This is a genomic window from Kitasatospora sp. NPDC057904 (assembly GCF_042887925.1).
Lineage (GTDB): Bacteria > Actinomycetota > Actinomycetes > Streptomycetales > Streptomycetaceae > Kitasatospora.
Window position 1 is genome coordinate 14,764 of the sequence record NZ_JBHVOL010000015.1, and the last position, 55,952, is coordinate 70,715.

The following is a 55,952-nucleotide window of genomic DNA, read 5'->3' on the forward strand; positions in this document are numbered from 1 at the left end:
GGGCTGCGCCGTAGGAAGTCGTTGGGGCCGACTTCCTGTGCTTCGGTCTTCTGGCGTCCACCTCAGCGTGGGAGGCCGGCGGCATCGTCCCCGCCCGCTGGGCTGCGCCGTAGGAAGTCGTTGGGGCCGACTTCCTGTGCTTCGGTCTTCTGGCGTCCACCTCAGCGTGGGAGGCCGGCGGCATCGTCCCCGCCCACTGGGCCGCGCTGTAGGAAGTCGATGGCGCCGACTTCCTGTGGAGGCCCGCGTCCGGGGATGGCGGGGTGTGCCGGATGTCGGCCCGGCCGACTTCCTGTGCGGAGCCTCGTTTCGGGCTGCGGCGCAGGAAGTCGATGGGGCCGACTTCCTGTGCAGGGCCCCGGATGCGGGGAAGCGGCTCTGTGCGAGGCCCGATGGCGCGGGAGGTCGGCGGGGCCGACTTCTCGTGTGGGGCGCGTGGGGAGTCGCCCTGCCCGACTTCGTGTGCCTGGTCTTCGAGTCCAGTGTGAGAAGCGGAGCCCTGTGCCGAGGCGAGACGCCGGGGGCGACTTCCCGGAGATCCGCGGGACGGTGGTCCGGATCGGGTTCTGCTGGTCGGGCAGGGGGCCGGGGCGGGTAAGTTCGGGGTGTGACGACGAATACTCCGGGCGCGAAGTTGATCCTGCTCACCACCACCCACCGGGTGGCCCCCGGGCTGCTGGCGTGGCCGGCATGGGAGGCGTTGCGGTCGGCGGGGCGGGTGCTGGCGGGGGACGCCGGGCATCCGCAGGTGGCCGCGGTGCGGCAGGCCGGGGTGGACGTGGAGATCGTGGAGCCGGCCTCGGCGCCAGCGCTGGCGCGGCTGCTGACCGAGGAGCCCGCCGGCCGGGCCCCCACGGTGTGGCTGGGCAGCCCCGACGGGGACCCGGGCCTCACCGCGGCGCTGGCGCGCCTGGCCGTGGAGCACGCGGGGGAGGTGCCGGAGATCGAGGTGCTGCCGGGGTCGTACGACCTGCCCGGCGCCCGCCTGCTGGACCTGGTCTCGGTGATGGACCGGCTGCGCTCGCCGGACGGCTGCCCGTGGGACGCCGAGCAGACGCACGCGAGCCTGGTGAAGTACCTGGTCGAGGAGGCGTACGAGCTGGTCGAGGCGATCGAGGAGGGGGACCGGGAGACGCTGCGCGAGGAGCTGGGGGACGTCCTGCTCCAGGTGTTCTTCCACTCGCGGATCGCCGAGGAGCACCCGACCGACGCCTTCTCGATCGACGACGTGGCCGGTGACCTGGTCGAGAAGCTGATGTACCGGCACCCGCACGTGTTCGGGGACGTCGAGGCGGAGGGCGCCGCCGAGGTCGAGGCGAACTGGGAGCAGCTGAAGGCGGCCGAGAAGGCGGACCGCGAGTCGGTGCTGGACGGCGTGCCGGCCGGGCTGCCGTCGCTCGCGTACGCGGCGAAGCTGGTGTCGCGGGTGCGCCGGGCCGGGTTCGAGGGCGTGCCGGACGAGTCGTACGAGCTGCCCGCGGAGCTCACGGAGGAGTCCGCGGGCAGGCTGCTGCTGGCCGTGGCGCAGCGGGCGCACGACGCGGGGGTGGACGTGGACGCGGCGCTGCGCGCGGCGGCGCGCGCCTACCGGGACGCGGTCCGCGAGGCCGAGGGCCTCAAGCCGGAGTAGACGCGGGGGAAGGGGAAGGGCCTCAGGCCGCCGTCACCGCGTCCTGGACGGTGGTCCGCGGCTGGGGCAGGACGACCTCGCCGATGGCCTCGCCGACGAGGGCGACGAGTTCGGCGAGGCGCTCCAGGCCGAGGTGGTCGGGAAGGTCGGCGAGGGAGATGATCCGCTCGCCGTCCGGGCCGGCGACGCAGAACAGGTCGATCGGCCCGAGGTGCTTCTCGGCGGTGTCGACGAGCGCGGCGACGTCGCTGGGGCGGCGGACGTCCCCGCCGACGCCGACGACGGGGCAGCCGGGCCGGTCGAGTTCGCCGGCGAGGTCCTCGGCGACGCCGGCCCGCTGGTCGGCGATCAGCACTCCGGCGGCGCCGGCCGCGGTGAACCGGCGGGCGAGGTCGGCTCCCGACCCGCCGTCGAGTACCGCGATGACGACGACTGCCCCGGTGACCCGCATGGTGCGCTCCTCCCTGTGGGCGGTCCGCACTGACGCCCACGATTTCTGCCGAGGATCGTAGGCAGGTCCTGACCCTCCGCAACAGGGGTTACCCCTCAGGTGACCAGGCTCACGCCTGCCCACCGTCCAAGAGCTGTCCAAAACCCGTCCACGCACTGTCCACGGGCCGTTCGCGGGGCGTTGAGGAACGGTCCGCGGGTCGTTGACGATCCGGTCACTCACCGTAGATGGCGGGGTGCCCCCGACCCACCGGATACGGTCGTCCCATGCCAGTTCAGCCCGACGCCGCCCGCCCGCCGCTCTTCACGTGGGAGTTCGCCGCCGACCCGTACCCGGCGTACGCGTGGCTGCGCGAGCACGCCCCGGTGCACCGCACCACGCTGCCGAGCGGGGTGGACGCCTGGCTGGTGACGCGGTACGCGGACGCGCGGCAGGCGCTGGCGGACGGCCGGCTGTCGAAGAACCCGGCGCACCACAGCGAGCAGGCGCACCGCACCGGCCGGGTCGGGATCCCGGGGGAGCGGCAGGCGGACCTGATGACGCACCTGCTGAACATCGACCCGCCGGACCACACCCGGCTGCGCCGCCTGGTGTCGAAGGCGTTCACGCCGCGCCGGGTGGCCGAGTTCGAGCCGCGGGTGCAGCAGCTCACCGACCGCCTGATCGACGGCTTCGCGCAGCGCGGTTCGGCGGACCTCATCCACGAGTTCGCGTTCCCGCTCCCCATCTACGCGATCTGCGACATGCTCGGCGTGCCGGCCGAGGACCAGGACGACTTCCGTGACTGGGCCGGCATGATGATCCGCCACGGGGGCGGCCAACGCGGCGGCGTGGGGCGGGCGGTGAAGCGGATGCGGGCGTACCTGCTGGAGCTGATCCACCGCAAGCGGGCGGACCTCGGGGACGACCTGATCTCGGGCCTGATCCGGGCGAGCGACCACGGCGAGCACCTCACCGAGAACGAGGCCGCCGCGATGGCGTTCATCCTCCTGTTCGCCGGCTTCGAGACGACCGTCAACCTGATCGGCAACGGGACGTACGCGCTGCTGCGCAACCCGGAGCAGCGCCGCCTGCTGCAGGAGTCGGTGGCGCGGGGCGAGACGGCGCTGCTGGAGACCGGGATCGAGGAACTCCTGCGCTACGACGGTCCGGTGGAGCTGGCGACGTGGCGGTTCGCGACCCACCCGCTGACCATCGGCGGGGTGGACATCCCGGTCGGCGACCCGGTGCTCGTGGTGCTGGCGGCGGCGGACCGGGATCCGGCCAGGTTCTCGGACGAGAACACCCTGGACCTGGCCCGGGCGGACAACCCGCACCTGGGTTTCGGGCACGGCATCCACTACTGCATCGGCGCCCCGCTGGCCAGGCTCGAAGGCCGGTCGGCGCTGGCCACGCTGTTGTCCCGGCTGCCCGATATCGCGCTGGCGGAAAGCCCGGAGAACCTGCGGTGGCGCGGTGGCCTGATCATGCGCGGATTGCGCGAACTTCCGGTCGAATTCAGTCCCGAGAGCCGTTCACCGCACGCGCTTCCCGACGCTCCGACACACTGACGGGACGTCGCGAACCGGTACGGATCGGCCGTATGAACACCCATCAATCGGGACAAACAGCCGCCGTTGGTAGGCGATCGACCACGTGCCGTAATTTCTGTGTGATGTCTGCGATATGAGCTTGTGATTGGTCTGAGGATCTGTCTACTCTCCCTGGAGTTCGCAGCTGCGGACCCCGAGTGCGGAACGCCGAGTCCTGCCCGCCGCGCCACGGGAAACCGACCAGAACCCTGGGCAGGGGCGGGGGAACCAGGTTTGTTGCCGTTCCTCCACGGCTTGGGGTGAAGCCGCCCGAGCGGAATCGTTTCCGCAGACGGCGGCCGGGCCACCTCCCGGTCCGAACCCGACAGCTCACCTCGCAGGCGTGCGGAGAGGGACCCCTTCATGCTGTTCGTTGGAACCGGTCGTCACCGCCGTCGCACCCAGACCGAGAAGGCCATCGCCGTCGCCGGAGTGGCCGGCGTCGGACTCGCGATGCCGATCCTCACCGCCACCGGCGCCTCCGCCGCCCCGGCCTCCGCCTGGGACTCCGTCGCCCAGTGCGAGAGCGGCGGCGACTGGGGCATCAACACCGGCAACGGCTTCTACGGCGGCCTGCAGTTCACCTCCAGCACCTGGAAGGCCTTCGGCGGCACCGCGTACGCGGCGCAGGCCAACCAGGCCTCCAAGGGCCAGCAGATCGCGGTGGCCGAGAAGGTCCTGGCCTCGCAGGGTCCGGGCGCCTGGCCGGTCTGCTCGAAGAAGGCCGGCCTGTCGAAGGGCGGCGCCCCCGCCGCCGTCGACACCTCCGACGCCAAGCCCGCCGCGCAGCAGCACTCCCAGCCGGCGCAGCAGCAGCCCGCGGCGAAGCCGGCCCAGCCGAAGCCGGCTCAGAAGCCCGCCCAGCAGCAGTACCAGCAGCACACGCAGCAGGCCCAGCAGCAGCCGCAGGCCCCGGGCTTCTCCGGCAAGGCCGGCTGGGACGCCGACGCGAAGGTGTACTGGTACCAGAACAACGGCACCTGGTACTGGACCAGCCACCAGGGCGTCTACCAGCAGTACGCGGGCCAGGCCCAGCAGCAGGCCGCCCAGCAGCAGGTCCAGCAGCAGTACGCCCAGCCGCAGCAGCAGGCCCCGCGCGCCGCCGTCGCCCCGCAGGGCGGCCACGACTACACCGTCCACGCCGGTGACACGCTGTCGAGCATCGCGTCCGCCCAGGGTGTGCACGGCGGCTGGCAGTCGGTCTACGACGGCAACCGCGGCACCGTCGGCGGCGACCCGAACCTGATCCTGCCCGGCCAGGTGCTGCACCTCGGCTGACGCCGGCCGGAACCGGTGCGACACGCCACGGAGGGGGCCGACCCCGGATCGGCCCCCTTCGTCCGCTTCCGCCCCTTTTCCCGGGGGGCCCAGGTGAACTACCGGCAAGTAGCCCGGCCACACGCTGAGACGGGACCGAGGTCGGCGTGGCCCCGGGACCACGTGCGGTTAGGCTCTGGTCGTAACGACTCCGCAATCATCCCGCCGGCCGCACCACTGGTCAGCGGGACCCTGCTTCCGCAAGGAGATGCCTCGTGCCGTCCATCGATGTCGTCGTAGCCCGTGAGATCCTCGACTCGCGTGGCAACCCCACGGTCGAGGTCGAGGTCGGCCTCGACGACGGCAGCACCGGTCGTGCCGCTGTCCCGTCGGGTGCCTCCACCGGCGCCTTCGAGGCGCTGGAGCTCCGCGACGGTGACAAGAACCGCTACTTCGGCAAGGGCGTGGAGAAGGCCGTCCTGGCCGTCATCGAGCAGATCGGCCCGGAGCTGGTCGGCTACGACGCCACCGAGCAGCGCCTGATCGACCAGGCCATGCTCGACCTGGACGCCACCCCGGACAAGTCCTCGCTCGGCGCCAACGCCATCCTGGGCGTCTCGCTGGCCGTCGCGCACGCCGCCTCCGAGGCGAGCGACCTGCCGCTGTTCCGCTACCTGGGCGGCCCGAACGCGCACGTCCTGCCGGTCCCGATGATGAACATCCTCAACGGCGGCTCGCACGCGGACTCCAACGTCGACATCCAGGAGTTCATGATCGCCCCGATCGGCGCGGAGTCCTTCTCCGAGGCCGTCCGCTGGGGCGTCGAGGTCTACCACACCCTCAAGGGCGTCCTGAAGGAGCGCGGCCTGTCCACCGGCCTCGGCGACGAGGGCGGCTTCGCGCCGAACCTGGACAGCAACCGCGAGGCCCTGGACCTCATCACCGAGGCCATCCAGAAGGCCGGCTACGTGCCCGGCCGCGACATCGCGCTGGCCCTGGACGTCGCCGCCTCCGAGTTCTACCAGGACGGCGCCTACCAGTTCGAGGGCAAGGCCCTCTCGGCCGCGGAGCTCATCGAGTACTACGCCGGGCTCGTCGCCGCCTACCCGCTGGTCTCCATCGAGGACCCGCTGGACGAGTCGGACTGGGACGGCTGGAAGGCCATGACCGTCAAGCTGGGCGACAAGGTCCAGCTGGTCGGCGACGACCTGTTCGTCACCAACCCGGCCCGCCTGGCCAAGGGCATCGAGACCGGCACCGCCAACGCGCTGCTGGTGAAGGTCAACCAGATCGGCTCGCTGACCGAGACCCTGGACGCCGTCGAGCTGGCCCAGCGCAACGGCTACCGCTGCATGATGTCGCACCGCTCCGGCGAGACCGAGGACGTCACCATCGCCGACCTGGCCGTCGCCACCAACTGCGGCCAGATCAAGACCGGCGCCCCGGCCCGCTCCGAGCGCGTCGCCAAGTACAACCAGCTGCTGCGCATCGAGGAGATCCTCGACGACGCCGCCGAGTACGCCGGCCGCGGTGCCTTCCCGCGCTTCCGCTCCGCGGAGTAATCACGCTCTGCGGAGTAATCAGCACGGTCGCTCCGCGGAGCAATGAGCACAGCCGTTCGGCGGAGTAGTACGCACAGCGAGCACGAGGGCTGAACACCTCCGGTGGTGCACGCCTGACCGGTGCCCCGCCGTTCACCCCGTAGGGTGGACGGCGGGGCACCGTCGCGACCAGGAGGGGAACGGGAGATGGCTGGCTGGAGGATCCCGGGCTTGGCGGCCCGTCCTCGCTTCACGAGCCGGGCGACCGTCCTCGTCCTGGTGCTCTGCTCGCTGGTGGCGATCCTCGCCTACCCGACGCGGCAGTTCATCTCCCAGCGCGCCGAGATCTCCGCCCAGCGGGCGAAGGCCGAGCACGCCCGGCAGCAGGTCGAGCAGCTGCGCCGGGACAAGGCCCGCTGGCAGGACCCGGAGTACGTCAAGGCGCAGGCCCGTGCCCGGCTGCACTACGCGATGCCGGGGGAGACCCCGTACATCGCCGTGGATCCGGCCGGAGCGGGCGCCGCCCAGTCCTCCGCCGCCCCGCCCGCCCCCTCCGACGGCACGGCCGGCGGCGCGGTGAAGGCCGCCAAGCCCTGGTACTCCAGCGTCTGGGACTCGGTGGACGCCGCCGACACCGCGGCCCTGGCCCCCATCGCGCCGTCGACCCGTCCCCTCCCACCGTCCCCCGCTGGAGACCCCTCCCCCCATGACCACTGAGAACCACCCCGCCGTCTCCGACGCCGACGTCGCCGCCATCGCCGCCCAGCTGGGCCGGGTCCCGCGCGGCCTGCGCGGCGTGGCCCACCGCTGCCCGTGCGGCAACCCGGACGTCGTCGAGACGGCCCCGCGGCTGCCCGACGGCACGCCGTTCCCGACGCTCTACTACCTGACCTGCCCCAAGGCCGCCTCGCTGATCGGCACCCTGGAGGCGGACGGCGTGATGAAGGAGCAGACCGCCCGGCTGGCCGAGGACCCGGAGCTGGCGGCCGCGTACCAGGAGGCGCACGAGGACTACATCGCCCGGCGCGACGCCATCGAGGTGCTGGAGGGCTTCCCGAGCGCCGGCGGCATGCCGGACCGGGTCAAGTGCCTGCACGTGCTGGTCGGCCACTCGCTGGCCGCCGGAGAGGGCGTCAACCCGCTCGGCGACGAGGCGATCGGCATGCTGGAGGACTGGTGGGCCAAGGGCCCGTGCGTCTCCCCGGCCGAGGTCGAGGCGGCCGGCGAGCGGGTCCTGCGCAACCGGGCCAAGGACCAGGACCACGAGGCCGTCATCGCCGCCAAGGAGCAGAAGACCGCCGAGCGCGCCGCGAAGAAGCGCGCCGCCGACGAGGCCGAGGCGCGGGAGTCCGAGTGAGCACGACCCGCGTGGCCGCGATCGACTGCGGCACCAACTCGATCCGGCTGCTGGTCGCCGACCTGGACCCGGCGACCGGTGGGATCACCGACCTGGACCGCCGGATGATCGTCAACCGGCTGGGCCAGGGCGTGGACCGCACCGGCCGGCTGCACCCGGACGCGCTGGCCCGCACCTTCGCGGCCTGCCGGGAGTACCGGGAGGTCGTCGACGGCTTCGGGGTCGGCCCGGAGCGCATCCGCTTCGTCGCCACCAGCGCCTCCCGGGACGCCGAGAACAGCGACGAGTACGTCAAGGGCGTGCGCGAGATCCTCGGCGTCGAGCCCGAGGTGGTCAGCGGCGAGGAGGAGGCGCACCTGTCCTTCGTCGGCGCCACCAAGGAGCTGACCGGCGGTCAGTTCGCCGCGCCGTACCTGGTGTTCGACCTCGGCGGCGGCTCGACCGAGTTCGTGCTCGGCACGGACGACGTCCAGGCCGCGCGCTCGGTGGACATCGGCTGCGTCCGGCTGACCGAGCGGCACTTCGGCGGCGCCGAGCTGCCCACCGCGGAGCAGATCGCCGAGGCCAGGGCACACGTGCGGGCCGAGCTGGACAAGGCCGAGGAGGCCGTCCCGCTGACCGGCGCGGCCACCCTGGTGGGCCTCGCCGGGACGGTCACCACGGTGTCCGCGATCGCCCTGGACCTGCCGGCCTACGACTCGGCGGTGATCCACCACTCGCGGATCGGCCGGGAGCGGGTCGCGGAGATCGCCCGCGAGCTGCTGGCCGCCACCCACGCCGAGCGCGCCGCGATCCCGTCGATGCACCCGGGCCGGGTGGACGTGATCGCGGCCGGGGCGCTGGAGCTGCTGGAGATCATGGAGCGCACCGGCGCCGCCGAGGTCGTCGTGAGCGAGCACGACATCCTGGACGGCATCGCCTGGAGTATCGCCTCCTGACCCGTTGCGGGCCTTACCCGACCGGCTCCGGAACCCCGAACGGGGGGCCGGGGCCGGGGCGCGCCCGGGTGCGGGCGGAAAAGTTCGTGAATTTCTTCACATGGCGATCCAGTCATTCGTCGCACCCGCTCGTCCGCTACGTCCGAATTGTGGGACCGAAGGCTGTCACCGCGCGTCGCCCGTTGGATCGCAGGTCAGGCCTCGCTTGAGGTTTGAAAATCGAAATCACAAGCGGGAACCCGGGTGCTGTACGGATCGTTGCTGCTCAGCAGGGTGGTGTGACCCCGGGTGCTCACGGGGTGCCCGCGGGTGCGGTGAGGTGTCCCCGAGGAGGCCGTTTTGTGGCCGCGCAGTGTAGCACGGGGTGTCCATCCGCTTGTGACCGGGCTCACGAAGGCTGCTCCGGACGGTGCTGGATACTTTCGGATATGAGCACCACGGAGCGTCCTCGCATCCTCATTGTCGGCGGTGGTTACGTCGGCCTGTATGCCGCGATGCGCATCCTCAAGAAGATGCGTTACGGCGAAGCGACCGTCACGGTCGTCGACCCGCGGTCGTACATGACGTACCTGCCCTTCCTCCCCGAGGCGGCCGGCGGCAACGTCGCGCCCCGCAACCTCGTCGCGCCCCTGCGCAGCGCCCTCAAGAAGGCGGAGGTGCTCACCGGTCACGTGACCGCTGTGGACCACGCCCGCAAGGTCGCCACCATCGCGCCCGCGGCCGGCGACTCCTACGAGCTGCCCTTCGACTACCTCGTCGTCGCGACCGGCTCGGTCTCCCGCACCTTCCCGATCCCGGGTCTGGCGGAGAACGGCATCGGCATGAAGACGGTTGAGGAGGCCATCGCCCTCCGCAACCACGTCATGGCGCAGCTGGACAAGGCCGAGTCCACCACGGACGAGGCGATCCGGCGCAAGGCCCTGACCTTCGTCGTCATCGGCGGCGGCTTCGCCGGCGTCGAGACGATCGCCGAGGTCGAGGACATGGCGCGCGACGCCGCCAAGATCTACAAGACCGTCAGCCGCGACGACATGCGCTTCATCCTGGTGGAGGCGGCCAACCGCATCCTCCCCGAGATGGGCCCGGACCTCGGTCTGTGGACCAAGGAGAAGCTCGGCGAGCGCAACATCGAGGTCTACATCGAGACCTCCATGGACTCCTGCGTCGACGGCCACGTCGTGCTGAAGAACGGCATGGAGATGGACGCCTCCACCATCGTGTGGACGGCCGGCGTGAAGCCGAACCCGGTGCTGGCCCACTTCGGCCTGCCGCTGGGCCCGCGCGGCCACGTCGACACGGCGCCGACCCTCCAGGTCCAGGGCTTCGACTACGTCTGGTCCGCCGGCGACAACGCCCAGGTGCCGGACCTCGCCGCCGGCGAGGGCGCCTGGTGCCCGCCGAACGCGCAGCACGCCTGCCGCCAGGCCGTCGTCCTCGGCGACAACGTGATCTCCGGCATGCGCGGCTTCCCGCAGAAGGAGTACAAGCACAAGAACCTCGGTGCGGTCGCCGGTCTGGGCCTGCACAAGGGTGTCGCGATCCTCTTCGGCAAGTTCAAGCTGAAGGGCCGCCTCGCCTGGTGGTTCCACCGCGCGTACCACGGCGCCATGGTGCCGACCTTCAACCGCAAGGTCCGCGTCTTCACCGACTGGACCCTCGCCGTCTTCCTGAAGCGCGAGATGGTCGGCCTGTCCCAGATGGAGCAGCCGTACCTGCCCATCCAGGAGGTCACCCCGCCCACGAAGCCCGTGGAGGCCGCCAAGCCGGCCGCCGAGAAGGAACTCGCGAGCAAGTAAGCGACTGAGACCCCGGTGTGGGAGCACCGGGGTATGAGTCGGAGGCCCTCCGCCCGGCAGTGTCGCCGGACCACGACCTCCGTGGTGCTCAGCCGGCCGTGCGACCGGGCGGAGTACAGAAGTTGGAAGGCCCCTGCCGAACCCTCCGGCAGGGGCCTTCCGCGTTCCCGGACCGGCCGTCAGTCGGTCTTGATGCTCTCCAGGATGTCCAGCTTGGACGCCCGGCGGGCCGGCCAGATCGCGGCCACCAGGCCGACCAGTCCGGCAAGGAGCAGGAAGAGCGCCAGCTGGCCGTACGGCACGACCGTGGTGAGCCCGGCCAGGCTGGACTTCAGGGTGCCGTTGACGGCCCAGGCGATGAAGCAGCCGAGCAGCACGCCGATCCCGGCGCCGAACAGCGAGATCACCACGGACTCCAGACGGACCATCCGCTTGATGCCCCGGCGGTCCAGGCCGATCGCCCGCAGCATGCCGATCTCGCGCTTGCGCTCGAAGACCGACATCGCCAGCGTGTTGATCACGCCGAGGACCGCGACCAGCACGGACATCGCCAGCAGGCCGTACATCAGGTTCAGGATGAAGGTGATGGACTGGCTGAAGCGGTCCCGGACGTCCTGCTTGGACTTGACCTCGATCACCGGGTTGGCACCGGTGGCGTCCTTGAGGGACTGCTTGAGCGCGTCGGTGGCGCCGTCCTTGCCCTTGACCAGGACGTCGGTGACCTGTGCCTTCGGCTCGTGCTTGAGGATCTCGCCGTTGGCCAGGACGACCGGGCCGAGCATGCCGCCCTTCTCGTACACGCCGCCGACGGTGAGCTGCCCGGTGGACTTGTCCGGGAAGGTCACGGCCATGGTCGAGCCCGTGGTGACGTTGAACTTCGTGGCGACGTCCTGGTCCACCAGGAGCCGGCCCTGGCCGAGGGCGGCGGTGGAGCCGCTGGTCAGCTTGACCGAGGCGAGCTGGTCGAAGCTGTCCGCGTTCAGGCCGCTGATCGCCTTGCTGGTGCCGTCGAGCTTCCAGTAGACGGAGGTGAGCGGCGAGGAGGCCGCCACCCCGGGGGCCTTGGCGATCTCGCCGGGCACCTGGTCGGACAGGCCCATCCCGTTGGCGGTGCCGACCAGGTAGTCGGCCTTCATCGAGTCGGTGATGGCCCGGTCGATCACGCCGGTGACCGAGGCGCCCAGCACGGTGAGGCCGGTGACCAGGGTCAAGCCGATGGTGAGCGCGGCTGCGGTGGAGGCGGTGCGGCGGGGGTTGCGCACGGCGTTCTGCTGGGCCAGCTTGCCCGGGGTGCCGGCCAGCTTGCGCAGCACCGGGCCGACCAGGGCGATGACCGGACGGGAGAGCAGCGGCAGCAGCACGAACACGCCGATCAGGGCCAGGAAGGCGCCGATCGCGACCGGCATCCGGCCGGTGTCGTTGCCGGTCGAGGCGCCGAAGCCGATCAGCGCGAGACCGCCGGCGGCGAGGAGGGAGCCGATCGTGTTGCGGACCACCAGGCTCTTCTGACTGACCGGCTGGTCGCCGTTGCTCATCGCGGCCACCGGGGCGATCCGGGAGGCGCGCATGGCCGGCAGCAGGGCCGACAGCACCGTCACCAGGACACCGACCAGCAGGGTCACGCCGATGGTGAGCGGCTTGATCACCAGCGAGCCCTGCGGCATGTCCGCGTTCAGCGTGCTCATGAGGGACTGCAGCCCGGCGCCGATCCCGACGCCCGCGAGCAGACCGGCGACGGCGGAGACGACACCGATCGCCAGCGCCTCCACCAGGACGGAGCGGGTGACCTGCTTGCGGCTGGCGCCGATCGCCCGCAGCAGCGCGAGTTCCTTGGTGCGCTGGGCGACCAGCATGGTGAAGGTGTTCGCGATGATGAAGATGCCGACGAAGAGCGAGATGCCGGCGAACGCGAGCAGCACGGTGCGCAGGGTGTTGGTGCCCTCGGCGATCTGCTTCTGCTCGTCGGCCTTGAGCTTGGCCCCGGTCTCGACGTCGAACTGGCTGCCGGCCGGCACCGTGGGCTGGACCTGGGCGAGCAGCGCGTCCTCGGTGGTGCCGGGCTTGGCGGTGAGCACGATGCTGCTGTAGCGGCCCGGCTCCAGGAGCAGCTGCTGGGCGGTGGCGCGGTCGAACAGGGTGAGCGTGCCGCCGGAGTTCACCACCGGGTCGGCGGTGGTGAAGATCCCGGTGAGCTTCGCCTCGATGACCGGCCCGTTGGCGGCCACCCGGACGGTGTCGCCGACCTTGTAACCGGCCTTGTCGGCGGTCTTGCGGTCGAGTGCGATCTCCTTGCCGTTCGCCGGCCCCCGGCCCTCGGCCATCGGGTAGCGCGCGTCCCCGCCGTCCTGGCCCGGGGTGAAGTTGGCGCCCCTGGCGGCCCAGAACTGGCCGACCAGGTTGCCGTTGCGGTCGGCGACGCCGGTGAAGCCGCTGACCACGCCACGGGCGCCGGCGGTGCCCGGCAGCGCGGCGAACTGCTGGACGGTGGCGTCGGTGAGCGTGGCGGAGCCGCTCTCGCTCTTCTCCTTGGCCGAGACGCGGGAGCCGGCCGCGTTGTCCACGACCTGGACCGAGACGTCCGAGTAGCTCTTGGAGTTGCTGTCCCGCATGGCCTTGCCGAAGGTGTCGGAGAAGACCATGGTGCCCGCCACGAAGGCGGTGCCCAGCATGACGGCCAGGGCCGTCATCAGCAGTCGGCCCTTGTGGGCCAGCACGTTGCGCAGTGCGGTGCGATACATGAGGTGTCCTGGGTTCAAGTGCGGGCGTTCGGTTGCCGGAAGGTCAGCTGGTGCGGCCCTTGGCGTCGAAGCGGCGCATGCGGTCCAGGACGGTGTCGGCGGTGGGGTTGTGGAGTTCGTCGACGATGCGGCCGTCGGCGAGGAAGACGACGCGGTCGGCGTAGGAGGCGGCGACGGGGTCGTGGGTGACCATGACGACGGTCTGGCCGAGTTCGCGCACGGAGTTGCGCAGGAAGGAGAGGATCTCGGCGCCGGAGCGGGAGTCGAGGTTTCCGGTGGGTTCGTCGGCGAAGATGATGTCGGGCTTGCCGGCGAGGGCGCGGGCGCAGGCGACGCGCTGCTGCTGGCCGCCGGAGAGCTGGGAGGGGCGGTGGCTGAGGCGGCCGGAGAGGCCGACGGTGTCGACGACGCGGTCGAGCCAGGCCTTGTCGGTCTTGCGGCCGGCGATGTCCGTCGGGAGGGTGATGTTCTCCAGGGCGGTGAGGGTGGGGAGCAGGTTGAAGGCCTGGAAGATGAAGCCGATGTGGTCGCGGCGCAGTTGGGTGAGCTGCTTGTCCTTGAGTCCGACGAGTTCGGTGTCGCCGATGGTGGAGGAGCCGGAGGAGACGGTGTCGAGGCCGGCCATGCAGTGCATGAGGGTGGACTTGCCGGAGCCGGAGGGGCCCATGATGGCGGTGAACTCGCCCTGCGGGAAGTCGACGGTGACGTTGTCCAGGGCGACGACGCGGGTCTCGCCCTCCCCGTAGACCTTGTTCAGGCCGGTGGCGCGGGCGGCCGCCCGGCCGGTGCGGACGGCGGTTGCGGTCGACGAGGTCACGGGGTGCTCCTTGCGGGTAGCGGATTCGTACCTCCATGCTCCGCCGCGTGATCATGGTCTATCGTCGCTCCGCCGGACGGTTGGCCCGACCGCCCCTGGGCGTACGGGTGTCCGACGCCCTCCTCCTGCGGTATGACACCGACCCTGAGGGCGGGGTGGTGGCCTGAACCGGTGTGCTCCGTGGCCGGATCTCGAACTGTTCGTCAGATGGCAAGGAAACATGACAACTTCCCGGGCTGGGAACATGCGAAAGGGTGAGCCGGGCGACTAGGCTCAGGGGTGGTTCGCAGGACGCCCGGATGGTGGAACGCAGACACGGGCAGCTTAAAACTGCTTGGCCGCGAGGCCGTGCCGGTTCGAGTCCGGCTCCGGGCACCGCTCGACGCGCGGGGGCGCCGCCGGCGTCCCCGCCGAGCGTCCTCCCGATGGATCATCCTCGCGGCGTATCCCGATATTTTTGCCAAGCCATTACCCTGGGTCCGGGGCGGTGCAGTGCCGCCACGGAGGGAATGAGCAATGAGAAGCAGCAACCCGGTCTTCTCGCGGGAGGGTTCCTTCACCCGCGAGTCCGGCTACGCGGGGTTCGGGCCCACCGCGCAGGCCGGGGGTCCGTACGGCAACAACCCCTACGCGAGCGGCCCCTACGCCCAGCAGCAGCCGGGCCAGGCCCCGCTGAGCGACGAGCAGCTGTACGCGATGTACAACGGCCCGTCCGCCGGGCCGCTGGCCACCGGGCGGATGACGCTCGACGACGTGGTCGCGCGCACCGCCATGACGCTGCTGACCCTGGTCGCCGCCGGTGCGGTGGCCTGGTTCGCGCTGCCGTTCGAGAACTTCGGCGTCGCGATCGGCGCCAGCCTGGTGGCCATGGTCGTCGGCCTGGTCGTCTCCTTCAAGCGGAGCGTCAGCCCGCCGCTGATCCTGCTGTACGCGGCCCTGGAGGGCTTCGCGCTCGGCGCCGTCACGCACGCCCTCGACGTCAAGTTGCCGGGCATCGCGATCCAGGCGGTGCTGGGCACGGCGGCGGTCTTCGCGGCGATGCTGTTCGCCTACAAGAGCGGGAGGATCCGGGTCACCCCGAAGTACACCCGGATCGGCATCGCGATCGCCATGGGCTTCGTGCTGCTCATGCTGGTCAACGTGATCGCGCTGGCCTTCGGCGCCGACCTCGGCCTGCGCTCCGGCCCGCTGGGCATCGTGGTCGGCCTGATCGGCATCGGCCTCGGCGCCTTCTTCCTCTCGCTGGACTTCGCGGCCATCGAGGAGGCCATCGCGCAGGGCGCTCCGCAGAAGGAGGCCTGGCGGGCCGCCTTCGGGCTCACCCTCTCGCTGGTCTGGATCTACGTCGAGATGCTGCGCCTGATCGCCATCCTGCGCGGCGACGACTGATCGACGACCCCGGCGGGGGATCCCGCCACCCACTGCCGCCGGGCCCCGGAGCACACCGCTCCGGGGCCCGGCGGCGTTCGGGGCCCGTAGGGCGTGTCTTTCGCCCTAGGCTTCTCGGTATGCATGACGTACAGCCCCTGGTCGAAGCCGTCGACTCCCTGGCGGATCGTTTCCGCTCGCTGCCGCAGAGCAAGCTGCTGGGCGCCGTGCCCGGACACGCGTCGCGGGCGGCGGCCGTGCTGGCGCTGGCGCGCCGGCTGGCGGCGCTGGGCGGTGCCACGGAGGGCGGGCCGGAGCGGGACTTCCCGGACGCGGGCCCGTTCGCGGTGGGGGACCAGCTGGCCGTCGCCGGGCACGACCTGGCGCTCGCGCTCGCGGCCCTGCCGGAGGGCGCCGAGGTGGCGCTGCCGCGGCAACTCGGCGGCCCCGCGCGGGTGTCCGAGGTGCTGGCCGGGGCGGTCGAGGCGGTCGGCGAGACGGCGGCGCTCTGCGCGTAGGCGCCTCCCGGGCGCGCGCGAACGCCGAAGGCCGCCCGGGTCGGTAACCCCGCTGACCCGGGCGGCCTTCGGCGACGTGCTTCGACGCGCGGTGAGCGGGTGTCAGATGCTGGCGACCACCCGGTCGGCGAGGACGTAGACGGCCTCCTCGTCGGTGGAGAACGTCAGCGAGTACGAGCCGGAGAAGCGCGAGCCCCCCAGCAGCCGGACGTGCTCGCCGGCCCGGACCGCGTCGATCAGCCGGTAGGCGGCCTCCCGGTCGCCCGGGGCCACGCACAGCGTGGTGCCGTCGGCGAAGGCGTACACGTCCAGCGTGCCCAGCGGGCCCGGGCGCACGTCGATCAGGGCGACGCCCTCGTCGGCGAGGGTGGCCAGCCGGGTGTCGGTCCACTCGCGGGACGGCGCCTGGCTGGGCACGAAGTCGGGGTGCGAGGGGTGGCGGCGGGGGTCCGGCGCGGCGACCGGGGCGTCCTCGACGGCCGGTTCGGCGTCCAGCAGTCCGGCCTCCAGGCCGGTGGCGATCAGGTCGGCCTCGCGGCGGGCGCGGGCGTCACCGGAGGCCTCGGCGCCGGCCGGGTGCCCGGGGCGCAGCGGCGCGCCGCCGTCGGTGCCGGGCTCGGCCGGGGCGGTGCCGCCCTCGGTGATCAGGTCCTCCAGCGCGGAGCGCAGCGCCTCGCCGAACTCCGGGTCCATCGTCCCGGCGTTGTCGGCGGCGTCCTGCGGGCCGGTGGGGCGGGGGAAGAAGAGCGGCCACTCGTCGGTGCCGGAGAAGGCGCCGGTGAAGGGCGAGTCGAACAGTGGCGCGTCCTCGGCCGCGCGGGCCTCCTGCTCGGCCCAGAACGCCCGGGCCTCGGTGATCTCCCGCTCGCGGTCGGCGGCGAGCGCCTCGGTCACGGCCCGGCGTATCGCGGCCTCGTCGACCGCGGCCGGCGCGGCCTGGGCCGCGGCCTGTGCGTCCAGCCGGCGGGAGAGCCCGCGCAGGTGGATCAGCACGGCGGCCGACACGGTGATCAGGATCAGCAGCAGGATGGTGTAGACGGCGCTCACGGAACGTACTCCTAGCGAGGAGCGGAACGGGGTTACCTCTCCACACTGCCGCATGTGGGGGTGTGACCGCAGTGGCGAATGTCTAATTCGTCCCGGACTTTCGCCCTTGTCCCCAAATTGTTAAGTAGTACCGTTCTACGCTGCGGAGTTGATCCGCTCCGCAGTGTCGATTTCCGGGTCGGAAACGAACCGGAAGAGGGCCGGATCGACCTCGCGGTGTGATCCGGCCCTCAATTACTGTGCGTCACTCCAAATGGGTGGTCCAGACCCTTCCGGGGGTGCGGCGGACGGCAGTTGGAGGTCGGCCGGGGTCAGCTGAGGCGCTCGATGACCATCGCCATGCCCTGGCCGCCGCCGACGCACATGGTCTCCAGGCCGAACTGCTTGTCGTGCCACTGCAGGGAGTTGATCAGCGTGGTGGTGATCCGGGCGCCGGTCATGCCGAAGGGGTGGCCGACCGCGATCCCGCCGCCGTTGACGTTCAGGCGGTCCAGGTCGATGCCGAGGTCCCGGTAGGACGGGATGACCTGGGCGGCGAAGGCCTCGTTGATCTCGACCAGGTCGATGTCGCCGATGCTCAGGCCGGCCCGCTGCAGCGCCTGCTTGGAGGCCTCGACCGGGCCGTAGCCCATGATCTCGGGGGAGAGGGCGCTGACGCCGGTGGAGACGACGCGGGCGAGCGGGGTGATGCCGAGTTCGCGGGCCTTGGTGTCGGACATGATCACCAGCGCGGCGGCGCCGTCGTTCAGCGGGCAGCAGTTACCGGCGGTCACCGTGCCGTCGGGGCGGAACACCGGCTTCAGGCCGGACACGCCCTCCAGCGTGACGCCGGCGCGCGGGCCGTCGTCCGTGCTGACCACGGTGCCGTCCGGGAGCGTCACCGGGGTGATCTCGCGCTCCCAGAAGCCCGCCTTGATCGCGGCCTCGGCGAGGTTCTGCGAGCGCACGCCGAACTCGTCCTGCTCGGCGCGGGTGATGCCCTTGAGCGCGGCCAGGTTCTCGGCGGTCTGGCCCATCGCGATGTAGGCGTCCGGCAGCAGGCCGTCCTCGCGCGGGTCGTGCCACTCGCCGCCACCCTCCTCGGCGCGCTTGGCGGTGCGGGCCTGGGCCTCGTCGAAGAGCGGGTTCATGGTGCCGGGCATGCCGTCCGAGGTGCCCTTGACGCTGCGCGAGACGGTCTCGACGCCCGCCGAGATGAAGACGTCGCCCTCGCCGGCCTTGATCGCGTGCAGCGCCATGCGGGTGGTCTGCAGCGAGGACGAGCAGTAGCGGGTGATCGTCGCGCCGGGCAGGTAGTCCATGCCCATCTGGACGGCCACGATGCGGGCCAGGTTGTGGCCCTGCTCGCCGCCGGGCAGGCCGCAGCCGAGCATCAGGTCGTCGATGTCGCGCGGGTCCAGCTGCGGCACCTTGGCCAGCGCGGCCTGGATGACGTGGGCGGTCAGGTCGTCCGGGCGGACGTCCTTGAGCGAGCCCTTGAACGCCCGGCCGATCGGCGAACGGGTGGCGCTGACGATGACGGCTTCGGGCATGACGGGCTCCTCGCTGGCTTGACGGCGGACTGGCGTCCGGGAGGAAAGTTACCGCCTGGTAGGTCAGGCGTCACCAGCACCGGCGTGTGAGCTGGCCGACGTGCCCCCGGGAGCGGCGGGAGGCTCCCCGGGCAGCCCGGCGCCCGGTGCGCCGACCGCCCACGCGCCCGGCAGGCCGCCCCGCAGGCGGTTGCGCAGCAGCGCCCACCGGCGGGTCGCGCCCTCGGCCTCCACCGCCGCCACCTCGGTGCCCGCCCGGCCCGCCGCGGCCGCCGCGGCCATCGCCACCGGCAGCACCGTCTCGGCCCGCCCCGGACCGGCCGGGTGCTCCTCGTCCGGCCACAGGCCCAGCGTGGCGCAGACCGACGGCAGGACGGCCATCGCGGCCGTCGCGTAGCCCTGGGCGGACGGGTGGTAGCGGTCGGCCGCGAACATCTCGGGCCGCGCGGCGAACTCCGGCCCCAGCAGCGAGCCCAGCGACACCGTCCGGCCCCCGGCCTCCACCACGGCGATGGTCTGGGCCGCGGCCAGCTGCCGGCTCAGCCGGCGGGCCACCCAGCGCAGCGGCGGGCGCACCGGCTTGATCGTCCCGAGGTCGGGGCAGGTGCCGACCACCACCTCGCAGCCGTTCGCCCGCAGCGCCGCGACGGCCTCGCCGAGCTGGCGGACGGCGAGCTGGGCCGGGCTGTGGCGGGTCACGTCGTTCGCGCCGACCATGATCACGGCGACGTCGGGGCGGTGCGGCAGCGCCTGCTCCAGCTGGCCCGAGAGATCGGCGGACCGGCCGCCGGATCGGGCCGCGTTCACCAGCCGGACCGGGCGCTCGGCGACCGAGGCGAGACCGGCCGCGAGCAGCGCCCCCGGAGTGTCGCGGGAGCGCAGCACGCCGAGGCCGGCGCCGGTGGAGTCGCCGAAGACGGCGAGCACGAGCGGCGGCTGCGGTCCGGTGGCGGCGTCCGCGAAGGCCTCGCCGTAGACGCCGTCGGCCTTCGGCGGGTCGCCTTCGAGGATGCCGATGGCCTGGATGGCGAGCCTGCCCTCGGTCAGCAGCAGCCCCACCAGGCCGACCCCGAGCAGACCGAGACCGCCGCCGCCGTACGCCGCGGCGGTGGCGATCCGACGGGCCACCCGGGCCCGAGAAACCTGTGCCCCTGGCATCCGGTGCCCCCTTCGCGTCCTCGTGCCGCCCCCTCCAGGGGCCACGAAATGTCTGCACGGCGTTCTTACCCGGTTGGGGGGTGCGGCTACCGGCGGCGTGGGCCGATCGGTGGGGGCGCGGCGGCTGCCGGCGGCGGGAGGGGAGGTGGGCCATTGGGGGCGGTGTGCACGAGGGGAGGGCCGGTGCGCCTGGCACGGCCTAGGCTTTGCCCTACCGAAAGCACTCGCATGCCCATAGACCGGGAGGACCCCCGTGCGGTACCACAACTCGATCATCGACCTGGTCGGCAACACGCCGCTGGTCAAGCTGAACAAGGTCACCGAGGGCATCAGCGCGACGGTGCTGGCGAAGGTCGAGTACTTCAACCCCGGCGGCTCGGTCAAGGACCGCATCGCGATGCGCATGATCGAGGCCGCCGAGGCCTCGGGCGCCCTCAAGCCGGGCGGCACGATCGTCGAGCCGACCTCCGGCAACACCGGTGTCGGTCTGGCGATCGTGGCCCAGCAGAAGGGCTACAAGTGCATCTTCGTCTGCCCCGACAAGGTGTCCACGGACAAGATCAACACCCTGCGCGCCTACGGCGCCGAGGTGGTCGTCTGTCCGACCGCCGTCGCCCCGGAGCACCCGGACTCCTACTACAACGTCTCCGACCGCCTGGTCCGCGAGACCCCGAACGCCTGGAAGCCGGACCAGTACTCCAACCCGGACAACCCGGCCTCGCACTACCACTCCACCGGCCCGGAGCTGTGGGAGCAGACCGACGGGAAGATCACCCACTTCGTCGCGGGCGTCGGCACCGGCGGCACCATCTCCGGCACCGGCAACTACCTGAAGGAGGTGTCCGGCGGCAAGGTCAAGGTGGTCGGCGCCGACCCGGAGGGCTCGGTCTACTCGGGCGGCACCGGCCGGCCGTACCTGGTCGAGGGCGTCGGTGAGGACTTCTGGCCCACCGCCTACGACCGCAGCGTCGCGGACGAGATCGTCGCCGTGTCCGACAAGGACTCCTTCCAGATGACCCGCCGCCTCGCCAAGGAGGAGGGCCTGCTGGTCGGCGGCTCCTGCGGCATGGCCGTGGTCGCCGCACTGGAGGTCGCCAAGAAGCTCGGGCCGGACGACGTCGTCGTGGTGCTGCTGCCGGACGGCGGCCGCGGCTACCTGTCGAAGATCTTCAACGACGACTGGATGGCCGACTACGGCTTCCTGCCCTCGGCCACCGACGAGGCCCACATCGGCGAGGTGCTGGCCCGCAAGGAGAGCATCGAGCAGGGCGGCGTCCCGCAGTTCGTCCACATGCACCCGAACGAGACGGTCGCCGAGGCGGTCCGGGTGCTGCGCGAGTACGGCGTCTCGCAGATGCCGGTGGTCTCCCCTGGCGCCGGCCACCCGGACATCATGGCCGGCGAGGTGATCGGCTCGGTCGTGGAGAAGCTGCTGCTGGAGGGCATCTTCGCGAAGGAGATCGAGCTCACCGACGCGCTGGACAAGGTGATGTCCAAGCCGCTGCCGGTGGTCGGCTCGGGCGAGACGGTCACCAACCTGATGACCGTCCTGGAGAAGGCCGACGCCGCGGTGGTGCTGGTCGAGGGCAAGCCGCAGGGCATCGTCACCCGGCAGGACCTGCTCGGCTTCCTGACCGGTCGCGCCGCGCACTGACGCTCCGGCGCGCCCGGGCACCGGTGGCGCGCTGACGCGCGGTCACCGGGCCGCGCCCGCCGGACGGATGTGCAGGATTCGTCCACGGGCGAAGTGGTACACCGGCGTCACCTCCCCGCATCACGCGGTTAACAACGCTCCGGCATGGTTGTGTCAACGGCAACAAGCCGAGCGAGGCGACAGTGACCGTCCGGGAGCGGCTCCCCGGTGGTCGCGGTCGGCTCCGGACACGTCGGGCGGCCCTGACTCGGCCGGCCGTGTCCGCTCTCCCCGACCGCTTCGCGGAGGGAGGGGCACCGCTGCGGGAGGCGCCGTCGTCCCGCCCCTGTCCGGCTCCGGCCGGTCGACAGGGTGAGCGGCGGCTCCCGCAGCCGCCACCGCGCCGGTCGGCGCGACTCCGTGGCTCCCGGGTGGGGGAGCCCAGGCGGAGTGCGGTCGGGGCCGGTCCTTCTCCGAGGGACCGGCCCTTCCCGTACGCTCGCACGCATGACCAGCACTGAAACGACCGGCCAGGACGCACCGCGCTACGTCCGGCTCAAGATCGAACTGATCGCGGAGATCACCGACGAGGGCGCCCTCAAGGCGGCGGCCCTGGAGCAGGTGGCCGGCGACGACTACCTCGACGACGAGGAGCGCGCGCAGTCCGTCGAGGCCATCGAGGTGGACCCGTCGGGCTCGCTCGCCCACTTCATCGACCCGGTGGCGCTGCTCGGCGACGTGCCGGGCGTCGAGCTCGCCTCGGCGACCTGGGAGTCGGCCCAGACCGAGTTCGACCCGGACAACGAGGAGTGGGACGAGTACGCGGTGGAGGAGTCCGCCGAGTAGTCGTCGAGGACCACGGCTGCGGAAACGCCCGGCCCGCGCACGCGGGGGCCGGGCGTTTTGGCTCCGCACGGAGGCCGGCTGGGTCATCTCATAGGATCGCTTACCCTTCGGTGGTGGAACCGTGAACGGGCATATTGCGTTTCTGTATCCGTAATGCCCGGGATGATCAGCAGGGAGAACGCGACGTGACGGCACGCGACGGTCAGGGCCGGTCGGCCGGGGGCAACTGGAGCCGGCGCGGTGTACTCGCGGGCCTCATCGGGGCACCCGTCCTCCTGCTCGCGGCCTGCAACGACACCAAGAGCGCCGACGCGGGCGGTTCCGGCGGTGCCGGCGGCGCCGGCGGCTCCGGGGGCGGCACCCCGGGTTCCGGCGGGAGCGGTGCGCCGAAGACCTCGACCGCCGTGATCACCGTCAGCCCGGCCGACGGCACCACCGCGGCCAGCTTCAGCGACCCGGTCAAGGTCACCGTCGCCAACGGCACCCTCGGCACCGTCAAGGTCACCGACTCCACCGGCAAGGAGCTGGCCGGCCAGCTCGCCTCCGACGGCACCGGCTGGACCTCCGCCACCGCGCCGGTCAGCGGGACCAAGTACACCGTCGCCGCCACCGCCACCGACAAGGACAAGCTGGAGGCGGACGCCAACGCCGTCTTCACCACCGCCACCCCGGCGAACACCTTCGTGGGGTACTTCACCCCCGAGGACGGCTCGGTCGTCGGCGTCGGCATGCCCGTCTCGATCAACTTCAGCAAGCCGGTCACCGACAAGAAGGCCGTCCAGCAGGCGATCACCGTGGTCGCCGCGCCCGGCGTCGAGATCGTCGGCCACTGGTTCTCCAGCACCCGCCTCGACTTCCGTCCGCAGGAGTACTGGGCCAAGGGCACCAAGGTGACCGTCCAGCTGCGGCTCAAGGACGTCCAGGGCGCCAAGGGCGTGTACGGCACCCAGTCCAAGGACGTGAGCTTCACCATCGGCCGCGCGCAGACGAGCGTCGCCGACCTCTCCACCAAGAAGCTCACCGTCACCACGGACGGCCAGGTCAGCGCCGTCTACAAGATCTCCGGCGGCGCGCCCGACCACACGACGTGGGGCGGCAAGATGGTCATCTCGGAGCAGTACACGCAGACCCGGATGAACTCGCAGACCGTCAACCTCGGCAGCGAGTACGACATCGCCGACGTGCCGCACGCCCAGCGCCTCACCACCTCCGGCACCTTCATCCACGGCAACTACTGGTCCCCGTCGTCGATCTTCGGCGGCCAGAACACCAGCCACGGCTGCGTCGGCCTCCAGGACGCCAAGGGCGCGGCCGACGGCGGCACGGACGGCTACAAGTTCTACAAGTCCTCGATGATCGGCGACGTCGTCGAGGTCGTGAACTCCGGCGACAAGACGGTCGCCCCGGACAACGGCCTCAACGGCTGGAACATGGCCTGGGCCGACTGGAAGGCCGGCAGCGCGGTCTGATCCGCGCCACCCGGGCACACCCGTTCCGGAATTCCTCCTCGGGCGGACCGAACCTCGCGGTCCGCCCGAGGAGTCAGACGGGTGTGAAACGCGAGCAGAGACAGCGACAGGACGCCGAGTTCAGCGCGTTCGTCGCCGGCAACGGCCGCCAGCTGCTGAGGCTGGCCGAGCTGCTGACCGGCGACCCCCACCGGGCCCACGACATCGTGCAGTCGGCGCTGGAACGCGCCTACCTGCACTGGCACCGGATCACCGGCGACGACCCCACCGCGTACGTCCGCCGGATCGTCGTCAACCAGCACCGCGACTGGTGGCGCCGGCTGCGCAACCGCGAGCTGCCCACCGACCGCACCCCGGACCGGCCGCTGGCCGAGGACCTCGCCGAACGGCAGGCCCAGCGGGAGCTGCTGAACCGGGCCCTGGGCACGCTCACCCGCAGGGAGCGGGCGGTCGTCGTGCTCCGGTACTACGGGGACCTCACCGAGGGCGCGATCGCGGCCGAACTGGGCATCGCCCGGGGCACGGTGAAGAGCACGCTGCACCGGGCGCTGTCGAAGCTGCGCGCACTGCCCGAACTCGCCGACCGCTCCGGCGGACCGGCGGGCCTCCCGACGCACATCGAGGTGACGGTATGAGCTTCGAGGACAGACTCGGAGAGCTGCTCAGGAACGAGGACCCGGACGCGGCCGGGCCGGACCCGGCACCGGTCATCGCCGCCGCGCTCCGCCGCCGCGCCAGGCGCAGGGCGGGGACCGGGGCGGCCGTCCTGGCGGTGGCCCTCGTCTGCGGGACGGCGGCGGTCACGGCGGGGAACACCGGGCCGGCCGGCCCCGCGGGCGCGGCGGGGGCGACCCCGTCGGCCGGCGGGCCGACGCTCGCACCGGCCACCCCGGGCCCGACGGCCGCGGCGGGCCCGGTGGAGCTGCCGTCCCCGGTGGTGAAGCAGGTCGCCCCGGGGGAGCCGGTGCAGGTCGCCGCCGACTTCCGGATCTCGGTGACCAGGACCGAGCGCTGTGACGAACTGGCCGACGCGGACGGGAAGTTCGTCGCCGCGCCGGTCTGCCGGGACGCCACGGGCGACAACCTCTCGCACGACGGGCCGGTCGTCTACTGCCAGATGAGCTCCACGCTCCAGCGCGACGTCGAGCCCTGCATGTACCTGGGGCCGGCTCCGGCGAAGATCGTCAAGTTCGTGGCAGGCGTGCCCGTCCCCGCGACCCTGGTCGTCACTCCGGGCATGGAGGGCTGGACGGCCTTCTACTTCACCGGTCCCAGCTCGATCCCGCGGAAGCTGCCGGGGGCGCCGCGGGTGCCGACCGACCCGATCGGGGTCTACGACGCCCAGGGCCGGCTGCTGGCCTCGTCCGACGGCACGGCGCCGGACGGGTCCCCGCTGCACGTACCGGCCGTGCGTTGAGGCGTGCGTTGAGGCGTGTGCTGAGGCGTGCGCCGAGCGAGCCCGGGCGGGTCAGCGCTTGGCGTAGTCGGCGAAGCCCTGCCAGTCGACGATCACGCAGGGGTCCTCGCCCAGGATCCAGGCGTCGTGGCCGGGCGGGCAGATCATGAAGTCGCCGGGGCCGAAGTCGGCCTGTTCGCCGTCGTCCATGACGATCCGCATGCGGCCGGACACCACGTAGCCGAGGTGGGCGGCCTGGCAGCTGTCGGTCTTGGCGATCGGCTTCACGTGCTTGGACCACTGCCAGCCGGGCTGGAACACGGCCCGGCCCACCGGGCCGGCGTCCAGGTTGACCAGCCGCAGCTCGCCCGAGCCCTCCTCGAAGGGGCGGATCTCCTCGGGATCGTCGAAGTTCTTCCTGACCAGACCGGACATGGCAGGCTCCTCTCCCCGCGGGACGGCCCGGCCGCCGGGCAGGTGGCCGGGCCGTCCCTGCTGGCCATTCCAGTCTGCGCCCGGGCCGGGGCCCGGTCACCTCGGGTGGCCGGGCCCCGGGGCCGTCGCCGGGCCGTCAGCCCTCGGTGCGGGCCACACCGATCGGGCAGGAGGCGCCGGTGCCGCCGAGGCCGCAGTAGCCGTTGGGGTTCTTGGCGTCGGAGAGGTACTGCTGGTGGTACGGCTCGGCCGGGTAGAACGGGCCGGCCGGGGCGATCTCGGTGGTGACCGGGCCGAGGCCGAGCGCCGTCAGGGCCGGCTGGAAGGCGTCCCTGGTGGCCGTCGCGGCGGCGGCCTGGGCGGGGGAGTGGGTGTAGACGGCGGAGCGGTACTGGGTGCCGACGTCGTTGCCCTGGCGGTTGCCCTGGGTCGGGTCGTGCGCCTCCCAGAAGGTCTTCAGCAGCCGCTCGTAGGAGACCACCGCCGGGTCGAACACCACCCGGACCGCCTCGGTGTGCCCGGTCAGCCCGCTGCACACCTCGTCGTACGTCGGGTTCGGCGTGTGGCCGCCCTGGTAGCCGACCAGCGTCGTCCAGACGCCGGGCACCCGCCAGAACGTGCGCTCGGCGCCCCAGAAGCAGCCCAGCCCGAAGTCGGCGACCTCCAGGCCCTCCGGGTACGGGCCGGCCAGCGGGTTCCCGAGGACGGTGTGCGGCTCGCGCAGGGCGAAGGCCGGCGACTCCCGGCCGGGCAGGGCCTGGGCGGCCGGGACGAGCGAGGTCTTGTGGCGGTTGAACAGCACGGCCTGCTCCATCGGGGTAGGGAGGGTTGCGCAGGGTTCAACGCGGGGAGGCGCCGCCCCATTCCGTCCCGCCATTCCGGCGGGCGCCCGGGCGAACGGCCACTACGCTCGACCTATGACCGAGCACCAGCTTCCCCAGGGCTTCGAGACCCTCGCCATCCACGCGGGTCAGGAGGCAGACCCCCAGACCGGGGCCGTCGTCACGCCGATCTACCAGGTGTCCACCTACAAGCAGGACGGGGTGGGCGGCCTGCGGGGCGGTTACGAGTACAGCCGCAGCGCCAACCCGACCCGCACGGCGCTGGAGGAGTGCCTCGCGGCGCTGGAGGGCGGCGCCCGCGGCCTCGCCTTCGCCTCCGGCCTCGCCGCCGAGGACACCCTCCTGCGCACCATCCTCAAGCCGGGCGACCACATCGTGATCCCCAACGACGCCTACGGCGGCACCTTCCGGCTGTTCGCCAAGGTGCTGACCCGCTGGGGCGTCGAGTTCTCCGTCGCCAACACCCAGGACCTGGCCACCGTCCGCGCCGCGCTGCGGCCCAACACCCGCGCGGTCTGGGTGGAGACCCCGTCCAACCCGCTGCTGGGCATCACCGACCTGGCCGCGCTCGCCGAGATCGCGCACGGCCACGGCGCGCTGCTGGTGGTCGACAACACCTTCGCCAGCCCGTACCTGCAGCAGCCGATCTCGCTCGGCGCGGACGCGGTCGTGCACTCCACCACCAAGTACATGGGCGGCCACTCGGACGTCGTCGGCGGTGCGCTGGTGCTGGCCGACGCGGCCCTCGGCGAGGAGGTGGCCTACCACCAGAACGCGATGGGCGCCGTCTCCGGGCCGTTCGACGCCTGGCTGGTGCTGCGCGGCATCAAGACGCTGGGCGTCCGGATGGACCGCCACAGCGCCAACGCCGAGCGGGTCGCCGAGCTGCTGGCGAGCCACCCCAAGGTCAGCGAGGTGCTGTACCCGGGCCTGCCCGAGCACCCCGGCCACGACATCGCGGCCAAGCAGATGAAGGCCTTCGGCGGCATGGTGTCGTTCCGGGTCGCGGGCGGCGAGGAGGCGGCGGTCGAGGTCTGCAACCGGGCGCGGCTGTTCACCCTCGGCGAGTCGCTCGGCGGCGTGGAGTCGCTGATCGAGCACCCGGGCCGGATGACCCACGCCTCCGCGGCCGGCTCGCCGCTGGAGGTCCCGGCCGACCTGGTCCGGGTGTCCGTCGGCATCGAGTCGATCGACGACCTGCTGGCCGACCTCAAGCAGGCGCTCGGCTAAGGGCGCTCACTCGCCGGCCAAGGCGCCCGAGGGCGTCGCCGCTACGGCTGGTGGCCGTGCCGGTCCGCGGTGTAGGACTCCATCGCGAGGTTGAAGCGGGCCAGCAGCGCGCAGAACGCGTGCTGTTCCTCCGGGTGCCAGCCGGCCACCAGGCGGCGGGTCAACTCGGCTCTGCCGTCGCGGACTTCGCACAGCCGGTGGGCACCGAGCGGGGTCAGCGCGAGGCGCACGGCGCGACGGTCGGCCGGGTCCTGGACCCGGCCGACCAGCCCGGCCGCCACCAGCGGGGCGACCTGGCGGGTCACCGTGGAGGAGTCCACGCCGAGCGCGTCGGCCAGTGCCTTGACGTTGGCCGGCCCGTGCCGCTCCAGGCGGTCGAGCAGCAGGTAGGCGGCCCGGTCCAGCGCGCCGAGGCCGTCGGAGGTCCGGACCTGTTCCATCCGGCGGGCGAACACCGCCAGCTGGTACTGGAGTTGGCTGTGCACGGGGTCGGTGCGGTCGGTGGCCTGGGGCGAGGTCGTCGTCATCGCGGCTCACGATCGTCGTGCGGTGAGGGAGGCTCAGAAGCAGCAGATTACGCGGGCGGGGCTGGCCCGGGAACAGTCCCGGCATGCCGGATTGCCGGCCGCCGCCGCCGTAGGCTGGCGGTATGCGCAACCTGCCGATCACCCTCGACGACGTCCGCGGGGCCCAGAAGATGCTGGCCGGGGTCGCCCGGGTGACCCCGATGGAGGGCAGCCGCCACCTGTCGTCGCTGATCGGCGCGCCGGTCCACCTGAAGTGCGAGAACCTCCAGCGCACCGGCTCGTTCAAGCTGCGCGGGGCGTACGTGCGGATCGCGGGACTCACGCCGGTGCAGCGGGCCGGCGGAGTGGTCGCGGCGAGCGCCGGGAACCACGCCCAGGGGGTGGCGCTGGCGGCCTCGCTCCTGGGCGTCCGCTCGACCGTCTTCATGCCGGTGGCCGCGCCGCTGCCGAAGGTCGCGGCGACCCGTGACTACGGCGCCGAGGTCCGGCTGCACGGCAGCACGGTGGACGAGGCGCTGCAGGCCGCGCAGCAGTACTCGGAGACGACCGGCGCGGTCTTCATCCACCCCTTCGACCACTGGGACGTGGTCACCGGCCAGGCCACCGTGGGCCTGGAGATCCTGGAGCAGTGCCCCGAGGTGCGGACCATCCTGGTCGGCGTGGGCGGCGGCGGGCTGCTGGCCGGGATCGCGGCGGCGGTCAAGCCGCTGCGGCCGGACGTGCGGGTGGTCGGCGTGCAGGCGGCGGGCGCCGCCGCCTACCCGCCCTCGCTGGCCGCCGGGCGGCCGGTGTCGCTGGAGCGCTTCGCCACGATGGCGGACGGGATCATGGTCGGCCGCCCGGGGGACATCCCGTTCGAGGTGGTCAACATGCTGGCGGACGGGATCCGGACGGTCTCCGAGGACGCGCTGTCGCGGGCGCTGCTGCTCGGCCTGGAGCGGCTGAAGCTCGTCGTCGAACCGGCCGGGGCGGCCCCGATCGCGGCGCTGCTGGAGCAGCCGGGCACCTTCGACGGCCCGGTGGTGGCCGTCCTGTCGGGCGGCAACATCGACCCGCAGCTGATGCAGCGGGTGCTGCGGCACGGGCTGGCGGCGGCCGGGCGCTACCTGTCGCTGCGGGTGCGCCTCGCCGACAAGCCGGGCGCGCTGGCGGACCTGCTGGGCGTCCTGACCAGGGTGGACGCGAACGTGCTGGACGTCGCGCACGTGCGGACCGACCCGCGGCTCGGGCTGACGGAGGTCGAGGTCGACCTGCACCTGGAGACAAAGGGGCCGGAGCACTGCGCGCTGGTGGTCGGCGAGCTGCGGGACGCGGGGTACGTCGTCGGCGCCTGAGGGTGCTCCGGCGGCCGCGGGGGCGGGTCTTTGAAATCCCTTGACGCGATATATCGTGAGCTGCCAGACTCGCGATACATCGCGTTCCCTGTCCATGGGCGAAAACCGAGTCGCCCGCGTTGCCGCACTCGGGGCACAGTGGGACAGATCGCCCATTTCGTCCGAGGAGATGAGGCAGGCCATGGCGCCAGCCATCCAAGCCGAGAACCTGGTGAAGACCTTCGGCGACGTACGAGCCCTCGACGGCGTCAGCCTGGACGTCCCCGAGGGCACGGTGCTCGGGCTGCTCGGCCCCAACGGCGCCGGCAAGACGACCACCGTGCGCGTCCTCACCACCCTGCTGCAACCGGATTCCGGGCGGGCCGTGGTCGCCGGGGTCGACGTGCTCAAGCACCCCAACCGGGTCCGCAGCCTGATCGGCCTCTCCGGTCAGTACGCCGCCGTCGACGAGTACCTGACCGGCTTCGAGAACCTCCAGATGGTCGGCGAGCTCTACCAGATGACGGCGCGTGACGCGAAGGCCCGCGCGCTGGAGCTCCTGGAGTGGTTCAACCTCACCGAGGCCAAGGACCGCACCGCCAAGACGTACTCGGGCGGCATGCGCCGGCGCCTCGACCTCGCCGCCGCGCTGGTCGTCCGGCCGCCGGTGATGTTCCTCGACGAGCCGACCACCGGCCTCGACCCGCGCAACCGGCTCGCGCTCTGGGAAGTCATCGAGACCCTGGTCGAGCAGGGCACCACGCTGCTGCTCACCACCCAGTACCTGGAGGAGGCCGACCGCCTCGCCCACGACATCGCCGTGGTCGACCACGGCCGGGTGATCGCCCGCGGCACCGCCGACCAGCTCAAGGCGCAGATCGGCGGCGAGCGCATCGAGGTCGTCGTGCACCGCGCCGACGACGTCCCCGCGGCGGTCGCGGCGCTGTCCGGCTACGCACTCGGCGAGCCCGCGGTCGAGCGCAACACCCGGAGGATCACCGTCCCGGTCAGCGGCGGCGCCCGGGTCCTCGCGGACGCGATCCGCGAGCTCGACGCCCGCTCGATCGAGATCGACGACATCGGCCTGCGCCGCCCGACCCTGGACGACGTCTTCCTGACGCTCACCGGGCACGTCGCCGAGTCCGCGGACGACGAGAACGGCGCGGGCGCCAAGGGCCGCGGCAAGGGCGGGCGCGGCAAGGGCGGGGCCGACGGGGCCGACGGGGCCGGCGGGGACGGCGGCGAGGGCCGGGACGAGCAGGCCGTCGCGGCCGGAACGGAGCGCTGAGATGACGACCGCCACCGAGCACGCGATCGGCGGGGCGGTGCCCCGCCAGCGCCGGGGTCTCTCCGCGACCCTGCACGACTCCTGGGTCGTCGCCAAGCGCAACCTGCGCCGGATGTCGCGGATCCCGGAGATCGTGGTCTTCGGGCTCATGCAGCCCGTCATGTTCGTGCTGCTGTTCTCCTACGTCATGGGCGGCGCGATCCAGATCCCCGGGACGCAGGCCAGCTCCAACTCCTACATCCAGTTCCTGATGGCCGGCATCTTCGCCCAGACCGTCACGTTCGCGACCGCCGGGGCCTCGGCCGGCATCGCGGAGGACATGACCAAGGGCCTGGTGGACCGGTTCCGCTCGCTGCCGATGGCCCGCTCGGCGGTGCTGGTCGGGCGCACCCTGGCCGACCTGGTCCAGACGGCGTTCACCGTGATCGTGCTGGCCCTGGTCGCGCTGGCGGTCGGCTGGCGGATCCACGACGGGATCCTGAAGGCGCTCGGCGCGTTCGTGCTGCTGCTCCTGCTCGGCTACGCCTTCTCGTGGATCGGCGCGCTGATCGGCCTGTCGGTTCGCAGCCCGGAGGCGGCCACCTCGGCCGGTCTGATCTGGCTGTTCCCGCTGACCTTCGTGTCCAACGCGTTCGTGCCGGTCAGCTCGATGCCGGGCTGGCTGCAGGGCGTCGCGTACTGGAACCCGTTCAGCGCCACCGTGCAGGCCTGCCGGGACCTCTTCGGCAACCAGGTCGGGCCGGTGGACAGCGCCTGGCCGATGCAGCACGCGGCGCTGGTGTCGCTGGCCTGGTCGGTGCTGATCACGGCGGTGTTCTCGTGGCTGTCGGTGCGCAAGTACCGCTCGGCCGCGGGCTGATCGCCGTCCGGACGTGCCGAAGGGCGGCCGCGGAGCTCCGCGGCCGCCCTTCGCCGTGCTGTGTTCCGGGGGTGTGAACCGGGGTGGATCAGCCGGCGTGCGGCGTGACCTTGAGGATCTTCACCATGGCGGGCCGGCCGTTGGGCAGCTCGTAGGTGGCCTCGTCGCCGATCTGCTTGCCGTCGATCGCGCGGCCCAGCGGGGACTGCGGCGAGTACACGTCCAGGTCGCCGGAGCTGGCCACCTCGCGCGAGGCGAGCAGGAACTCCATGGTGTCGTCCTCGTCGCCGTCGAAGGCGATCGTGACGATCATGCCCGGGGCCACCACGCCCGAGTCCGCGGGGGCCTCGCCGACCTTGGCGCGCTCCAGGAGCTGGGTGAGCTGGCGGATGCGCAGCTCGTACTTGCCCTGCTCCTCCTTGGCGGCGTGGTAACCGGCGTTCTCCTTGAGGTCGCCCTCCTCGCGCGCCGCCTCGATCTTCTGGGCGATCTCGATGCGCCAGGGTCCGGTCAGGTGATCCAGCTCGGCCTTGAGCTGGTCGTAGCCGGCCTGAGTGAGCCAGGTCACGTTCTCACTGGTCTGGGTCACAGGTGCTCCTCGTAGGTGCTGGGGCTGTGCTGAGGGTGTGAGTCGTCAGCAGGGGGTTGGTGGTGATATCGGTCTCAACTACAAAGCAACGCCCGCTCCCGTACCATCCGGTGCGGAAGGGGCGAAACCACGAGCCTAACAAGTCCTGCCGACAAGCGGGATAGTCGTTTGCGCGCCATTGACGGCGGCGTTGCGCCAAGGTGTACAGCGAGCGGTGCGGGCCCCTGTCTGGATGCCCGTTCGCGAGATCGAATATGCGCGGGTTGCCGGGCGCGGCGCCACCGGATACCCGGCGGTTCGCGGGTCACTTGGCGGGCGTGCAGCCCAGGAGCTCGGCGGTGGTGCCCCGGGCGGTGGTGCGCAGGCTGACCACGGCGTCGTAGCCGGAGCCCGCGGCGGGGACGGGGAAGTCGGCCAGGCCGACCACGGAGCCGTCGGAGCCCTGCGAGCGGACGGTGCAGCTGCCGGCCGTCCCGTCGCCCTTGCTCACCGAGAGGTGCAGCTGCACCTCGGAGTCCGACACCACCTGGAAGGTCGGCACCGAACCGTTGATCGCCGTCTCGCGGAGCAGGTACGAGCCGCCCAGCCAGGCGATCACGCCGAGGCCCAGCACGCCGCAGACCGCGCCGACGACCTTCAGGCGGCGGTCCGCCTCACGGTCGGCGCTCTTGCCGTAGCGCCCCTCGGGCAGCTTGGCGGTGGTGGTGTCTGCGGTCATCGGGACGAGTCCTCTCCGGGGAAGGGCCGCGCGGGTGGTGCGGGGGAATGCGACGCTCCTCCAGTCCGTCACTATAGGAGGGGCACGCCCGCGGCCGATGCGGCGGGGCGGGGCCCGGCCGCGCCGGCGGACGTCCGGCAGCCCGGTCCCGCGGTGACACGGTCCCTGAGTGTGCGGCTCGGACGACGGGCGGGCCGGCTTCGCGCCGGCGCCCGGACCATATGGAAGGAACGCAAGGCGTTGACTGAGCAGTTGCGACTGATGGCGGTGCACGCCCACCCGGACGACGAGTCCAGCAAGGGCGCGGCCACCATGGCCATGTACGTCGACCAGGGGGTGGACGTGCTCGTGGCCACCTGCACCGGGGGAGAGCGCGGGTCGGTCCTCAACCCCAAGCTCCAGGGGGACCCGTACGTCGAGGAGAACATCCACGAGGTCCGGCGCAAGGAGATGGACGCCGCGCGGGCGATCCTCGGCGTGCGGCAGGCCTGGCTGGGCTTCGTCGACTCCGGCCTGCCCGAGGGGGACCCGCTGCCCCCGCTGCCCGAGGGCTGCTTCGCCCTGCAGGACGTGGAGGAAGCGGCCGAGCCGCTGGTCCGGCTCATCCGCGAGTTCCGCCCGCAGGTCATCACGACCTACGACGAGAACGGCGGCTACCCGCACCCCGACCACATCATGACCCACAAGATCACGATGGCGGCCTTCGACGCCGCCGGGGACCCGGACGCCTACCCGGAGGCCGGCGAGCCCTGGCAGCCGCTGAAGCTGTACTACAACCACGGCTTCCCGATGGACCGCATCCGCGCGCTGCACGCCCACCTCACCGAGCAGGGCCGCGAGTCGCCCTACGGCGAGTGGATCGCGAACTGGGAGAAGAGCGGCCGCAAGGAGCGCGAGATCACCACCCGGGTGCGCTGCGACGACTGGTTCGAGACCCGCGACCGCGCGCTGATCGCCCACGCCACCCAGATCGACCCGGACGGCCCGTGGTTCCGCGTCCCGCTGGAGGTCCAGCGCGAGGTGTGGCCCACCGAGGACTACGAGCTCGCCCGTACCCTGATCGACGTGGACCTGCCGGAGGACGACCTGTTCGCCGGCCTGCGCACCCCCACCCTGGCGGCCGAGGCCGCCGACACGCGCGACTGAACCACCCCCCGATGGCCCGGCTCGCCGTGAGCCGGGCCACCATAGAGATATGAGCGCCCCCGTGAACCTCGTCCACCTCGCCGCCGACCTCGCCGTCGACGACGCCAAGGTCACCCCCGGTCTCCTCGGCTTCGTCGTCTTCGCCGCCCTCGGCGTGGCCACCTGGTTCCTGGCCAAGTCGATGAACCGGCAGTTCAAGAAGGTCAACTTCGCCGAGGACCCGGAGTCCCCGAAGGAGTGAGCCCCGGGCCCCCGTCCGGGCGCCGATGCGCGAGGATGGGGCCATGCCGAACCGTCTCGCGGACGCGACCTCGCCCTACCTCCTGCAGCACGCCGACAACCCGGTGGACTGGTGGCCGTGGAGCCCGGAGGCCTTCGAGGAGGCGCGCCGGCGCGGCGTGCCCGTGCTGCTGTCCGTCGGGTACGCGGCGTGCCACTGGTGCCACGTCATGGCGCACGAGTCGTTCGAGGACGAGGACGTCGCCGGGTACCTCAACGAGCGGTTCGTCGCCGTCAAGGTCGACCGCGAGGAGCGGCCGGACGTCGACGCCGTCTACATGGAGGCCGTCCAGGCGGCCACCGGGCAGGGCGGCTGGCCGATGACGGTGTTCCTGACGCCGGACAAGGAGCCGTTCTACTTCGGTACGTACTTCCCGCCGCAGCCCCGGCACGGCATGCCGTCCTTCCGGCAGGTGCTGGCGGGCGTCGAGGCCGCCTGGCGGGACCGGCGCGAGGAGGTCGGCGAGGTGGCCGGGCGGATCCGGGCCGACCTCGCCGAACGGGCCTCGGTGTACTCGGCCGGTGCGCACCACCCGCCCGCGGCGGCCGACCTGCACCAGGCGCTGGTCACCCTCGGCCGCGACTTCGACGAGCGGCGGGGCGGCTTCGGCGGCGCGCCCAAGTTCCCGCCGGCCATGGTGATCGAGTACCTGCTGCGCCACCACGCCCGCACCGGCTCGCAGGCGGCGCTGGAGATGGCCGTGCGCACCGGCGAGGCGATGGCCCGCGGCGGCATCCACGACCAGCTCGGCGGCGGCTTCGCCCGGTACGCGGTGGACGCCGGGTGGGTCGTGCCGCACTTCGAGAAGATGCTGTACGACAACGCGCTCCTGCTGCGCGCCTACCTGCACCTGTGGCGCGCCACCGGGTCCCCGCTGGCGCGCCGGGTGGCGCTGTCGACGGCGGACTTCCTGCTGCGCGAACTGCGCACGCCCGAGGGCGCGTTCGCCTCCGCGCTGGACGCCGACAGCCTCGACGGGGAGACCGGCGCCTCCGCCGAGGGCGCGTACTACGTGTGGGAGCCGGGCCAGCTGGTGGACCTCCTCGGCCCGGCCGACGCCGCCACCGCCGCCCGGCTGTTCTCGGTGACCGCGGACGGCACGTTCGAGCACGGCACCTCCGTCCTCCAGCTCCTCGCCGACCCCGAGGACTTCGACGAGTTCGAGACCATCAGGGAGCGGCTGCTCGCGGCCCGTGCCGAGCGGCCGGCCCCCGCCCGCGACGACAAGGTCGTCGCCGCGTGGAACGGCCTCGCGATCGCCGCGCTCGCCGAGACCGGCGCCCTCCTCGACCGGCCCGACCTCGTCGAGGCCGCCGAGCGCGCCGCCGACCTGCTGCTCGCCGTCCACCTCACCCCCGACGGGCGGCTGCTGCGCACCTCCAGGGACGGCCGGGCCGGCGCCAACGCGGGCGTGCTGGAGGACTACGCGGACACCGCCGAGGGCTTCCTCGCGCTGTACGCCGTCACCGGCGGGGCGGAGTGGCTCCAGCTGGCGGGCGGGCTCCTCGACACCGTGCTCAAGCACTTCACCGACGAGGCGTCCGGCGCGCTCTACGACACCGCCGACGACGCCGAGGAGCTGATCCGCCGCCCGCAGGACCCGACCGACAACGCGACCCCGTCCGGCTGGACGGCCGCCGCCGGCGCCCTGCTCACGTACGCCGCCTACACCGGCTCGGCCCGCCACCGCACCGCCGCCGAACGGGCGCTCGGCATCGTCGGCGCGCTCGCCGCCCGGGCGCCGCGCTTCATCGGCTGGGGCCTCGCCGTCGCGGAGGCGCTGCTCGACGGGCCGCGCGAGGTCGCCGTCGTCGGCCCCGCGGACGACCCGGCGACGGCCGCGCTGCGGCGGGCGGCGCTGCTGGCCACCGCGCCGGGGGCGGTCGTGGCGGTCGGGGCGCCGGCGACCGGCGACACCGAGGTGCCGCTGCTGGCCGACCGCCCGCTGGTGGGCGGGGCGCCCGCCGCGTACGTCTGCCGGCACTTCGCGTGCGACGCGCCGACCACGGACGCGGCGGTGCTGGGCGAGCGGCTGGGCGTGGCCGTCGAGTAGCCGCGGGCGGCGCGCGGCGGCCGGTTAATCGGTGGTGGCGGTGTCCGGGGCGGCGCGAGAATGGCGCATGGCCTGGACCCTGAGCAGTTCCCTCGACGACTTCCGCGAGCGGGCGGGCGGCTTCCTCGCCGCGCACCCGGCCGAGAACACCGTCCTGCTCACGGTCGTACACCGGCTCGCCGAGTCGGGGCCGCAGGTCTTCGGGCAGCGGCCGCCGGCCTTCGGGTGGTGGACCGCGGCCCCGGGCGGCCCGGTCCTGGGCGCCTTCCTGCAGACGCCGCCGTACGAGCCCCGGCTCGGCCGCATGCCGGCCGACGCGGCGGCCGAGCTCGCCGCCGAACTCGCCTCCGCCGGCCCGGAGTTCGCGGAGGTCGACGGCGTGTCCGGCGGGGTGGGCGCGGTCCGCGCCTTCGCCGCCGCGTGGACGGCGACCAGCGGGTGCCGGCAGTCCGTCAAGGAGAACCAGCGGCTGTACCGGCTCGGCCGGCTGACCGGCCCGCCGCGCCCGCCGGCCGGCCGCCACCGGCAGGCCTCGGCGGCCGACCGGGAGCTCGTGATCCGCTGGTACGAGGAGTTCGCGGCCGAGGCCGGTGTCCTGGCGCCCGACATCCCGCGGTCCGTCGACGACCGCACCGCCGCCGGGGGCCTGCACCTCTGGGAGGACGGCGGCGAGCCGGTCGCGCTGGCCGGCAACAGCCCGGTGATCGCCGGGATGTCCCGCATCGGCCCCGTCTACACCCCCGCCGACCGGCGCGGCCGCGGCTACGCGAGCGCCGTCACGGCCGCCGCCACGGCGCACGCCCTCGCCGAGGGCGCCGCGCAGGTGCTGCTCTACACCGACCTGGCCAACCCGGTCAGCAACTCGATCTACCGGCGGATCGGGTACCGGCCGGTGGAGGACTGCCTGGGGGTGGCCTTCACGCGGTAGCGGCCGCGGCCCCGTCGCGTCGCGGCGGATCACTCCCAGTCCCACCGGACCCCGAGCAGGCACGGGGTCAGCGCCGTCGCGACGAGGTGCACGCAGTGGTGTCCGTCGAGCGTCAGCTCCTCGCTCTCGTACGGTGCTTCGCCCGGCGAGTGGAGCGCGAAGCGGTGGCAGCGGACCGGCAGGGCGGCCGGGTCGAAGGTGACCTGGAGGACGTACTGGCCCGCGCCCGAGTTGAAGCCGCGGACGTACTCGCAGCTGGGCCCGGGCGAAGGCGCGTCGTCGAAGCCGTAGCCGAGCAGGTGGGTGTCGCCCGCCCGCAGCCGGCGGTCGAGGAGGAGCTCGGCGACGAGCAGGTGGTGGGCCTGGTCGCGGCGGACGCGGCCCGGGCGGCAGTTCTCCTCGGCGCGGACGCCGACCCGGGTGATGTCGCAGCCCAGGTCGCCCTGGTAGATGGCCAGGTAGCGGTCGATGCCGTCGCGGTGGGCGCGCAGCGCATGCTGGGAGTCGCGGCGGACGAGCCGGCGGTCGGGGCCGATGCGGATCCGCTCGATGTGGGTGATGGTGTGCAGCCCGGTGTCGCGGGGGCCGGCGATGGTGGCGAGCAGGTCGTCGACCGCCGTGGCCGGGGTGATGAGGTCGCGGTAGGGGCGCACGGGCGGGCCGGTGGGGGCGGTGTCGGCGGCGCGGCGCGGGCCGAGCAGCCGGGTGAGGGAGTGCTCGGGCAGGTCCAGCACCTCCTCCAGGGCGGCGACGGCACGGAGCGATTCCGGCCGTTCGGGGCGCCGCCGGCCCTGCTGCCAGTAGCTGAGGCTGGTGAGGCCCACGTGGACGCCGCGCAGCGCGAGGTGGCGCCGGACGCGGTGCAGGGCGAGGCCGCGGGCGGTGATGGCGGTGCGCAGGGCCAGGTGGAACGGGCCGGTGCGCAGCGCGGCGGCGAGATCGGGGTGCTCGCTGCGGTGCATGTCTTCCTCCTGGGGAACGGGCGTGGGGAGCCCAGGATTTGACCGTGAATATTCACATCAGCCCGGCTGTTTGTCACCCGTCCGGGCGTGTCGCGCGGGCGTTCCACGGGCGGTGTTCACATCGGGTCACGCCCGTTCACACCTGATCCGCGGTGCCCGCGGCGACCGTTGACCGGCCTTCGTCAACGGCGCGATGCTCATGGCGCGATCCGGACCGCGCCCCCACACAGCACTTCCCTCTGCTCGTGCAAGGAGGCATTCCCCCATGCCAGTTCCACGGATACGGCTGCGCCGCGCGGTCTCGGTGCTCGCGCTGGGCGTGCTCGGCCCGGCGCTCACCGCGGCCGCGGCCACGCCGGCCGCCGCCGCTCCCGGCCAGGACCGGGTCCCCATCCCGGTCCGGCCGCACGCCCCGGTCCGCCAGGCCGCCGCGCCCGGCAGCACGGCCGACCTGGCCGGCACGTACAAGAAGCTCAACATCACCATGCAGCAGCAACAGCAGACCAACTGGTGCTGGGCGGCGAGCGGGAACACCATCGCCACCTGGTTCGGCTACAGCTACAGCCAGAACCAGTTCTGCAACGCGGCGTTCGGCCGCTCGGTCGACTCCGGCTGCCCCAACAGCCAGGCCACGCTGGGCGACGTCCAGAACGCGCTCGGCTGGATCGGCATCAACCCCGGTTCGTACGTCACCGGCTACCTGCGCTACAGCACGGTGCAGGCCGAGGTGGATGCGAACCGGCCGATCGAGGCGCGCATCCAGTGGAGCTCGGGCGGCGGGCACATGCACGTCCTCTACGGGTACGACACCGGCAACAACTGGGTCTACTGGGGCGACCCGTGGCCCTCCAACTACCGCTACAACTGGGCGGACTACTGGTACTACGTGAACAACGACACGTTCTCGTGGACCCACTCCCTGTACCGGATCGGCGCGTGAGGGGCGACCATGACTGACCTCGGGAAGACCCGCCGGGCCGCCACCACCGCCCTGCCGGCCACCGTGCTGCTGGCGGTCGGCGTCGTGCTGGCCCTCGCGCCGGCCGCGCACGCCGACGCACCGGCCGGCGCGCCCGCGCCGGTGGCCGCCGCCGACCTGGCGAAGGCCCGCGACGCCGTGCGGAGCCCGGCCGTGCTGGACCGGCTCGGCCACTTCTTCGCCCGCAAGGGCGTCCCGCCGACGCAGCAGCTGACCATCGGCGCGGCCGAGGAGGCGCGGGCGGCGACCGCCGAGACGCCCCGGCTCGCCGGCGACACCGTGCCGGTGTACACCCTGGACGCCGCCTTCGTGGCCGGCACCCCGGGCGCGGCCGTCGCGAAGGCGGAGTTCACCGCGAGCAAGGTGGTCGCGGCGGACGGGCAGACCGCTTCGGTGTGGACGGTCCGCCAGGGCGACGACTGGCGGGTCGTCAACATCGCCTCGGGCGGCGACGAGGGCGACTACGCGGCGAAGGCGGCGGCGGACGGCGGCACCGCGTTCCGCGAACCGCAGATCAACGCGTGGTACGCGCTGCGCGACGGCCGGGTGCTGCCGCTCGACGACGAGGCCCGCCGCTCGGTGGGCGCGGACGGGGTGGCGCTGGCCGCGTACCAGCAACTGGTCCACCAGCGGTACGGCGACAAGCTGCCCGGCTCGGCGTACGACCGGGCGGGCGAGGGCGGCGGCTACCAGGTGGCCGCCGCCGCACCGGAACCGGCCGGCCACGGTGCGCTGCTCCCCGCCGCGACGGCGGGCGCGGCGCTGGGCGCCACCGCGCTGGTCGGCGCGGCCGCGGTCCTGCGGCGGAGGACCGGCGCCCGACGAGGGTAGGGCGTCACCGCACGGGGAGGCGGGGCCCGGCCGACACGGCCGGGCCCCGCCCTCGTGCGTTCGGGGTCAGGCGCTTTCGGACGCGTAGAGAGGGGAAGGTACGGCGGCCGTCGACCCGGGAGGGTGATCCCGGGGGGCGTGGGGCTCGTCCGGTGGTGCTTTAAGTGCGGCTCCCGCACATGGAATTGACGCAACGTTGATCTGTCGTTCGCCGTCCGGAGGCAGCTCGGAGTGACTGACGGTAGATACCATGTGGCAATCGGTCAGTGCTGGCCGACGCGTGCCGAGAGCGGAGAAGGGGTGGGGCGGCAGGAGCCGACCACGAGCCCGGCGCCGGGAAAGGGGAGCCGTAGTGGCTGACAGTGACGACAGGCGGGCCGGTGCCCAGGTGTGGGGCGCGGCCGTGGTGGTGGGGTCCGCGCTGGCCGTGGTCGCGGCCTATCTGATCAACGGTGCCGCGCTGGTCCTGGCGGTCGCCGGGGTCGAGGTGCTGCTGCTCATGGTGTACGTCGCCCGGCGCTGGCGGGCGCTGCACCGGGCGGACGCGCCCGGCGGCCACCGCCCGTCCGCCGGGACCCCGAACGCCGCGCACTGCGAGCGCTGCCGCCGGGCCCGCGAGGCGCTGGACGCGCGCCAGTCGCGCGGCGGCGCGGGCGCCGCGGGCCGTGCGTCGCACCGGCGCCACCCGCAGGGCCGGGCGCCGCACGACCACCCCTGGACGGCGGAGCGGGCGGTCACCCGGTCCGTGGACGTGGACCGGACGACCGCCCGCCGTGGAGCGCCGGACTCAGCCGGCCGCGCTGTAGGCCACCAGTGAGACCCCGACGTACTGCACGATGAACGCGCCGAGCGTGAAGGCGTGGAACACCTCGTGGAACCCGAACCAGCGCGGTGACGGGTCGGGCCGCTTGAGGCCGTACACCACCCCGCCGACGCTGTAGAGCACCCCGCCGACGATCATCAGCACCAGGACGGCCACGCCGCCGGTGCGCAGGAAGTCCGGCAGGAAGAACGCCGCGGCCCAGCCCAGCGCGATGTACACCGGCGTGTACAGCCAGCGCGGCGCGCCGACCCAGAACACCCGGAACGCGATCCCGGCCAGCGCGCCGCCCCAGACCGCCCAGAGCAGCACCTGCTGGGCGGCGCCCTTGAGCAGCAGGATCGTGAACGGCGTGTAGGTCCCCGCGATGATCAGGAAGATGTTCGCGTGGTCCAGCCGGCGCAGGACGGCGTCCCCGCGCGGCCCCCAGTCGAAGCGGTGGTAGACCGCGCTGACCCCGAACAGCAGCCACGCGCTCGCCGAGTAGACCGCGCACGCGATCTTGGCGGGCGTGGAGTCGGCCAGGCAGATCAGGACGATCCCGGCCGCGACGGTGGCGGGGAACATCCCGGCGTGCAGCCAGCCGCGCCACTTCGGCTTGCTCTCCGTCGCGTTCGCGGCGCCCCGCACGAGCTCTGCAGTCATGCGCAGCATGCTACCCGGTACTTACGGGTCCGTAGGTTACTGGCAGGTAGGAAGTGGCGGTCGCCACACTTCGACATTTTGGAGCAATTGAAGTGTGGCGCAGCGCACTCCGTCCCGGACGTGAGCGACGTGTTACTCGCCAGTAATCATACTGACTGTAGTAAAAGATGCGTCAATTTCACCGGTGTGCCGCAATCCGGCCTTGAACCCGGAGCTACGCTGCAAGCACCCTCAGACCCCCGCTACGCCGTCTCCCCGCCGGGATGGCGTGAAGGAGCGATCGTGTCGTACGAGATCTCTGCTGTCAGCGCATCCGCGCCCACCCGTCACCAGCGCCTGGTGGCGTGGGTGAGCGAGATCGCTGAGCTCACCCAGCCGGCCCGCATCGAGTGGTGCGACGGCTCCGACGAGGAGTACCAGCGCCTCGCGGACCTGCTGGTGGCTCAGGGCACCTTCAAGAAGCTGAACGAGGAGAAGCGCCCGAACTCCTACTACGCCGCCTCGGACCCGTCCGACGTGGCGCGCGTGGAGGACCGCACCTTCATCTGCTCCGAGCAGGAGAAGGACGCCGGGCCGACCAACCACTGGAAGGCCCCCGCCGAGATGCGCGAGGTCTTCCAGGGCGAGCAGGGCCTGTTCCGCGGCGCCATGAAGGGCCGCACGATGTACGTCGTGCCGTTCTCGATGGGCCCGGTCGGCTCCCCGCTGGCCGCCTACGGCGTCGAGATCACCGACTCCGCCTACGTCGCCGTGTCGATGCGCGTCATGACCCGCATGGGCAAGGCCGTGCTCGACCAGCTCGGCGAGGACGGCGACTTCGTCAAGGCCGTCCACACCGTCGGCGCCCCGCTCGCCGAGGGCGAGGCGGACGTCCCGTGGCCGTGCAACAGCACCAAGTACATCTCGCACTTCCCGGAGACCAGGGAGATCTGGTCCTTCGGCTCGGGCTATGGCGGCAACGCCCTGCTCGGCAAGAAGTGCTACGCGCTGCGCATCGCCTCGACGATGGCCCGCGACGAGGGCTGGCTCGCCGAGCACATGCTCATCCTGAAGCTCACCCCGCCGTCCGGCGAGGTCAAGTACGTGGCCGCGGCCTTCCCGTCGGCCTGCGGCAAGACCAACCTGGCGATGCTCCAGCCCACCATCCCGGGCTGGAAGGTCGAGACGATCGGCGACGACATCGCCTGGATGCGCTTCGGCGCCGACGGCCGCCTCTACGCCATCAACCCGGAGGCCGGCTTCTTCGGCGTCGCCCCCGGCACCGGCGTGGACACCAACGCCAACGCCATCGACACCCTCTGGGGCAACACGGTCTTCACCAACGTCGCCCTCACCGACGACGGCGACGTGTGGTGGGAGGGCCTCACCGACGAGCCCCCGGCGCACCTCACCGACTGGCGCGGCAACGACTGGACCCCCGAGTCCGGCACCCCGGCCGCCCACCCGAACGCCCGCTTCGCCGTCCCGGCCGCGCAGTGCCCGACCATCGCCCCCGAGTGGGAGGACCAGGCGGGCGTGCCGATCTCGGCGATCCTGTTCGGCGGCCGCCGCGCCACCGCCGTCCCGCTGGTGACGGAGTCCTTCGACTGGCAGCACGGCGTCTTCCTCGGCGCCAACATCGCCTCCGAGAAGACCGCCGCCGCCGAGGGCACCGTCGGCGAGCTGCGCCGCGACCCGTTCGCGATGCTGCCGTTCTGCGGCTACAACATGGGCGACTACTTCGCCCACTGGCTGAAGGTCGGCGCCCAGGCGGACGCGGCCAAGCTGCCGAAGATCTACTACGTGAACTGGTTCCGCAAGAACGCCGAGGGCAGCTTCGTCTGGCCCGGCTACGGCGAGAACAGCCGCGTGCTCAAGTGGATCGTCGAGCGCCTGGAGGGCACCGGCGAGGGCGTCGAGACCCCGATCGGCGTGCTGCCCACCACCGAGGGCTTCGACCTGGACGGCCTGGAGCTGGCCAAGGAGGACGTCGAGCTGCTCTTCACCGTGGACGCCGACATCTGGCGCCAGGAGGCCGCGCTCGTGCCGGCCCACCTGGAGATGTTCGGGGACCACACCCCGAAGGAGCTGTGGGACGAGTACAAGAGCCTCGTCGCGCGTCTCGGCTGAGCCTGAGCCTCAGCCGTGACAACGGCCGGTGCGCTGCACGAACTTCGCACCGGCCGAGCGGCAGGACGGCCGGAGCCCCCCGCCGGACGGTCTTTCCCCGACCAAGGAGACCGTCCGGGCCGAGGCTCCGGCCGTAGTGTTCTTCCCGCGCGTTCTTCCGGCGCCTACGGCTGGGCGTAGCCGCTCAGGAAGTCCCCGATCCTGGTGACGGCGTCGGTGATCTCCTCGGCGCGGGGCAGGGTGACGAGGCGGAAGTGGTCCGGCTCGGGCCAGTTGAAGCCGGTGCCCTGGACCAGCAGGATGCGCTCGGAGCGCAGCAGGTCGAGCACCATCTGGGCGTCGTCCTTGATCTTGTAGACCTTCGGGTCCAGCCGGGGGAAGGCGTACAGCGCGCCCTTGGGCTTGACGCAGCTGACGCCCGGGATGTCGTTGAGCAGCTCGTACGCGGCGTCGCGCGAGGCGAGCAGCCGGCCGCCGGGCAGGACGAGGTCGCGGATGGACTGCCGCCCGCCGAGCGCCGCGGCCACCGCGTGCTGGGCCGGCATGTTGGCGCACAGACGCATCGAGGCGAGCACGGTGAGGCCCTCGATGTAGCTGCGGGCGCGGGTGCGGTCGCCGGACAGGACCATCCAGCCGGAGCGGAAGCCGGCCACCCGGTAGGACTTGGACAGCCCGTTGAAGGTGACGCAGAAGAGGTCGGGCGCGAGCGTGGCCAGCGGGACGTGCTCGGCGTCGTCGTAGAGGATCTTGTCGTAGATCTCGTCCGCGTAGACGACCAGCTTGTGCCGGCGGGCGATCTCGACGATCCCCTCCAGCACCTCGCGCGGGTAGACCGCGCCGGTCGGGTTGTTGGGGTTGATCACGACGATGGCCCGGGTCCGGTCGGTGACCTTGGCCTCGATGTCGGCGAGGTCCGGGTACCACTCGGACTGCTCGTCGCAGCGGTAGTGCACGGCGGTGCCGCCGGCCAGCGAGACCGAGGCGGTCCACAGCGGGTAGTCGGGCGCCGGGACGAGCACCTCGTCGCCGTCGTCGAGCAGCGCCGTCATGGCGAGCTGGATCAGCTCGGAGACGCCGTTGCCGAGGAAGACGTCGTCGACGGAGAGGCCGTGCAGGCCGCGGTCCTCGTAGTGCATGACGACGGCGCGGCGGGCGGACAGGAGGCCCTTGGAGTCGCCGTAGCCGTGCGCGGTCGCGAGGTTGCGCAGGATGTCCTGGAGGATCTCCGGGGGCGCCTCGAACCCGAACACGGCGGGGTTCCCGGTGTTGAGCTTGAGGATGCGGTGGCCCTGTTCCTCCAACCGCATCGCCTCGTCGAGCACCGGTCCGCGGATGTCGTAGCAGACGTTGGCGAGCTTGCTGGACTGGATGACCTGCATGCCTGCCTACTTTAGGGCCACGACCGGGCCCCGCGGCGCGTGTCCTGCAACACGTGCGGCGGGGCCCCGCGAGGGCTCCTTCGATCGGCAGGCGGGTGCCGTCAGCCGACCTTCCAAACCAGGGGTGCGGTGTCCAGGATGTTGCCGTACGTGAGGAACGCCGGCGGGTTCTCGTTCGGAACGAGATAGACGGCACACAGCTTCACCGACTGCCCGGGCGCGAGCGTCACGAGCGACTTGGTGTCGCACTGCGGGATCGCCTTCTCCAGGGTCGGCGCCGGCAGCGTGCCCGCCGAGTGGTCCTTCGGCTTCACCCACACCCGCATCATGTAGGCGTCCTGGGCGAGCGCGGTCCCGGCGCGGTTGGTGAACGTCATGTTGACGTAGTAAGGGGTCTTGCCGGTGGCGAGGTCCGGCAGGAAGCCGAACGGGGCGATCTCGTTCGCGGTGCTCTTGGTGATCGAGACGGCCGTGGCGTCCACGGTCGAGCTCTTGCCGAGGTAGCGGCCGGTGCCGCCGAGCGCGAGCGGGTGGTCGTAGCTGACCTGCGTGACGTTGTTGCCGCCCGCGGTGACCGACGGCTGCGGGCCGTCCCCGGGTGCGGCCGGGGCGCCGGATCCGGCGGGCGCGGGGGCGCCGGTGGCCGCGGAGGGGACGGCGCCCGGCGTGGCCGGCGGGGTGGCGGTGGCGGTGGCGGGCGGCGCGGCCGGGTCGCCGGTGCTCGCGGCCGGGTCGGCGTTGTCCGGGCCGCAGGCGGTCAGCAGCAGCGCGAGCGCCGCTGCCGGAACCGCGGCGCGGGCGGCCCGGGTTGTGAACCGGGTCTTCGTCATGGTCGTTCCCCCGTTGGATGATGTGGGTCGGTGGGCCCCCGCCCGCCGGGCGTCCCGCTTGTCATGTGGGCGCCGAGTGAGAGGGGGTTGCGCCGGTGATGCTAGCGGCCGCAGGGGCGGTACCGACCGGTTTTCTGGTGGCTCCGCTGTTGCGGGGCCTGGTGGCCAGGTTCGCCGTGCCCGAGGGCGAGGCGTGGTGCCGGGCCTGCCCGTCGTGCGCGGCTCCGACGCGGCTGCTGCCGCCGACCGGGCGCTGCCCGCGCTGCCGGGAGCGGCTGGGTGCCGGCGCGTGGACGGTCGAGGCCGCCGCCGCGGCCGTCGCGGTCGCGGTGGTGCTCGCGGCGGACGGGTCGTCGGCCGCGGCGGTGGCCTGGGCGGCCGGGCTCGGCGTGGTGCTCGCCTTCGTCGACGGCCGGGTGCGCCGGCTGCCGTACCGGCTGACGCTGCCGCTGGCCGCCGGGCTGGCCGTGCTGCTGGCCGCGTCCGCCGTGGCCGAGGGCCGGCCGGGGGTGCTGGTGCGCTGCCTGCTGGTGGCGCTCGCGGCCGGGGCCCTGTTCGAACTGCCGGTCTGGCTGGGCCTGATGGGCCCGGGGGACTCCCCGCTGGCGTTCGCGCTGGGCGGTCTGCTCGGTTGGTACGGGTGGGGGGTGGCGTTCAGCGGGCTGTTCTTCACCGTCCTGCTGGCCGGCCTGTGGGCGGTGCTGAGGGCCGTCGCCGCGCTGGCGCGCCGCCGTCCGGTGCGCGGACTCGAGGTCCCGGTGGGCCCGTTCCTGCTGCTCGGCACGTTGTCCGCGGTACTGGTGCGCTGAGCGGCCGCGGCACGCACGGACGGAGCCCGCACGGCTGGAGCCCGCACGGCCGCGGCACGCACGGACGGGGCCCGCAGCACCGGTCGCGGTACTGCGGGCCCCGCCGCGGACGCGCCCACCCCACCCTCAAGGAGCGGCGCGTCGCGGGGAATCAGGTCCTGGCGGTGCTCACTGCATCTTGTGGACGAACGGGCCGACGGCGTTGGAGAACGCGTTGCCGTTGTTGGCGTCCCAGTTGGTGGACCAGGTCATCGCGCCGCGGATGGTCGGCCACTTGGCCGGCGGGACGAAGCTGCCGCAGTTGGTGCCGGTGGCCAGGCAGTTGAGCGCGTTGTTCACGACCGACGGGTCGACGTAGCCGCCGCCGGCCGCCTTGGAGGAGGCGGGGACGCCGATGCCGACCTGGTCGGGCCGCAGGCCGCCCTGGATGTGGGTGCAGACCTGCGAGGTGATGAAGTCGACCGTGCCCTGGTTGTAGACCTTGCCGTCGCAGCCGTTCATGCCGCCCGAGTTGTAGAACTGGGTGTTGACGACGGTCAGGATGTCCTTGGTGTTGAGCGCCAGCTGGAAGTAGGCGCCGGCGGTGCTGTACATCCCGATCGTCTCGGGCGCCATCGTCAGGACGAAGCCCGGGCCGGCCTTGGCCTGCAGGGCGTGCAGCGCGTCGCCGAGCGGGCCGGGCTGGACGCCGTTCTCCAGGTCGACGTCGACGCCGTCGAAGCCGTAGTCCTTGAGGATCGCGGCGGCGCTGTCGGCGAAGGCGGCGCCGGCCGTCGCGTCGCCGACGCTGATCGCGCCGTTCTGGCCGCCGATGGACAGCACGACCTTCTTGCCGGCCGCCTGCTTGGCCTTGATGTCGGCCCGGAACTGCGCGTCGGTGTAGCCGCCCAGGGCCTTGGACAGGCCCGGGTCGAGGGTGAAGCTGATCGCGCCGGTCCGGGTGGGCACGGCGTCGGCGAAGGAGACCGCGATGATGTCGTAGGCGCTCTGGACGTCGGCCAGGCGCTGCGGGGTCGAGCCGTTGTCGAAGTTCTGCCAGTAGCCGGTGACGGCGTGCGCGGGCAGCCCGGTGGCCGGCGGCGTGGTCGGCGGGGCGGTCGGGGTCGCGGTGGCGGTCGGCGTGGCCGTGGCGGTCGGCGTGGCCGTCGGGGTGGGGGTCCGGGTCGGCGTCGGCGTCGCGGTGGGGGTCGCGGTCGGTGTGGCGGTGGCCGTCGCGGTCGGGCTCGGCGCCGGGGTGCCGCCCGGGCCGGCCAGGCTCACGTCGTCCGCGAGGTAGGCGGCCTGGCCGTACCAGCCGTGCAGGTACAGCGTGATGCTGGTGGCGTTCGGGCCGGTGGTGAAGGTGGTGGCCAGCTGGTTCCAGCCGGTCTGGTTCGACCACACGCTCGGGTCGGTGGCGCCGGTGCCGCGCGCGCCGAGGTAGACGTACGGGCCCTGGACCCACGCGCTCAGCGAGTAGCTGGAGTTGGGCAGCACGCTGACGGTCTGGGTGCACTCGGCGGTGTCCGCCGATCCCGGGGTGGCCTGGAGCGCGCCGCTGCCGGAGTGGACCGGGGCGGAGACCGCGGCGGCGGTGCCGGTGCAGGTCCAGCCGGCGAGCCCGTTCTCGAAGCCGCCGTTGGTGACGAGCTCGCCGACGGCCGCGCTCGCGCCGCCGGCGAAGAGCGCGAGGCCGGTGCCGGCCAGCGCGAGGGCGGTCGCACCGGCGGCGACGGCCGGGAGGGGGCTGCGCCGGCGCTTGTGCGCGGGCTGGTTCGGCGTACGGGCCATGGGGTGACGCTCCTGGGGGAGGAGCGGCCGCCGCGGTGGGGGTCGCGGCGGCCGCGTGTGGGGGAGGGGAGGTCCGCGGTCATGCTGGTGGGGGAGGGGCCGGGACCGTCGCGTCGATCTCGTTCCGTCCCGGATCAAAAGCTGGACTAGACCATTGCCGGGCGTCAAGCACCGGAACGTCGGCTTACGGATTCCTTAAGGAACCGGAGACCGTTCCGTAGCCGTCGCCGCCGGCCCCGCCCGCGGCCCGCGACATGCACGTCGCGACAGACTTCGTACAGGACCGTGACCAGACCGCTACCTGCGGCTTTCCCGGTCGCCTGCGCGCCGGAGTAGGCTGCGCCGGGGTGGTGACGCACCCGCCGAAATGAGTACGGAGGGGCCGAAAACATGGGTCTGCGCGATGTCGTGGAACGCACGCCGGGGCTGCGCACGCTGCTGCACGGTGCGTACGGGCTCTACGGCCGCCGGGTCGAGGTCCACCTCGCCCGCACTCCCAACCACATCGGCGTGATCCTCGACGGCAACCGCCGCTGGGCCAAGGCCGCCGGCGGCTCCACCGCGTACGGCCACCAGCGCGGCGCCGACAAGATCAGCGAGTTCCTCGGCTGGTGCGACGAGACCCACGTCAAGGTCGTCACCCTGTGGATGCTCTCCACCGACAACCTCGACCGGCCCGCCGACGAACTCGTCCCGCTGCTCGGGATCATCGAGGACGCCGTCACGGGCCTCGCCGCCGCCCGCCGGTGGAAGGTGCACCCGGTCGGCGCGCTGGACCTGCTCCCGCAGCACACCGCCGACGTGCTCAAGCGCGCCGCCGAGGAGACCGCCGGGATCGAGGGCATCACCGTCAACGTCGCCGTCGGCTACGGCGGCCGGCACGAGATCGCCGACGCCGTCCGCTCGCTGCTCCAGGAGCACGCCGAGCGCGGCACGTCGATCGAGGAACTGGCCGGGATCCTGGACCCGGAGCACATCGCCGAGCACCTCTACACCCGCAACCAGCCCGACCCGGACCTGATCATCCGCACCTCGGGCGAGCAGCGGCTGTCCGGATTCCTGCTCTGGCAGAGCGCGCACAGCGAGTTCTACTTCTGCGAGGCGTACTGGCCGGCCTTCCGCAAGGTCGACTTCCTGCGGGCGCTGCGCGCGTTCGAGCAGCGCAACCGGCGCCTGGGCCTGTAGCGCCCGCCGCTCCCGACTGACCCCCCGTAGGGGTGGCCTACCCGGCCGCCGCGCGAGGCCAAACGTTCACCGGCAATGATCCGTCAGTTCGCCGGGGACGCGAATGCACCGCCCCTCGCCTGGGAATACTCCAATCAGTCCGGTCCCGGGGCCACCGGGGCAGCGGGGCCGGCTTGCCGCGGATGACGCAGGGTCATCCGCTCTGGAGGCCTAGTGGTCAGTTCCAAGAGCCGCCGGACACCAGACCGGCGCACGTACGTTCTCGACACCAGCGTGCTCCTGGCGGACCCTCTCGCCATGACCCGCTTCGAGGAGCACGAGGTCGTCCTCCCGGTGGTCGTCGTCACCGAGCTGGAAGCCAAGCGGCACCACCCCGAGCTGGGCTACTTCGCCCGCCAGGCGCTGCGGCTTCTCGACGACTACCGCATCCGCCACGGCCGGCTCGACGAGCCGATCCCGGTCGGCGAGCTCGGCGGGACGATCCGGGTCGAGCTCAACCACTCCGACCTGTCGATACTGCCGGCCGGCTACCGCTCCGGGGGCGGCGAGGCGGACACCCGGATCCTCGCGGTCGCCCGCAACCTGCAGGCCGAGGGCTACGACGTCACCGTCGTGTCCAAGGACCTGCCGCTGCGGATCAAGGCCAGCTCGGTGGGCCTGCTCGCCGAGGAGTACCGGGCCGAGCTCGCGATCACCTCCGGCTGGACGGGCATGTCCGAGCTGCACGTCGCGGCCGACGACGTGGACGCGCTGTTCGCGGCCGGCCACGACGTCTCGGTGGACATCGAGGGGGCCGCCGAGCTGCCCGTCCACACCGGACTGGTGCTCACCTCGGAGCGCGGCCGCGCGCTCGGCCGGGTGACCGGCGACGGCCGGGTCCGGCTGGTGCGCGGCGAGCGGGAGGCGTTCGGCCTGCGCGGGCGCAGCGCCGAACAGCGGGTCGCGCTGGACCTGCTGCTCGACCCGGACGTCGGCATCGTCTCGATGGGCGGCCGGGCCGGTACGGGCAAGTCCGCCCTGGCGCTGTGCGCGGGGCTGGAGGCGGTGCTGGAGCGGAGGCAGCATCGCAAGGTGATGGTCTTCCGGCCGCTGTACGCGGTCGGCGGGCAGGAACTCGGCTACCTGCCGGGGTCCGAGACGGAGAAGATGAGCCCCTGGGCGCAGGCGGTCTTCGACACCCTCTCCGCCGTCACCACTCCGGACGTGATCGAGGAGGTCATCGCACGGGGGATGCTGGAGGTCCTGCCGCTCACCCACATCCGCGGGCGCTCGCTGCACGACGCCTTCGTGATCGTGGACGAGGCGCAGTCGCTGGAGCGGAACGTGCTGCTGACGGTGCTGTCCCGGATCGGCCAGGGCTCGCGGGTGGTGCTCACCCACGACGTGGCCCAGCGGGACAACCTCCGGGTGGGCCGGTACGACGGCGTGGTGGCGGTGGTGGAGAAGCTGAAGGGGCATCCGCTGTTCGCGCACATCACCCTCACCCGCTCGGAGCGTTCGCCGATCGCGGCTCTGGTCACGGAAATGTTGGAGGACATCCACCCGTGATCCACGACTGACCGGGACATAGTCGGACAATCCGGTCAACTTCGCATGTGGGGCCCGCTCCTGACGGAGCGGGCCCCGTCCGTTTCATCACGTCGAGTACCTGTCTGTCCGGAGAACTCCCGTGCGGTGAATGTGACATGCGCCACGCGGGCGGGAATTGCGTCGAACGTGCCCGGTGCGGCATGGTGAGGGTTCTGTCAGGCCCCGCGTACGGCGCGGCAGGGCTTCCGGGCAACCGGAGTCCGGCCCGGAAGGTCCGCCAACTCCGTTCGGTGGACGCACAATTGAAAACCGACGAGCCGTACGCCGCCCGATCTCAACGCCCGGTCGCCTCACCTCGGCCGGACGCCGGGCCAGCACCTCCCGTGACCAGAGCACCTGCGGAGGTCCGTGCCAAGGGGCATGTTGCGTCCGCACGGTCACGCGTGGGCGATGCTGGAAGGAAACCATGTGACTCGGATCTCGGTCCGGGGAGTTGCTGTGGCCTCCGCCACCGCCGTCACCGCCGTCGGTGCCGTCGTGGGTGTGGCCTCGGGCAGCGAGGGCAAGACCACGCAGACGGTCGACGTCGCCGGCGCGACCTTGCTCGCCGAAGTCCCCTCTGGCGCCCAGGCGCAGATCATCAGTGACAACATCGGCCAGCAGGCGTCCTCTCAGCAGGCCTCTGCCGAGGCTGCCGCCAAGGCCGCCGCGGAGCAGAAGGCCGCCGAGGAGGCCGCGCGCCAGAAGGCCGCCGCCGACGCCCAGGCGAAGGCCGACGCGCAGGCCAAGGCCGACGCCGCCGCCAAGGCGGCCGCGGACGCCCAGGCGAAGCGCCAGGCCGACGAGGCCGCCAACCGCTCCAAGGCCCGCTCGGCCCTGGCCGCCACGGACAACAGCGCCCCGCCGGTCTCGGTCAGCCCGGGCTCGGTGCAGGACACCGCGCGGCAGATCGTCGGCAACGACACCCAGTTCCAGTGCTTCAGCCAGATCGTGAAGCGCGAGAGCGGCTGGGACTACACCGCGACCAACAAGAGCTCCGGCGCCTACGGCCTGGTCCAGGCGCTGCCCGGCTCCAAGATGGCCTCGGCCGGTGCCGACTGGCGCACCAACCCGGCGACCCAGATCCAGTGGGGCCTCAGCTACATGAACAGCCGCTACGGCAGCCCCTGCGGCGCCTGGTCGTTCTGGCAGGCCCACAGCTGGTACTAGGAGCCACCCCGCCCCGGCGGACTCCACGCAAGGCCACGGCCCCCGGCCGCTCACCCGCTGAGCGCCCGGGGGCCGTGTCGTCGGCGACCCCGCCGGGGCGGGCGGGCCGCGCCGCCCGGCCGCGCTGACCAACGCGCTCACGGGCGGTGCGGTCCTGGGTGCGGACGCGGGGCGCGGGAAGGGGTCCTGGTTTTGCTTCCCGCACCGGCCGGTCCGCCGGCGGATGGCTGGGGGCCGCTCCGGCTTCGGGGTCTCGCTCCGACTCCTCCCCAGCGTCGTGCATCCGAAACCTCACGTTCCGTCCCCTTTTACGGGCGTTCGCGCGCCGGGCCGGTGCGTTCGAACCGGGGTCGGCCGGGCCGAACCCGCCGGGCGGCCGGACTCGTTCCGCCCCGGGCGGGTAGCGTCATCCCTGACGGCCGTGGCGCGACGCACGGCGTACCGCCGGGTGACGGCGGACCGGCACGGGAGCGGTGGTAGCGAGGATGGCGCGGGGCGGGAAGGCCTTCAAGGCCGTGGCCAAGGGCATGGCCGTGGTGGCGAGCGCGGCCGCTGTGATCGAACGGCGCCGGCGTGCCGCGATGACGGCCGATCCGCACGACGCCGTCGCGCTGCCGGGCGCCCTCCCGGACACCGAGCGGGCCGACCCGCCCGCCGCCGTGACCGCACCGGCCCCGGCCGACACGGCGGGGCCGCTGCCCGTCCCGCGCACCGACTCCGCCCCCGTCGTGGAGGCGCCGCCCGCTCCGGTGGAACCGGCCGCGCCCGCGCCGGTCGCGCCGGGCGCCCAGGGCGCGCACCCCCGGGAGTACCACCCGGGCCGGCCCGCGACGCCCGTCGAGGCCGTGCCGTGGGGCCTGCGGGTCGCCGCCGAGTCCACCTGGCGGCTGCTGCTGCTCGGCGCCGCGCTCTACGTCGTCTTCTACGTCGTCGACATGCTGCGGCTGGTCGCCTTCTCGGTGCTGGCCTCGCTGCTGATCTCGGCGCTGCTGGAGCCCTCGGTCTCCTGGCTGCGCCGCCACGGCGTGCCGCGCTCGCTCGCGGCCGTCGGGGTGTTCCTGAGCGGCCTGGCCGGGATAGGGCTGGTCGGCTGGTTCGTGGTCTGGCAGGTCAGCACGAACCTGTCGGACGTCACCAGCCAGGTCCAGAAGGGCGTCATCCAGCTGCGGGACTGGCTGATCGACGGCCCGCTGCACCTGACCCAGCAGCAGATCACCGACTTCGCCAACCAGATCACCAAGGCGATCACCACCAACACGGACCAGATCACCTCGGCCTCGCTCACCACCGCGCAGATCGCCGTCGAGGTGCTGACCGCGGTGCTGATGACCTTCTTCACCACGTTCTTCTTCATCTACGACGGCCAGAAGATCTGGAACTGGGCGCTGCGCGGGCTGCCCCGGCACTCCCGCTTCGCGATGGCCGGGGCCGGGCCGAAGGCGTGGACGACGCTGACCGCGTACGTGCGCGGCACCGTGTGCGTGGCGTTCATCGACGCGGTCTGCATCGGCATCGGGATCGACCTGCTGGGCGTGCCGATGGCGATGCCGCTGGCCGTGATCATCTTCCTGGGCGCCTTCGTGCCGCTGGTCGGCGCGCTCGTCACCGGCACCGCCGCGGTCCTGATCGCGCTGGTCACGCAGGGCCCGTGGACGGCGCTGATGGTGCTGGTCGTGCTCGTCGCGGTGATGCAGATCGAGAGCCACGTGCTCCAGCCGCTCATCCTCGGGCGCGCGGTGCGGGTCCACCCGCTGGGCGTCGTGCTCGGCGTCGCGGCGGGCGGCATCATCGGCGGCATCGGCGGTGCGGTCGTGGCCGTCCCGCTGATCGCCGTCACCAACACCGTCGTGACCCACCTGCGCAAGCGCAACGAGGCCGGGCAGGCCGTGTTCACCGCGCTGGAGAACGCCCGCGAGGCCGCCGGGCGCACCGCCGCGACCCCGGCCGCCGCTCCCACCCCGGCGCCGGTCGCCGACTGAGTCGACCGAGGCGAACGAGTCGACCGAGACGACGGAAGGGCCCCGCCGGACGGCTGTCCGGCGGGGCCCTTCGGGTACGCGCGTGTCCGTCAGGCGTCGACGGCGGCGAGGGCGGCCTCGGAGTCGAGGACGCCGGCCACGGCCTGGAGCACGGCGGCGATCTTCATCGAGGCCTGGACGACCTCGCGCTCGACGCCGGCCTTGCGCAGCACGGCCTCGTGCGAGTCGAGGCACTGGCCGCAGCCGTTGATGGCCGAGACGGCGAAGCACCAGAGCTCGAAGTCGACCTTCTCGACGCCCGGAGTGCCGATGATGTTCATCCGCAGACCGGCCCGCATGCTGCTGTACTCCTTGTCGGAGAGCAGGTGCAGCGTCCGGTAGTAGACGTTGTTCATCCCCATGACGGCCGCGGCGCCCTTGGCGGCGTTGTACGCCTCCGGGGAGAGGTTGGCCTTGGCCTCGGGCTCCAGCTCGCGCAGCACGGCGGGGCTGCGGGTGGCCATCGCGCAGGAGAGGACGGTGCCCCACAGCTGCTGCGCGGGGAGGTCGGAGTTGCCGATGACCGAGCCCAGGTTGAGCTTGAGGTCCTTGGCGTACTCCGGGAGGGCGGACTTCAGGTCGTCGAGGGCCACGGGTCAGCCCGCCAGCAGGGCCTGGGCGTCGAGGGTGTCCTCGCCCTTGGTCCAGTTGCAGGGGCACAGCTCGTCGGTCTGCAGGGCGTCCAGCACGCGCAGGACCTCCTTCGGGTTACGGCCGACGGAGCCGGCGGTCACCATGACGAACTGGATCTCGTTGTTCGGGTCGACGATGAACACCGCGCGCTGGGCGGTGCCGTCGGCGGCCTCGACGCCGCAGGCCTGCATCAGCTCGTGCTTGACGTCGGCCAGCATCGGGAAGGGCAGGTCGCGCAGGTCCTTGTGGTCCTTGCGCCAGGCGTGGTGCACGAACTCGGAGTCGCCCGAGACGCCCAGGATCTGGGCGTCGCGGTCGGCGAACTCGTCGTTCAGCTTGCCGAACGCGGCGATCTCGGTCGGGCAGACGAAGGTGAAGTCCATCGGCCAGAAGAAGACGATCTTCCACTTGCCCTCGTAGGACTTGTGGTTGATGTCGGCGAAGGCGTTCGCGGCGTCGAGGTCGACACAGGCCTTGAGGTCGAACTCGGGGAACTTGTCACCGATCGTGAGCACGTTCGCTTCTCCTGAAGTGAGACTGCGGGGAGTTGTCCGGATTGCGGACAGGCCTCCACGATTCCACATCGTGGACTGATCAGGGAAATAGCTATACTCGATGTGTCTGATCGGAGAAAGTTATCAATACCCAGTCCGTCGGCGCCTCCGGCCCCGCCCGCAGCCCCCGCACGCCCACGCTCGCCCAGCTCAGGGCGTTCGTCGCGGTCGCCGAGCACCGGCACTTCCGTGAGGCGGCCGCCGCCACCGGCACCAGCCAGCCCGCGCTCTCCGGAGCGGTCGCGGCACTGGAGGAGTCGCTGGGTGCCCAGCTCGTCGAGCGTACGACGCGCAAGGTGATCGTGACACCACTGGGGGAGCGGGTGCACGCGCACGCCCGCCGGGTGCTCGCGTCGCTCCAGGCGCTCACCGAGGAGGTCGAGGCCGCGCGCCGCCCGTTCACCGGGCCGCTGCACCT

50 protein-coding genes, 1 tRNA gene, 1 pseudogene and 1 riboswitch (1 of these 53 running past the window's edge) are annotated in these 55,952 nt (G+C 72.5%); of the genes and pseudogenes, 34 read left to right on the forward strand and 18 right to left on the reverse strand.

The annotated features are described in order from the left end of the window. Positions 1 to 607: 607 nt before the first annotated feature. Positions 608 to 1,630 carry a MazG family protein gene (locus ACFVSN_RS31080; protein ID WP_387602180.1) on the forward strand — a complete coding sequence of 341 codons (1,023 nt, stop codon included), beginning with the start codon at positions 608 to 610 and terminating at the stop codon, positions 1,628 to 1,630. A gap of 22 nt (positions 1,631 to 1,652) precedes the next feature. Here the strand turns inward: ACFVSN_RS31080 and ACFVSN_RS31085 are convergent, their stop codons facing one another. Next, positions 1,653 to 2,081: an SDR family NAD(P)-dependent oxidoreductase gene (locus tag ACFVSN_RS31085; protein ID WP_380508682.1), complete on the reverse strand. Its 429-nt coding sequence runs from the start codon at positions 2,079 to 2,081 to the stop codon at positions 1,653 to 1,655. Between the two features lie 266 nt (positions 2,082 to 2,347). Here ACFVSN_RS31085 and ACFVSN_RS31090 point away from each other — a divergent pair, with 266 nt between their 5' ends. The 7 genes and pseudogenes from ACFVSN_RS31090 (at position 2,348) to ACFVSN_RS31120 (ending at position 10,541) form a co-directional block, all read left to right on the forward strand. After that, the gene (locus tag ACFVSN_RS31090) at positions 2,348 to 3,631 is read left to right on the forward strand and encodes a cytochrome P450 (protein ID WP_380446265.1); all 1,284 of its coding nucleotides are present in this window, start codon (positions 2,348 to 2,350) and stop codon (positions 3,629 to 3,631) included. 210 nt (positions 3,632 to 3,841) lie between these two features. Then, a riboswitch (cyclic di-AMP (ydaO/yuaA leader) is annotated at positions 3,842 to 4,010 on the forward strand. 5 nt (positions 4,011 to 4,015) lie between these two features. Then, complete coding sequence (locus tag ACFVSN_RS31095; RefSeq protein ID WP_387957031.1) at positions 4,016 to 4,930, forward strand: transglycosylase family protein; 915 nt, start codon at positions 4,016 to 4,018, stop codon at positions 4,928 to 4,930. Positions 4,931 to 5,184: 254 nt separating this feature from the next. Then, positions 5,185 to 6,471, forward strand: coding sequence for a phosphopyruvate hydratase (gene eno, locus ACFVSN_RS31100; RefSeq protein ID WP_380446267.1), 1,287 nt, complete (start codon positions 5,185 to 5,187; stop codon positions 6,469 to 6,471). Between the two features lie 210 nt (positions 6,472 to 6,681). Continuing rightward, entirely contained in the window at positions 6,682 to 7,167 is a 486-nt protein-coding gene (locus ACFVSN_RS31105; RefSeq protein ID WP_380446268.1) for a septum formation initiator family protein, read from the forward strand. Next, a pseudogene (locus ACFVSN_RS31110) lies at positions 7,139 to 7,678 on the forward strand (DUF501 domain-containing protein); the annotation flags it as partial. The gene ACFVSN_RS31105 and the pseudogene ACFVSN_RS31110, both read left to right, overlap by 29 nt. A 125-nt stretch (positions 7,679 to 7,803) precedes the next feature. Next, positions 7,804 to 8,745 carry an exopolyphosphatase gene (locus tag ACFVSN_RS31115; protein ID WP_387602174.1) on the forward strand — a complete coding sequence of 314 codons (942 nt, stop codon included), beginning with the start codon at positions 7,804 to 7,806 and terminating at the stop codon, positions 8,743 to 8,745. A gap of 428 nt (positions 8,746 to 9,173) precedes the next feature. Beyond that, positions 9,174 to 10,541, forward strand: a complete 1,368-nt coding sequence (locus tag ACFVSN_RS31120) for an NAD(P)/FAD-dependent oxidoreductase (protein ID WP_359968203.1) — start codon at positions 9,174 to 9,176, stop codon at positions 10,539 to 10,541. Between the two features lie 179 nt (positions 10,542 to 10,720). Here the strand turns inward: ACFVSN_RS31120 and ACFVSN_RS31125 are convergent, their stop codons facing one another. Both ACFVSN_RS31125 and ACFVSN_RS31130 read right to left on the reverse strand, forming a co-directional pair. Next, positions 10,721 to 13,279 (reverse strand): ABC transporter permease, encoded by a 2,559-nt coding sequence (locus ACFVSN_RS31125; protein ID WP_387957032.1) that lies wholly within the window; start codon positions 13,277 to 13,279, stop codon positions 10,721 to 10,723. A 43-nt stretch (positions 13,280 to 13,322) separates the two neighbouring features. Beyond that, positions 13,323 to 14,096, reverse strand: a complete 774-nt coding sequence (locus ACFVSN_RS31130; RefSeq protein ID WP_387957033.1) for an ABC transporter ATP-binding protein — start codon at positions 14,094 to 14,096, stop codon at positions 13,323 to 13,325. 293 nt (positions 14,097 to 14,389) lie between these two features. On the opposite strand from ACFVSN_RS31130, the gene ACFVSN_RS31135 reads away from it, so the two are divergent. From ACFVSN_RS31135 to ACFVSN_RS31145, 3 genes are all read left to right on the forward strand, one after another. Then, positions 14,390 to 14,471 (forward strand) — tRNA-Leu (locus ACFVSN_RS31135). Between the two features lie 141 nt (positions 14,472 to 14,612). After that, positions 14,613 to 15,485 carry a Bax inhibitor-1/YccA family protein gene (locus tag ACFVSN_RS31140; protein ID WP_380441527.1) on the forward strand — a complete coding sequence of 291 codons (873 nt, stop codon included), beginning with the start codon at positions 14,613 to 14,615 and terminating at the stop codon, positions 15,483 to 15,485. A 119-nt stretch (positions 15,486 to 15,604) separates the two neighbouring features. Continuing rightward, on the forward strand, positions 15,605 to 15,982 hold the full coding sequence (locus ACFVSN_RS31145) for a hypothetical protein (protein WP_387957034.1): 378 nt from the start codon (positions 15,605 to 15,607) through the stop codon (positions 15,980 to 15,982). 102 nt (positions 15,983 to 16,084) lie between these two features. On the opposite strand, the gene ACFVSN_RS31150 is transcribed toward ACFVSN_RS31145, so the two are convergent. The 3 genes from ACFVSN_RS31150 to ACFVSN_RS31160 form a co-directional block, all read right to left on the reverse strand. Then, the gene (locus ACFVSN_RS31150; protein ID WP_380441530.1) at positions 16,085 to 17,029 is read right to left on the reverse strand and encodes a hypothetical protein; all 945 of its coding nucleotides are present in this window, start codon (positions 17,027 to 17,029) and stop codon (positions 16,085 to 16,087) included. A 311-nt stretch (positions 17,030 to 17,340) separates the two neighbouring features. Continuing rightward, entirely contained in the window at positions 17,341 to 18,561 is a 1,221-nt protein-coding gene (locus ACFVSN_RS31155) for an acetyl-CoA C-acetyltransferase (protein ID WP_380441532.1), read from the reverse strand. A gap of 63 nt (positions 18,562 to 18,624) precedes the next feature. Continuing rightward, positions 18,625 to 19,719 (reverse strand): SGNH/GDSL hydrolase family protein, encoded by a 1,095-nt coding sequence (locus ACFVSN_RS31160; RefSeq protein WP_387957035.1) that lies wholly within the window; start codon positions 19,717 to 19,719, stop codon positions 18,625 to 18,627. Positions 19,720 to 19,972: 253 nt separating this feature from the next. On the opposite strand from ACFVSN_RS31160, the gene ACFVSN_RS31165 reads away from it, so the two are divergent. The 5 genes from ACFVSN_RS31165 to ACFVSN_RS31185 all read left to right on the forward strand — a co-directional run bounded on the left by ACFVSN_RS31165 (position 19,973) and on the right by ACFVSN_RS31185 (position 25,084). Then, positions 19,973 to 21,373, forward strand: coding sequence for a cystathionine beta-synthase (locus tag ACFVSN_RS31165; protein ID WP_380497195.1), 1,401 nt, complete (start codon positions 19,973 to 19,975; stop codon positions 21,371 to 21,373). A gap of 486 nt (positions 21,374 to 21,859) precedes the next feature. Beyond that, the gene (locus tag ACFVSN_RS31170; protein WP_380441538.1) at positions 21,860 to 22,198 is read left to right on the forward strand and encodes a hypothetical protein; all 339 of its coding nucleotides are present in this window, start codon (positions 21,860 to 21,862) and stop codon (positions 22,196 to 22,198) included. A gap of 185 nt (positions 22,199 to 22,383) precedes the next feature. Further along, entirely contained in the window at positions 22,384 to 23,667 is a 1,284-nt protein-coding gene (locus ACFVSN_RS31175) for an Ig-like domain-containing protein (protein ID WP_387595972.1), read from the forward strand. Between the two features lie 83 nt (positions 23,668 to 23,750). Further along, entirely contained in the window at positions 23,751 to 24,302 is a 552-nt protein-coding gene (locus ACFVSN_RS31180) for a SigE family RNA polymerase sigma factor (protein WP_380441542.1), read from the forward strand. Beyond that, positions 24,299 to 25,084, forward strand: a complete 786-nt coding sequence (locus tag ACFVSN_RS31185) for a hypothetical protein (RefSeq protein ID WP_387957036.1) — start codon at positions 24,299 to 24,301, stop codon at positions 25,082 to 25,084. Before ACFVSN_RS31180 ends, ACFVSN_RS31185 begins: the two co-directional genes overlap by 4 nt. Before the next feature lie 51 nt (positions 25,085 to 25,135). Here ACFVSN_RS31185 and ACFVSN_RS31190 read toward each other — a convergent pair whose 3' ends face one another. Together ACFVSN_RS31190 and msrA are read right to left on the reverse strand one after the other, a co-directional pair. Beyond that, positions 25,136 to 25,498 (reverse strand): cupin domain-containing protein, encoded by a 363-nt coding sequence (locus ACFVSN_RS31190; protein ID WP_380441546.1) that lies wholly within the window; start codon positions 25,496 to 25,498, stop codon positions 25,136 to 25,138. Between the two features lie 136 nt (positions 25,499 to 25,634). Further along, entirely contained in the window at positions 25,635 to 26,312 is a 678-nt protein-coding gene (gene msrA / locus ACFVSN_RS31195; RefSeq protein WP_380497198.1) for a peptide-methionine (S)-S-oxide reductase MsrA, read from the reverse strand. 103 nt (positions 26,313 to 26,415) lie between these two features. Between msrA and ACFVSN_RS31200 the strand changes: the two genes are divergently transcribed. Then, the gene (locus tag ACFVSN_RS31200) at positions 26,416 to 27,570 is read left to right on the forward strand and encodes a cystathionine gamma-synthase (protein ID WP_380497199.1); all 1,155 of its coding nucleotides are present in this window, start codon (positions 26,416 to 26,418) and stop codon (positions 27,568 to 27,570) included. A 41-nt stretch (positions 27,571 to 27,611) separates the two neighbouring features. Here ACFVSN_RS31200 and ACFVSN_RS31205 read toward each other — a convergent pair whose 3' ends face one another. Continuing rightward, a complete protein-coding gene (locus ACFVSN_RS31205; RefSeq protein WP_380441551.1) occupies positions 27,612 to 28,097 on the reverse strand; it encodes a MarR family winged helix-turn-helix transcriptional regulator in 486 nt (161 codons plus the stop codon). Positions 28,098 to 28,219: 122 nt separating this feature from the next. Between ACFVSN_RS31205 and ilvA the strand changes: the two genes are divergently transcribed. The 3 genes from ilvA to ACFVSN_RS31220 all read left to right on the forward strand — a co-directional run bounded on the left by ilvA (position 28,220) and on the right by ACFVSN_RS31220 (position 31,557). Beyond that, positions 28,220 to 29,431, forward strand: a complete 1,212-nt coding sequence (gene ilvA / locus ACFVSN_RS31210; RefSeq protein ID WP_380506694.1) for a threonine ammonia-lyase — start codon at positions 28,220 to 28,222, stop codon at positions 29,429 to 29,431. 181 nt (positions 29,432 to 29,612) lie between these two features. Next, a complete protein-coding gene (locus ACFVSN_RS31215) occupies positions 29,613 to 30,698 on the forward strand; it encodes an ATP-binding cassette domain-containing protein (protein ID WP_380506697.1) in 1,086 nt (361 codons plus the stop codon). 1 nt (position 30,699) lies between these two features. Beyond that, entirely contained in the window at positions 30,700 to 31,557 is an 858-nt protein-coding gene (locus ACFVSN_RS31220) for an ABC transporter permease (RefSeq protein WP_380441557.1), read from the forward strand. An 88-nt stretch (positions 31,558 to 31,645) separates the two neighbouring features. Here ACFVSN_RS31220 and greA read toward each other — a convergent pair whose 3' ends face one another. Next, positions 31,646 to 32,146 (reverse strand): transcription elongation factor GreA, encoded by a 501-nt coding sequence (greA, locus tag ACFVSN_RS31225; RefSeq protein ID WP_380441559.1) that lies wholly within the window; start codon positions 32,144 to 32,146, stop codon positions 31,646 to 31,648. 304 nt (positions 32,147 to 32,450) lie between these two features. Then, entirely contained in the window at positions 32,451 to 32,864 is a 414-nt protein-coding gene (locus ACFVSN_RS31230) for a DUF4307 domain-containing protein (protein ID WP_380441561.1), read from the reverse strand. Positions 32,865 to 33,104: 240 nt separating this feature from the next. Between ACFVSN_RS31230 and mca the strand changes: the two genes are divergently transcribed. From mca to ACFVSN_RS31250, 4 genes are all read left to right on the forward strand, one after another. After that, entirely contained in the window at positions 33,105 to 34,010 is a 906-nt protein-coding gene (gene mca / locus ACFVSN_RS31235) for a mycothiol conjugate amidase Mca (protein WP_380441563.1), read from the forward strand. 49 nt (positions 34,011 to 34,059) lie between these two features. Continuing rightward, positions 34,060 to 34,251: a hypothetical protein gene (locus ACFVSN_RS31240; protein WP_329927391.1), complete on the forward strand. Its 192-nt coding sequence runs from the start codon at positions 34,060 to 34,062 to the stop codon at positions 34,249 to 34,251. A gap of 43 nt (positions 34,252 to 34,294) precedes the next feature. Continuing rightward, on the forward strand, positions 34,295 to 36,343 hold the full coding sequence (locus tag ACFVSN_RS31245) for a thioredoxin domain-containing protein (protein WP_380497204.1): 2,049 nt from the start codon (positions 34,295 to 34,297) through the stop codon (positions 36,341 to 36,343). Between the two features lie 67 nt (positions 36,344 to 36,410). After that, the gene (locus ACFVSN_RS31250) at positions 36,411 to 37,271 is read left to right on the forward strand and encodes a GNAT family N-acetyltransferase (RefSeq protein WP_380497205.1); all 861 of its coding nucleotides are present in this window, start codon (positions 36,411 to 36,413) and stop codon (positions 37,269 to 37,271) included. Positions 37,272 to 37,300: 29 nt separating this feature from the next. Here the strand turns inward: ACFVSN_RS31250 and ACFVSN_RS31255 are convergent, their stop codons facing one another. After that, positions 37,301 to 38,233 (reverse strand): hypothetical protein, encoded by a 933-nt coding sequence (locus ACFVSN_RS31255; protein ID WP_387957037.1) that lies wholly within the window; start codon positions 38,231 to 38,233, stop codon positions 37,301 to 37,303. Positions 38,234 to 38,498: 265 nt separating this feature from the next. Here ACFVSN_RS31255 and ACFVSN_RS31260 point away from each other — a divergent pair, with 265 nt between their 5' ends. The 3 genes from ACFVSN_RS31260 to ACFVSN_RS31270 all read left to right on the forward strand — a co-directional run bounded on the left by ACFVSN_RS31260 (position 38,499) and on the right by ACFVSN_RS31270 (position 40,860). Further along, positions 38,499 to 39,173 (forward strand): papain-like cysteine protease family protein, encoded by a 675-nt coding sequence (locus tag ACFVSN_RS31260; RefSeq protein ID WP_387957038.1) that lies wholly within the window; start codon positions 38,499 to 38,501, stop codon positions 39,171 to 39,173. Between the two features lie 9 nt (positions 39,174 to 39,182). Continuing rightward, positions 39,183 to 40,043 (forward strand): hypothetical protein, encoded by an 861-nt coding sequence (locus tag ACFVSN_RS31265; RefSeq protein WP_387957039.1) that lies wholly within the window; start codon positions 39,183 to 39,185, stop codon positions 40,041 to 40,043. A gap of 352 nt (positions 40,044 to 40,395) precedes the next feature. Then, positions 40,396 to 40,860, forward strand: coding sequence for a hypothetical protein (locus ACFVSN_RS31270; protein ID WP_387957040.1), 465 nt, complete (start codon positions 40,396 to 40,398; stop codon positions 40,858 to 40,860). Here ACFVSN_RS31270 and ACFVSN_RS31275 read toward each other — a convergent pair. Continuing rightward, positions 40,831 to 41,517 (reverse strand): hemolysin III family protein, encoded by a 687-nt coding sequence (locus ACFVSN_RS31275; RefSeq protein WP_380497208.1) that lies wholly within the window; start codon positions 41,515 to 41,517, stop codon positions 40,831 to 40,833. The genes ACFVSN_RS31270 and ACFVSN_RS31275 overlap by 30 nt on opposite strands. Before the next feature lie 273 nt (positions 41,518 to 41,790). Between ACFVSN_RS31275 and ACFVSN_RS31280 the strand changes: the two genes are divergently transcribed. Then, positions 41,791 to 43,617, forward strand: a complete 1,827-nt coding sequence (locus tag ACFVSN_RS31280; protein ID WP_380506708.1) for a phosphoenolpyruvate carboxykinase (GTP) — start codon at positions 41,791 to 41,793, stop codon at positions 43,615 to 43,617. Positions 43,618 to 43,781: 164 nt separating this feature from the next. Here ACFVSN_RS31280 and ACFVSN_RS31285 read toward each other — a convergent pair whose 3' ends face one another. After that, entirely contained in the window at positions 43,782 to 44,996 is a 1,215-nt protein-coding gene (locus tag ACFVSN_RS31285) for a pyridoxal phosphate-dependent aminotransferase (protein ID WP_380441582.1), read from the reverse strand. A 101-nt stretch (positions 44,997 to 45,097) separates the two neighbouring features. Then, complete coding sequence (locus ACFVSN_RS31290; protein WP_387957041.1) at positions 45,098 to 45,826, reverse strand: hypothetical protein; 729 nt, start codon at positions 45,824 to 45,826, stop codon at positions 45,098 to 45,100. A 137-nt stretch (positions 45,827 to 45,963) separates the two neighbouring features. Between ACFVSN_RS31290 and ACFVSN_RS31295 the strand changes: the two genes are divergently transcribed. Next, complete coding sequence (locus tag ACFVSN_RS31295; RefSeq protein ID WP_387957042.1) at positions 45,964 to 46,635, forward strand: prepilin peptidase; 672 nt, start codon at positions 45,964 to 45,966, stop codon at positions 46,633 to 46,635. Positions 46,636 to 46,803: 168 nt separating this feature from the next. Here ACFVSN_RS31295 and ACFVSN_RS31300 read toward each other — a convergent pair whose 3' ends face one another. Further along, complete coding sequence (locus tag ACFVSN_RS31300; RefSeq protein ID WP_387595942.1) at positions 46,804 to 48,405, reverse strand: chitinase; 1,602 nt, start codon at positions 48,403 to 48,405, stop codon at positions 46,804 to 46,806. A gap of 390 nt (positions 48,406 to 48,795) precedes the next feature. Here ACFVSN_RS31300 and ACFVSN_RS31305 point away from each other — a divergent pair, with 390 nt between their 5' ends. The 4 genes from ACFVSN_RS31305 to ACFVSN_RS31320 all read left to right on the forward strand — a co-directional run bounded on the left by ACFVSN_RS31305 (position 48,796) and on the right by ACFVSN_RS31320 (position 54,308). Continuing rightward, positions 48,796 to 49,590, forward strand: a complete 795-nt coding sequence (locus tag ACFVSN_RS31305) for an isoprenyl transferase (RefSeq protein ID WP_363656985.1) — start codon at positions 48,796 to 48,798, stop codon at positions 49,588 to 49,590. 213 nt (positions 49,591 to 49,803) lie between these two features. Continuing rightward, positions 49,804 to 51,138: a PhoH family protein gene (locus tag ACFVSN_RS31310; protein ID WP_380441591.1), complete on the forward strand. Its 1,335-nt coding sequence runs from the start codon at positions 49,804 to 49,806 to the stop codon at positions 51,136 to 51,138. Positions 51,139 to 51,588: 450 nt separating this feature from the next. Beyond that, positions 51,589 to 52,329, forward strand: coding sequence for a transglycosylase SLT domain-containing protein (locus ACFVSN_RS31315; protein ID WP_380441593.1), 741 nt, complete (start codon positions 51,589 to 51,591; stop codon positions 52,327 to 52,329). 485 nt (positions 52,330 to 52,814) lie between these two features. Further along, complete coding sequence (locus tag ACFVSN_RS31320) at positions 52,815 to 54,308, forward strand: AI-2E family transporter (protein WP_387595937.1); 1,494 nt, start codon at positions 52,815 to 52,817, stop codon at positions 54,306 to 54,308. Positions 54,309 to 54,397: 89 nt separating this feature from the next. Here ACFVSN_RS31320 and ACFVSN_RS31325 read toward each other — a convergent pair whose 3' ends face one another. Beyond that, positions 54,398 to 54,940 carry an alkyl hydroperoxide reductase gene (locus ACFVSN_RS31325; protein ID WP_380441597.1) on the reverse strand — a complete coding sequence of 181 codons (543 nt, stop codon included), beginning with the start codon at positions 54,938 to 54,940 and terminating at the stop codon, positions 54,398 to 54,400. Between the two features lie 3 nt (positions 54,941 to 54,943). Then, complete coding sequence (locus ACFVSN_RS31330) at positions 54,944 to 55,495, reverse strand: peroxiredoxin (protein WP_380441599.1); 552 nt, start codon at positions 55,493 to 55,495, stop codon at positions 54,944 to 54,946. A 122-nt stretch (positions 55,496 to 55,617) separates the two neighbouring features. Here ACFVSN_RS31330 and ACFVSN_RS31335 point away from each other — a divergent pair, with 122 nt between their 5' ends. Then, positions 55,618 to 55,952, forward strand: the 5' end (the start) of a protein-coding gene (locus ACFVSN_RS31335) for a LysR substrate-binding domain-containing protein (protein ID WP_387595982.1). The gene runs 634 nt beyond the window's last position; the window shows 335 of its 969 coding nt (coding positions 1-335); it begins with the start codon at positions 55,618 to 55,620; the stop codon falls past the right edge of the window.

Excerpts from the sequence above, each read along its gene's own strand:
- ACFVSN_RS31085 (WP_380508682.1), bottom strand. The coding sequence starts at position 2,081 with ATGCGGGTCACCGGGGCAGTCGTCGTCATCGCGGTACTCGACGGCGGG.
- ACFVSN_RS31090 (WP_380446265.1), top strand. The coding sequence starts at position 2,348 with ATGCCAGTTCAGCCCGACGCCGCCCGCCCGCCGCTCTTCACGTGGGAG.
- ACFVSN_RS31095 (WP_387957031.1), top strand. The coding sequence starts at position 4,016 with ATGCTGTTCGTTGGAACCGGTCGTCACCGCCGTCGCACCCAGACCGAG.
- ACFVSN_RS31120 (WP_359968203.1), top strand. The coding sequence starts at position 9,174 with ATGAGCACCACGGAGCGTCCTCGCATCCTCATTGTCGGCGGTGGTTAC.
- ACFVSN_RS31125 (WP_387957032.1), bottom strand. The coding sequence starts at position 13,279 with ATGTATCGCACCGCACTGCGCAACGTGCTGGCCCACAAGGGCCGACTG.
- ACFVSN_RS31140 (WP_380441527.1), top strand. The coding sequence starts at position 14,613 with ATGAGAAGCAGCAACCCGGTCTTCTCGCGGGAGGGTTCCTTCACCCGC.
- ACFVSN_RS31145 (WP_387957034.1), top strand. The coding sequence starts at position 15,605 with ATGCATGACGTACAGCCCCTGGTCGAAGCCGTCGACTCCCTGGCGGAT.
- ACFVSN_RS31155 (WP_380441532.1), bottom strand. The coding sequence starts at position 18,561 with ATGCCCGAAGCCGTCATCGTCAGCGCCACCCGTTCGCCGATCGGCCGG.
- ACFVSN_RS31160 (WP_387957035.1), bottom strand. The coding sequence starts at position 19,719 with ATGCCAGGGGCACAGGTTTCTCGGGCCCGGGTGGCCCGTCGGATCGCC.
- ACFVSN_RS31170 (WP_380441538.1), top strand. The coding sequence starts at position 21,860 with ATGACCAGCACTGAAACGACCGGCCAGGACGCACCGCGCTACGTCCGG.
- ACFVSN_RS31185 (WP_387957036.1), top strand. The coding sequence starts at position 24,299 with ATGAGCTTCGAGGACAGACTCGGAGAGCTGCTCAGGAACGAGGACCCG.
- ACFVSN_RS31190 (WP_380441546.1), bottom strand. The coding sequence starts at position 25,498 with ATGTCCGGTCTGGTCAGGAAGAACTTCGACGATCCCGAGGAGATCCGC.
- msrA (WP_380497198.1), bottom strand. The coding sequence starts at position 26,312 with ATGGAGCAGGCCGTGCTGTTCAACCGCCACAAGACCTCGCTCGTCCCG.
- ACFVSN_RS31200 (WP_380497199.1), top strand. The coding sequence starts at position 26,416 with ATGACCGAGCACCAGCTTCCCCAGGGCTTCGAGACCCTCGCCATCCAC.
- ACFVSN_RS31205 (WP_380441551.1), bottom strand. The coding sequence starts at position 28,097 with ATGACGACGACCTCGCCCCAGGCCACCGACCGCACCGACCCCGTGCAC.
- ilvA (WP_380506694.1), top strand. The coding sequence starts at position 28,220 with ATGCGCAACCTGCCGATCACCCTCGACGACGTCCGCGGGGCCCAGAAG.
- ACFVSN_RS31215 (WP_380506697.1), top strand. The coding sequence starts at position 29,613 with ATGGCGCCAGCCATCCAAGCCGAGAACCTGGTGAAGACCTTCGGCGAC.
- ACFVSN_RS31220 (WP_380441557.1), top strand. The coding sequence starts at position 30,700 with ATGACGACCGCCACCGAGCACGCGATCGGCGGGGCGGTGCCCCGCCAG.
- ACFVSN_RS31230 (WP_380441561.1), bottom strand. The coding sequence starts at position 32,864 with ATGACCGCAGACACCACCACCGCCAAGCTGCCCGAGGGGCGCTACGGC.
- ACFVSN_RS31240 (WP_329927391.1), top strand. The coding sequence starts at position 34,060 with ATGAGCGCCCCCGTGAACCTCGTCCACCTCGCCGCCGACCTCGCCGTC.
- ACFVSN_RS31245 (WP_380497204.1), top strand. The coding sequence starts at position 34,295 with ATGCCGAACCGTCTCGCGGACGCGACCTCGCCCTACCTCCTGCAGCAC.
- ACFVSN_RS31250 (WP_380497205.1), top strand. The coding sequence starts at position 36,411 with ATGGCCTGGACCCTGAGCAGTTCCCTCGACGACTTCCGCGAGCGGGCG.
- ACFVSN_RS31255 (WP_387957037.1), bottom strand. The coding sequence starts at position 38,233 with ATGCACCGCAGCGAGCACCCCGATCTCGCCGCCGCGCTGCGCACCGGC.
- ACFVSN_RS31260 (WP_387957038.1), top strand. The coding sequence starts at position 38,499 with ATGCCAGTTCCACGGATACGGCTGCGCCGCGCGGTCTCGGTGCTCGCG.
- ACFVSN_RS31265 (WP_387957039.1), top strand. The coding sequence starts at position 39,183 with ATGACTGACCTCGGGAAGACCCGCCGGGCCGCCACCACCGCCCTGCCG.
- ACFVSN_RS31275 (WP_380497208.1), bottom strand. The coding sequence starts at position 41,517 with ATGCTGCGCATGACTGCAGAGCTCGTGCGGGGCGCCGCGAACGCGACG.
- ACFVSN_RS31285 (WP_380441582.1), bottom strand. The coding sequence starts at position 44,996 with ATGCAGGTCATCCAGTCCAGCAAGCTCGCCAACGTCTGCTACGACATC.
- ACFVSN_RS31290 (WP_387957041.1), bottom strand. The coding sequence starts at position 45,826 with ATGACGAAGACCCGGTTCACAACCCGGGCCGCCCGCGCCGCGGTTCCG.
- ACFVSN_RS31300 (WP_387595942.1), bottom strand. The coding sequence starts at position 48,405 with ATGGCCCGTACGCCGAACCAGCCCGCGCACAAGCGCCGGCGCAGCCCC.
- ACFVSN_RS31305 (WP_363656985.1), top strand. The coding sequence starts at position 48,796 with ATGGGTCTGCGCGATGTCGTGGAACGCACGCCGGGGCTGCGCACGCTG.
- ACFVSN_RS31320 (WP_387595937.1), top strand. The coding sequence starts at position 52,815 with ATGGCGCGGGGCGGGAAGGCCTTCAAGGCCGTGGCCAAGGGCATGGCC.